At 61.6% G+C, this 57,671-nt stretch carries 49 protein-coding genes and 2 pseudogenes (1 of these 51 running past the window's edge); 27 read left to right on the top strand and 24 right to left on the bottom strand.

Translation table 11 applies throughout. The features are described from left to right. Window positions 1-564, bottom strand: the 5' portion of a protein-coding gene (locus HJB83_RS10630; RefSeq protein ID WP_221131828.1) for an SDR family oxidoreductase. The gene continues 195 nt to the left of window position 1, outside the view; 564 of the gene's 759 nt are visible here — the first part of the coding sequence; the start codon lies at window positions 562-564; its stop codon lies beyond the left edge, outside the window. Between the two features lie 98 nt (window positions 565-662). Between HJB83_RS10630 and HJB83_RS10625 the strand changes: the two genes are divergently transcribed. Both HJB83_RS10625 and HJB83_RS34705 read left to right on the top strand, forming a co-directional pair. Continuing rightward, window positions 663-1,562: an AraC family transcriptional regulator gene (locus tag HJB83_RS10625; RefSeq protein ID WP_221131827.1), complete on the top strand. Its 900-nt coding sequence runs from the start codon at window positions 663-665 to the stop codon at window positions 1,560-1,562. 171 nt (window positions 1,563-1,733) lie between these two features. After that, window positions 1,734-2,012, top strand: a pseudogene (locus HJB83_RS34705) (Tn3 family transposase); the annotation flags it as partial. On the opposite strand, the gene HJB83_RS10615 reads toward HJB83_RS34705, so the two are convergent. Continuing rightward, window positions 1,969-2,244, bottom strand: a complete 276-nt coding sequence (locus HJB83_RS10615) for a hypothetical protein (RefSeq protein ID WP_221131959.1) — start codon at window positions 2,242-2,244, stop codon at window positions 1,969-1,971. The pseudogene HJB83_RS34705 and the gene HJB83_RS10615 sit on opposite strands and share 44 nt — an antisense overlap. Here HJB83_RS10615 and HJB83_RS10610 point away from each other — a divergent pair. Then, a complete protein-coding gene (locus HJB83_RS10610; protein WP_221115624.1) occupies window positions 2,161-2,535 on the top strand; it encodes a GFA family protein in 375 nt (124 codons plus the stop codon). The genes HJB83_RS10615 and HJB83_RS10610 overlap by 84 nt on opposite strands. A 75-nt stretch (window positions 2,536-2,610) precedes the next feature. Here the strand turns inward: HJB83_RS10610 and HJB83_RS10605 are convergent, their stop codons facing one another. After that, complete coding sequence (locus tag HJB83_RS10605) at window positions 2,611-3,363, bottom strand: polysaccharide deacetylase family protein (protein WP_221115623.1); 753 nt, start codon at window positions 3,361-3,363, stop codon at window positions 2,611-2,613. Next, window positions 3,360-4,454 carry a glycosyltransferase family 4 protein gene (locus HJB83_RS10600; RefSeq protein WP_207585476.1) on the bottom strand — a complete coding sequence of 365 codons (1,095 nt, stop codon included), beginning with the start codon at window positions 4,452-4,454 and terminating at the stop codon, window positions 3,360-3,362. The genes HJB83_RS10605 and HJB83_RS10600 overlap by 4 nt, the downstream gene beginning before the upstream one ends. Window positions 4,455-4,634: 180 nt before the next feature. On the opposite strand from HJB83_RS10600, the gene HJB83_RS10595 reads away from it, so the two are divergent. Both HJB83_RS10595 and HJB83_RS10590 read left to right on the top strand, forming a co-directional pair. Beyond that, window positions 4,635-6,353: an adenylate/guanylate cyclase domain-containing protein gene (locus HJB83_RS10595; RefSeq protein ID WP_221131826.1), complete on the top strand. Its 1,719-nt coding sequence runs from the start codon at window positions 4,635-4,637 to the stop codon at window positions 6,351-6,353. Continuing rightward, on the top strand, window positions 6,353-7,237 hold the full coding sequence (locus HJB83_RS10590) for an FkbM family methyltransferase (protein WP_207585474.1): 885 nt from the start codon (window positions 6,353-6,355) through the stop codon (window positions 7,235-7,237). The genes HJB83_RS10595 and HJB83_RS10590 overlap by 1 nt, the downstream gene beginning before the upstream one ends. Window positions 7,238-7,353: 116 nt before the next feature. Here HJB83_RS10590 and HJB83_RS10585 read toward each other — a convergent pair whose 3' ends face one another. The 4 genes from HJB83_RS10585 to HJB83_RS10570 all read right to left on the bottom strand — a co-directional run bounded on the left by HJB83_RS10585 (window position 7,354) and on the right by HJB83_RS10570 (window position 12,042). Next, window positions 7,354-8,424, bottom strand: coding sequence for a lipocalin-like domain-containing protein (locus HJB83_RS10585; RefSeq protein ID WP_207585473.1), 1,071 nt, complete (start codon window positions 8,422-8,424; stop codon window positions 7,354-7,356). Continuing rightward, window positions 8,414-10,822, bottom strand: coding sequence for an ABC transporter permease (locus HJB83_RS10580; protein ID WP_221131825.1), 2,409 nt, complete (start codon window positions 10,820-10,822; stop codon window positions 8,414-8,416). The genes HJB83_RS10585 and HJB83_RS10580 overlap by 11 nt, the downstream gene beginning before the upstream one ends. Further along, a complete protein-coding gene (locus HJB83_RS10575; protein ID WP_207585621.1) occupies window positions 10,819-11,478 on the bottom strand; it encodes an ABC transporter ATP-binding protein in 660 nt (219 codons plus the stop codon). Before HJB83_RS10575 ends, HJB83_RS10580 begins: the two co-directional genes overlap by 4 nt. Window positions 11,479-11,703: 225 nt before the next feature. Then, window positions 11,704-12,042, bottom strand: a complete 339-nt coding sequence (locus tag HJB83_RS10570) for a hypothetical protein (RefSeq protein ID WP_221131824.1) — start codon at window positions 12,040-12,042, stop codon at window positions 11,704-11,706. A 313-nt stretch (window positions 12,043-12,355) separates the two neighbouring features. Between HJB83_RS10570 and HJB83_RS10565 the strand changes: the two genes are divergently transcribed. Next, window positions 12,356-12,790: an Rrf2 family transcriptional regulator gene (locus HJB83_RS10565; protein ID WP_259669607.1), complete on the top strand. Its 435-nt coding sequence runs from the start codon at window positions 12,356-12,358 to the stop codon at window positions 12,788-12,790. Between the two features lie 55 nt (window positions 12,791-12,845). Here HJB83_RS10565 and HJB83_RS10560 read toward each other — a convergent pair whose 3' ends face one another. The 9 genes and pseudogenes from HJB83_RS10560 to HJB83_RS10520 form a co-directional block, all read right to left on the bottom strand. After that, window positions 12,846-13,745, bottom strand: a complete 900-nt coding sequence (locus HJB83_RS10560; RefSeq protein WP_221131823.1) for an RDD family protein — start codon at window positions 13,743-13,745, stop codon at window positions 12,846-12,848. Further along, a complete protein-coding gene (locus HJB83_RS10555; protein WP_221131949.1) occupies window positions 13,742-14,818 on the bottom strand; it encodes a stage II sporulation protein M in 1,077 nt (358 codons plus the stop codon). The genes HJB83_RS10560 and HJB83_RS10555 overlap by 4 nt, the downstream gene beginning before the upstream one ends. Beyond that, window positions 14,818-16,137 carry a DUF58 domain-containing protein gene (locus HJB83_RS10550; RefSeq protein ID WP_221131822.1) on the bottom strand — a complete coding sequence of 440 codons (1,320 nt, stop codon included), beginning with the start codon at window positions 16,135-16,137 and terminating at the stop codon, window positions 14,818-14,820. The genes HJB83_RS10555 and HJB83_RS10550 overlap by 1 nt, the downstream gene beginning before the upstream one ends. Next, window positions 16,138-17,094, bottom strand: a complete 957-nt coding sequence (locus tag HJB83_RS10545) for a MoxR family ATPase (RefSeq protein WP_221131821.1) — start codon at window positions 17,092-17,094, stop codon at window positions 16,138-16,140. Beyond that, window positions 17,081-18,355, bottom strand: coding sequence for a hypothetical protein (locus tag HJB83_RS10540; protein ID WP_221115618.1), 1,275 nt, complete (start codon window positions 18,353-18,355; stop codon window positions 17,081-17,083). Before HJB83_RS10540 ends, HJB83_RS10545 begins: the two co-directional genes overlap by 14 nt. Next, on the bottom strand, window positions 18,348-19,103 hold the full coding sequence (locus HJB83_RS10535) for a hypothetical protein (RefSeq protein ID WP_207585464.1): 756 nt from the start codon (window positions 19,101-19,103) through the stop codon (window positions 18,348-18,350). Before HJB83_RS10535 ends, HJB83_RS10540 begins: the two co-directional genes overlap by 8 nt. A 3-nt stretch (window positions 19,104-19,106) precedes the next feature. Then, window positions 19,107-19,553 (bottom strand): DUF805 domain-containing protein, encoded by a 447-nt coding sequence (locus tag HJB83_RS10530; RefSeq protein ID WP_221131948.1) that lies wholly within the window; start codon window positions 19,551-19,553, stop codon window positions 19,107-19,109. A 202-nt stretch (window positions 19,554-19,755) separates the two neighbouring features. Continuing rightward, a pseudogene (locus tag HJB83_RS10525) lies at window positions 19,756-20,201 on the bottom strand (DUF805 domain-containing protein). A gap of 336 nt (window positions 20,202-20,537) precedes the next feature. Beyond that, complete coding sequence (locus HJB83_RS10520; protein WP_207585463.1) at window positions 20,538-21,017, bottom strand: class I SAM-dependent methyltransferase; 480 nt, start codon at window positions 21,015-21,017, stop codon at window positions 20,538-20,540. Window positions 21,018-21,141: 124 nt separating this feature from the next. Between HJB83_RS10520 and HJB83_RS10515 the strand changes: the two genes are divergently transcribed. Next, window positions 21,142-22,317, top strand: coding sequence for a DUF3095 domain-containing protein (locus tag HJB83_RS10515; RefSeq protein WP_221115616.1), 1,176 nt, complete (start codon window positions 21,142-21,144; stop codon window positions 22,315-22,317). 174 nt (window positions 22,318-22,491) lie between these two features. Here the strand turns inward: HJB83_RS10515 and HJB83_RS10510 are convergent, their stop codons facing one another. Further along, window positions 22,492-23,829 (bottom strand): nucleotide sugar dehydrogenase, encoded by a 1,338-nt coding sequence (locus HJB83_RS10510; protein ID WP_207585461.1) that lies wholly within the window; start codon window positions 23,827-23,829, stop codon window positions 22,492-22,494. Window positions 23,830-24,397: 568 nt separating this feature from the next. Here HJB83_RS10510 and HJB83_RS10505 point away from each other — a divergent pair. From HJB83_RS10505 to HJB83_RS10460, 10 genes are all read left to right on the top strand, one after another. Further along, a complete protein-coding gene (locus HJB83_RS10505; RefSeq protein ID WP_221131820.1) occupies window positions 24,398-25,741 on the top strand; it encodes an adenylate/guanylate cyclase domain-containing protein in 1,344 nt (447 codons plus the stop codon). A gap of 156 nt (window positions 25,742-25,897) precedes the next feature. Next, window positions 25,898-27,793 (top strand): ABC transporter ATP-binding protein, encoded by a 1,896-nt coding sequence (locus tag HJB83_RS10500; protein ID WP_221131819.1) that lies wholly within the window; start codon window positions 25,898-25,900, stop codon window positions 27,791-27,793. Beyond that, the gene (locus HJB83_RS10495; RefSeq protein ID WP_207585458.1) at window positions 27,787-29,694 is read left to right on the top strand and encodes an ABC transporter substrate-binding protein; all 1,908 of its coding nucleotides are present in this window, start codon (window positions 27,787-27,789) and stop codon (window positions 29,692-29,694) included. Before HJB83_RS10500 ends, HJB83_RS10495 begins: the two co-directional genes overlap by 7 nt. A 3-nt stretch (window positions 29,695-29,697) precedes the next feature. Next, a complete protein-coding gene (locus HJB83_RS10490) occupies window positions 29,698-30,696 on the top strand; it encodes an ABC transporter permease (RefSeq protein WP_007628233.1) in 999 nt (332 codons plus the stop codon). Beyond that, window positions 30,696-31,868: an ABC transporter permease gene (locus HJB83_RS10485; protein ID WP_207585457.1), complete on the top strand. Its 1,173-nt coding sequence runs from the start codon at window positions 30,696-30,698 to the stop codon at window positions 31,866-31,868. The genes HJB83_RS10490 and HJB83_RS10485 overlap by 1 nt, the downstream gene beginning before the upstream one ends. Window positions 31,869-31,964: 96 nt before the next feature. Further along, window positions 31,965-33,173, top strand: coding sequence for a glycosyltransferase family protein (locus tag HJB83_RS10480; RefSeq protein WP_207585456.1), 1,209 nt, complete (start codon window positions 31,965-31,967; stop codon window positions 33,171-33,173). A 9-nt stretch (window positions 33,174-33,182) separates the two neighbouring features. Next, on the top strand, window positions 33,183-34,430 hold the full coding sequence (locus HJB83_RS10475; protein WP_207585455.1) for a glycosyltransferase: 1,248 nt from the start codon (window positions 33,183-33,185) through the stop codon (window positions 34,428-34,430). Continuing rightward, window positions 34,412-35,572 carry a glycosyltransferase family protein gene (locus tag HJB83_RS10470; RefSeq protein WP_259671317.1) on the top strand — a complete coding sequence of 387 codons (1,161 nt, stop codon included), beginning with the start codon at window positions 34,412-34,414 and terminating at the stop codon, window positions 35,570-35,572. Before HJB83_RS10475 ends, HJB83_RS10470 begins: the two co-directional genes overlap by 19 nt. A 169-nt stretch (window positions 35,573-35,741) precedes the next feature. Next, window positions 35,742-38,456 carry an ABC transporter ATP-binding protein gene (locus tag HJB83_RS10465; RefSeq protein ID WP_207585453.1) on the top strand — a complete coding sequence of 905 codons (2,715 nt, stop codon included), beginning with the start codon at window positions 35,742-35,744 and terminating at the stop codon, window positions 38,454-38,456. A 98-nt stretch (window positions 38,457-38,554) separates the two neighbouring features. Then, entirely contained in the window at window positions 38,555-39,022 is a 468-nt protein-coding gene (locus HJB83_RS10460; protein ID WP_003563501.1) for a cyclic nucleotide-binding domain-containing protein, read from the top strand. Between the two features lie 9 nt (window positions 39,023-39,031). On the opposite strand, the gene HJB83_RS10455 is transcribed toward HJB83_RS10460, so the two are convergent. From HJB83_RS10455 to HJB83_RS10445, 3 genes are all read right to left on the bottom strand, one after another. After that, entirely contained in the window at window positions 39,032-39,322 is a 291-nt protein-coding gene (locus HJB83_RS10455) for a type II toxin-antitoxin system RelE/ParE family toxin (RefSeq protein ID WP_221115613.1), read from the bottom strand. Then, window positions 39,319-39,780, bottom strand: coding sequence for a hypothetical protein (locus HJB83_RS10450; RefSeq protein ID WP_207585451.1), 462 nt, complete (start codon window positions 39,778-39,780; stop codon window positions 39,319-39,321). Before HJB83_RS10450 ends, HJB83_RS10455 begins: the two co-directional genes overlap by 4 nt. A 298-nt stretch (window positions 39,781-40,078) precedes the next feature. Further along, window positions 40,079-41,410, bottom strand: coding sequence for an MFS transporter (locus HJB83_RS10445; RefSeq protein WP_207585450.1), 1,332 nt, complete (start codon window positions 41,408-41,410; stop codon window positions 40,079-40,081). A 380-nt stretch (window positions 41,411-41,790) separates the two neighbouring features. Here HJB83_RS10445 and cyoA point away from each other — a divergent pair, with 380 nt between their 5' ends. The 6 genes from cyoA to HJB83_RS10415 all read left to right on the top strand — a co-directional run bounded on the left by cyoA (window position 41,791) and on the right by HJB83_RS10415 (window position 48,143). Next, window positions 41,791-42,975 (top strand): ubiquinol oxidase subunit II, encoded by a 1,185-nt coding sequence (gene cyoA / locus HJB83_RS10440; protein ID WP_207585449.1) that lies wholly within the window; start codon window positions 41,791-41,793, stop codon window positions 42,973-42,975. A 42-nt stretch (window positions 42,976-43,017) separates the two neighbouring features. Continuing rightward, the gene (cyoB, locus tag HJB83_RS10435) at window positions 43,018-45,021 is read left to right on the top strand and encodes a cytochrome o ubiquinol oxidase subunit I (RefSeq protein WP_207585448.1); all 2,004 of its coding nucleotides are present in this window, start codon (window positions 43,018-43,020) and stop codon (window positions 45,019-45,021) included. Window positions 45,022-45,026: 5 nt separating this feature from the next. Beyond that, window positions 45,027-45,647, top strand: coding sequence for a cytochrome o ubiquinol oxidase subunit III (cyoC, locus tag HJB83_RS10430; RefSeq protein WP_221131818.1), 621 nt, complete (start codon window positions 45,027-45,029; stop codon window positions 45,645-45,647). Continuing rightward, window positions 45,644-46,045, top strand: a complete 402-nt coding sequence (cyoD, locus tag HJB83_RS10425) for a cytochrome o ubiquinol oxidase subunit IV (protein WP_207585446.1) — start codon at window positions 45,644-45,646, stop codon at window positions 46,043-46,045. Before cyoC ends, cyoD begins: the two co-directional genes overlap by 4 nt. Window positions 46,046-46,091: 46 nt before the next feature. Continuing rightward, the gene (locus HJB83_RS10420; protein WP_221115608.1) at window positions 46,092-46,850 is read left to right on the top strand and encodes an SURF1 family protein; all 759 of its coding nucleotides are present in this window, start codon (window positions 46,092-46,094) and stop codon (window positions 46,848-46,850) included. Between the two features lie 132 nt (window positions 46,851-46,982). Then, entirely contained in the window at window positions 46,983-48,143 is a 1,161-nt protein-coding gene (locus HJB83_RS10415; protein WP_221131817.1) for an acyltransferase, read from the top strand. A gap of 73 nt (window positions 48,144-48,216) precedes the next feature. Here HJB83_RS10415 and HJB83_RS10410 read toward each other — a convergent pair whose 3' ends face one another. From HJB83_RS10410 to HJB83_RS10400, 3 genes are all read right to left on the bottom strand, one after another. Further along, the gene (locus HJB83_RS10410) at window positions 48,217-50,145 is read right to left on the bottom strand and encodes a PAS domain-containing sensor histidine kinase (protein ID WP_221131816.1); all 1,929 of its coding nucleotides are present in this window, start codon (window positions 50,143-50,145) and stop codon (window positions 48,217-48,219) included. 69 nt (window positions 50,146-50,214) lie between these two features. Next, on the bottom strand, window positions 50,215-51,621 hold the full coding sequence (locus HJB83_RS10405; RefSeq protein WP_221131815.1) for an FAD/NAD(P)-binding protein: 1,407 nt from the start codon (window positions 51,619-51,621) through the stop codon (window positions 50,215-50,217). A 292-nt stretch (window positions 51,622-51,913) separates the two neighbouring features. Further along, window positions 51,914-52,531, bottom strand: a complete 618-nt coding sequence (locus HJB83_RS10400) for a flavodoxin family protein (RefSeq protein ID WP_207585441.1) — start codon at window positions 52,529-52,531, stop codon at window positions 51,914-51,916. A gap of 121 nt (window positions 52,532-52,652) precedes the next feature. On the opposite strand from HJB83_RS10400, the gene HJB83_RS10395 reads away from it, so the two are divergent. From HJB83_RS10395 to HJB83_RS10380, 4 genes are all read left to right on the top strand, one after another. Then, complete coding sequence (locus HJB83_RS10395) at window positions 52,653-54,614, top strand: ABC transporter ATP-binding protein (RefSeq protein ID WP_207585440.1); 1,962 nt, start codon at window positions 52,653-52,655, stop codon at window positions 54,612-54,614. Window positions 54,615-54,697: 83 nt separating this feature from the next. Continuing rightward, window positions 54,698-56,596, top strand: a complete 1,899-nt coding sequence (locus tag HJB83_RS10390) for an ABC transporter ATP-binding protein (protein WP_207585439.1) — start codon at window positions 54,698-54,700, stop codon at window positions 56,594-56,596. Between the two features lie 130 nt (window positions 56,597-56,726). Beyond that, window positions 56,727-57,047 carry a hypothetical protein gene (locus HJB83_RS10385; RefSeq protein WP_207585438.1) on the top strand — a complete coding sequence of 107 codons (321 nt, stop codon included), beginning with the start codon at window positions 56,727-56,729 and terminating at the stop codon, window positions 57,045-57,047. Between the two features lie 322 nt (window positions 57,048-57,369). After that, window positions 57,370-57,671 (top strand): transposase (locus HJB83_RS10380; RefSeq protein WP_221131814.1); only part of this gene is annotated, 302 nt, incomplete at its 3' end.

The following is a 57,671-nucleotide window of genomic DNA, read 5'->3' as shown; positions in this document are numbered from 1 at the left end:
CATTCCCACGCGTGCCACTGCATTCTTCCCGAAGGCGGTCGTCGGAGCCGAGCCGGGCAGCACCAGCCGCGTGCGCACGCCGAAGAGCGCGGCCTCAAGGGCAAGGCTTTCGGTGAAAGCGTTCAAAGCCGCCTTACTGGCGCTATAAATGGATAGTGCAGGCAGCGGCTTGATGGTGACGCTGGAACTGACATTCACGATGACGCCCGCACCTCGTACCCGCATCTGCGGAAGGACCGCTTTGGTCAGCGCGATCGCGCCGAAGACATTTGTTTCGAAGAGGTCGCGGACATTCGACATCTCAGCGCCTTCCAGCACGTTCAGCATGCCAACACCGGCATTGTTGACCAGAGCATCGATCGGCCCGGCGGTTTCGACAGCCCTTATGATGCTTTCCGCATTGGTAACATCCAACGCAATCACTCTAAGGCTTTCAGTATCCGGTAGCAGGTCGGTCCGCGGGGTGCGCATGGTCGCGGCCACGTCCCATCCAGCCTGAAGGAAGGTGTGCGCGATGGCGAGCCCGAATCCGGAAGAGCAACCGGTGACGAGGATCTTTGGCATGTGTCTGTCTCCTGACGATTACGCTGCCAAGAGATGGACTACTTGTACCGGACTATCTATATTCGTTTGTCCGAATTCGTTTAGCACAAGTCCAATTCATGACCGACCCAATTGCAGAAGTCGTTTCCCTGCTGAAGCCAATCCCGTCGATATCCAAATTGGTGACAGGCGGCGGCCGCTGGCTCGTCGAGCGCACTGAGCTCGGAAGCCCCTTCTATTGCGCCGTGGTCGAAGGGTGTTGTCGGATGACCATCACAGGTGGTGAGCCGATGCTGCTGACGGCCGCTGACTTCGTGCTGGTTCCGGAAGTCTTCTCGTTCACAATGAGCAGCTTGGAACCACCGCATCGCGGAGCGCTTGCGCAGCGTCTTGAGACTAGTCCGGGTGTATTCCGGTTGGGAGACCCTGATGCGCCGGCCGAGATCAAGGCAATGGTTGGACATTGTGCTTTCGGCTCGGATGACAAGGCTCTTCTCGTCTCGCTATTGCCGGAGGTCATTCATGTCCACGGTGAAGACCGCCTAACCATGCTGGTCCGGATGATAAACGACGAAACGCGACACGACCGGACTGCCCGAGAAATGGTGCTTCGCCGGTTGTTGGAGGTGATGTTGATTGAGGCGTTACGCTCAACGAGCGGTACGGCTGCGCCACCGGGCCTCTTGCGCGGCATGGCCGATCCGCAGCTGGCGCCCACATTGCGCCGGATTCACGAACATCCAGGTCGCAGTATAACCGTGGAAGCGCTGGCGCAGGATTCAGCCATGTCACGTTCAACTTTCTTTGAGCGGTTCCGGAGAGAGGTTGGTGTAGCCCCCATGGAATACGCAACTGGCTGGCGGATGGCACTGGCAAAGCAACTCCTTCGCAGTGATGTTGCAACCGCAGAGATTGCACAACGCGTTGGCTATGGCTCGGCAAGCGCGTTTAGCGTGGCATTTAGCCGGCACGTGGGAACATCGCCCGGGGCCTATGCGCGATCAAATCCTCTTGGGTAACGGGTAGCTCGATCGCGAAGGCGCGGGCAGACCGGTTTTGGGCTTCCCCTGCCGATATAAAGGTCGGAACTGTTCCTGGTGACACGCGGCTTTATCAACCAAAGACAGCGAGTGCTGATTTGACGATAATCCCACCATCCGGACGTCTTTGACGGCCGGTAGCGGCGCGAAAAACTCAAACGCGCCTTCCACAAGCGTGGCGAAATCCGTGACCGGTCCTTCGGCAGCCAGGCATTCTGCGCCTCGGCCCTCAAATCTGGTCGTCAGCGCCCATCGTCCCCTGGAACGCCGTCTATCTCAGCCGGGCGACAGCCCATCTGCGCCAGCAGGGCCGAACATCCCCGACGATCTGCTCAAACAGGTCTCGCCGCTCAGTTGGGCGCATATAACCTCACCGGCATCTACTTCAGGCCATTGCCGCCTCCAGGCAGAATCCTCCGGGCTGCGTGATGTTCACAATACGTTCGATCTTAGCGCCGGATTTTGAACTGCTCTTGTCCTGCCCCCAGCGCGCTGCAGGCCGCTTTCGCGCTAACGGAACAGATGCCGGTCCTGACCGTTTCCTCGGCATCGCAAGATCGATGAAGCGGATATCCCTATGACCAACCTTTCCGGAAAGTGCCTTTGCGGGCAGGTGCACATCTCTGTTGGCGGCGAACCCATTCGCGTTGGAATCTGTCATTGCATGGACTGCAGGAAGGAAAGCGGTTCGGCCTTTACCTTCTACGGGATCTGGCCCGCCGGCCAGTTTGAGCATTCTGGGGAAACCGGCGAATTCCAAGGCCGGCATTTCTGCAGCGGCTGTGGTTCGCGGCTATTTTCCGTCGATGACGAGGAGGCAGAAATCAAGCTCGGCATTCTGTCCGAAGCCCCGACGCCCCTGGTGCCCGGCTACGAACTCTGGATCAAGCGCCGCGAACCGTGGCTGCGGCCGGTGGAGGGCGCCGAGCAGTTCGAGGAAGACCGTAGATGAGCGGGGCCATCGGAGGCCTTCCGATGGCCAGCCTCGTCCGGCATCGCCGGATCATCGTCGCAGGCGTCGAGACTCTCACCGCTTGAGAAGCGCCGATGCCGCCGACCAGTGGACGGCAGGATGTCGGCCTGTCGCCGCGAATAAGGCTGACAGAAAGTTCCATGCGGCCGCGTCGTGCACCAGATGGTGGGTGAGCACGCCGATCGGCTCGTCGCTGCCGGCAAACCGGTCGTCAAGCTCGGCCACCAGCTCGGCCACCAATTCCGCCTCGCTGCGTCCGCCGCGCGTGCCGTGCCAATCGATGATGTCGACATGGGTGTTGAGAAGCGGCACCGGGCCGTCCTGCTGTGCCCGCCCATAAACCGAAAGTGCCGTAAACCCAAGCGCGGGCAATGCCGGGATGAGGGCGGCATCGATCCGGTTCCACGGCGGCACCAGCACCGGCAGGAAACGGGTGGGATGGAGCCGCTGCAGCAACCGCAGCCCTTCGCCCAATTCGCCGAGCACGACGTCTGCCGGCCGATCGCCGCCGAGTTCCTGCTTCTTGCCCTCCGGCCTCGCATGGTTCGTATGCGACCAGCCATGCACGGCGACAGTGACGCCTGCTTCCCCCGCCAGCCGCGCGGCCAATGCCCCGCCGGTCAGGCCGGGAATGACGGCAAGCGTCAGCGGCACCGCGCTCTCGCCCGTCAGCGCCAGCTGCATCTCCAACGCCAGCGTCGGCTCGACGGCATCGTCATCCCGCAGCCAGAAGCGGGCTACGCGGCCGGCGGCTTGCCAGCGGTCAAGCTCGCGGCGCAGCGGCTCCCAGATCGTCTTGTCGGTCATCGCCTTACTCCTGTTGCAGCATTGTCCTGCAAAATTCCGTCCAATATCTCAGCCGCCCTCGCCAGCGAGCGTTGCCCGAGCACGAAGCGCCGCGCCGCCTTCCCCACGGCGTCGCGCCTCTCCCCGTCGTCGAGCAGGGCAGCGATGGCCGCGGCATAGGCGGCGAGGTCGCCATCCGGCGTCAGCAGGCCGGTCACCCCGGCCTCGACCACATCAGGCACCCCCGCCGTTTCCTGCGCCACGACCGGCAGGCCGGCGGCCTGGGCTTCCAGATAGGCAAGACCATAGGCCTCGCCGCAGCCGGGCCAGACATAGATACCGCCGCGTCCAAGCAATTCGGCGATATCGGCCGCGTCCCGCTCGCCCAGCCATTCGATGCGGTCCGTGGAAAAACCGGCAAACAGCGCCTGAACCGCGTGGCGCATCGGCCCATCGCCGATGACTGCAAGCGTCCACGGCCGGTCTTCGATCAGCAGCAGCGCTTTTGCAAGCATCGTATAACTCTCCATCTTGTCACCCGCACGCATCATCGCCACCACCATCAGCCGCAGCGGATCGGGCGCCGGTGAGACCCTCTCGAACAGCCCCGTGTCGATGAAGGGTTGGAGACCGGCAAGACGCGCCTGCGGAAAGGCGGCCGAAAGCCCGGCCCGGTCACGCGCGGTGAAGCTGATATTGACTGCTGCCTGCAGGATCGCCTCGCCGACTGACTTCTGCACGCCTGCCCAGCCGGTCCTGTCGCGTTTGCCCGCATAGGAGGCTTCGACGGTGACATAGGGGATGACCAATTCGGCTGAAATCACCGGCCCGAACGGGTCGGGCGATTTGTAATAGGGGTGGTAGCAGAACCACAGCTCGGGTCGCGGCGCCGAAGTCCATTTTTCCCGCAGCCGCTGCAGTTCGGTACGGATCGCCGGTTCGAGCGCCGCTGCCGCCTCGGGTGTCGCGGCATAGGTGCGGAATTCTGAAATGATCTCGACTTCATGGCCGGCGTGCTCCAGCGCCCGGATCAACAGCCGCGCCATCAGCCGGTCGCCTGACGGCACCGGATGGTTCGGCGATTTCATCGGCGCGTAGAAAGCCACCCGCATGCACAACCCTCACGTAAGGACACACTGTTTCCAACCGGCATGCCCGGTGGCGAAACTCCGCTATTGTCCATTTCTCTAAAACTTGCGCATAAGCATATGGAATGTGATGGCGATGGAAGCAATTCCGCCTCTTTCTCAATTTCTATGGGCCTGCGGTTGCATCGGCAAGAACGGGAATGCATGACGACGGTCTCGGCCACAGGGATTTTTTCGGAGCGTACGATCAGAAGGGCGAGACTTGGTTCCGGCCTCGTCATGTTCATTTTCGTCCTGCTGCATTTGTCGAACCATGCGATCGGTTTGATTTCAGTCTCCGCCGCCGATAAAGCCGCCCGCCTGTTCATGGCGATCTGGCGCAATCCCGTCGGGACGACCATCTTCTATTCGTCGGTTCTGATCCACATCGCGCTGGTGCTGCGCGCCATCTATATGCGCCGCAGCCTGGTGATGCCAAAGGGCGAAATGGCGCAGATTGTGCTCGGCCTTCTGATCCCGCTGCTGCTCATCGATCACGTCATCGGCACGCGCATCGCCCATGAGCTCTATGGCTATATCGATGATTACGAGACGGTCGTCGGGTCGCTGTGGATCAGGGCTCCGGGGAATGGTCTGCGGCAGGCGCTCGGTGTCGTCGCAGTCTGGATCCATGGCTGCATCGGCCTGCATTTCTGGCTGCGCTACCGCCCCTGGTACCCGAGTTTCGCGCCGCTGCTGCTGGCGCTGGCGATCCTCGTGCCCGTGCTCTCGCTGCTCGGCTTCGTCGAAATGGGCCGGACGCTCGCCGACCCCTCCTATCAGCAGGCGATTGCCAACAGCCCCTACAAAGCGACCGTCAACACCCGTTACGCCTCGAACCCGGAGGTTATCCGTCAGGTCTCGACGATCCGCGCCGGCCTCTACGGCGCTTTCTCGGCCTCGCTGCTGATCGTCGTCGCCGCCCGCGCCCGGCGCAAGCTGAAGGAGCGGCTCGACCAGGTGGCGGTGCATTATCCGGGCGGCGAGGTGATCCGCGTGCCGCGCGGCTTCTCGGTGCTGGAAGCAAGCCGGCTCGGCGGCCTGCCGCATTATGCCGTCTGCGGCGGCAAGGGCCAGTGCTCCACCTGCCGCGTGCAGATCCTCGGCGATTACGGGAACCTGCCGGTCCCCGACAAGATGGAACAGACGACGCTGAGGCGTATCAATGCCGGCCCGGATGTGCGGCTCGCCTGCCAGCTTCGCCCGAACCGCGATGTCGCGGTGGCGCCGCTGCTCGTGCCGGCGCTCGAAGCGGCCCTTCCCGCCAACAGCCAGGAGACGAGCCCCGGCCGCGAGCGCGAGATCGCCGTGCTCTTCGTCGATATCCGCCATTTCACCACGCTGACGGAAACGCGCCTGCCCTTCGACGTCGTTTTCCTGCTGAACCGCTATTTTGCCATCATCGGCAAGGCGGTGGAGCAGGCGGGCGGCCGGCTCGACAAGTTCATCGGCGACGGCGCCATGGCGCTCTTCGGCCTCAATACCCAGCCGGAGGAAGCTTGCCGCCAGGCGCTCAGCGCTGCCGCGGCGATCGTCGCCGAGATCGAGAAACTCGCCGCAGAGCTCGCCGACGAACTGGCGCTGCCGCTGCGCATCGCGATCGGCATTCACACCGGCCCGGCCGTCGTCGGCACGATGGGCTATGGCCGGGTGCGCAGCCTGACGGCGATCGGCGATACCGTCAATGTGGCGAGTCGGCTGGAAAGTGCTGCCAAGGAGTTCGAAGCGGCGATCGTCATCTCCGAACCGGTGGCGGCCCTCTCCGGCGCCGATCTCGCCGGCATCGAAAGCCGTGAAATCAGCGTGCGCGGCCGGGCTCTGCCCTTGAAAGTCTACGTCATTCCGAGAGAGAAAGCGGCAGAACCGCTCGAAGGAAGAGACTGATGCCCGGCAAACCGTGGCTCACCGCCAAATATTGGAGCCGCCGACTGCGCAAGGCGCGCAATGCCGCCGCCTCGCGCCTCTTCGACACCCGCTTCGGCCGCCGCCTGCTGATCGAGACTATCGGCCCGCGCGTCGTCTCGATGACGGTCGATGCCGGCGACCATCTGATGACTTTTTCGCCGTCGGACTATATCGGCCGCAAGGTCTTCCGGAAGGGCCATTTCGAGCGCGACGCCGTCGACCGGCTGATCGTCATCCTGCGCGAGCGCGGCCTCTTGCGAAAGGATGCGACGCTGCTCGAGATCGGCGGCAATATCGGCACCCAGACCGTCTACTTTGCCTTGAGCGGCACTTACGCCCATATCGTCAGCATCGAGCCCGATCCGCGCAATTTCCCGCTGCTTGCCCTCAACATCCGCCAGAACCGGCTGGAGGAAAAGGTCCGCCTCGTCAACTGCGCCGCCGGCGAGAGTGAAGGCGAGATCGACTTTTTTCTCAACCGCAACAATCACGGCAAGAGCAGCGCCATCCGCCAAAGCTCGACGGACAAGAAGATCATCGTGCCGGTGAAACCGGTTCCCGAGATCCTCGCCGGCCTTTCGATCGACCCAGCCGAAATTGGCCTCGTTTGGATGGATATCGAGGGTTACGAACCGGTCGCCTGCCGCTCAATGCAGCCACTGCTTGCCCGCCGGGTGCCGCTCTATATGGAGTTCACCCCGCTCTTCTACGGAGCGGAGGGAACCAAAGCCTTCACAACGATGCTGTCCGGCTTCTATGAGGATTGCGTCGTCATCTTCGAGGACCGCGAGCAAGAGATGAAGGTTTGCGACCTGCCGGGCGATTACGATCAGTACAACGTGCTGTTTCTGCCGACCACGTGACTTCCTGCACGACGTGGAGCACTGAAAGAGTGCAAGTCGGAGGCGAGCGGACGGTCGCTCGCCTGGCGAAGACAGCTAACCGGAAAAATCTCGTCAACGATGAGAGAGGTGAGTGCTTAATACCCGGTCATTTCGAGATATCCGACACCTGACGTGGTGCCCGTGAAGTTTACCGGCCCTTCCCAATAAGGCGTCGAAGTCGCCATCCAGGACTGGTCGTTCAACGGTTTGGTCGTGATATCGAGTGACTTACCCGGCACGCGGATACGCCACTCTACCGGCATCTGGTGCCCATTGACCGTTGCCTCTCGTGTTGGCTCCAACTGAACGTCGTCTTGCGACAGAGGTGTGGTTTGCCCATCCGCGGATATCCAGTTTGCGGAGATGAACCCGTCCATGTTGTCACGCAGGCGAAAAGCCATCAGCTTATCGCCGGATTCCATATGCAGTGAGAACCAGTCCCAGCCTGTTTGATTGGACGCAAGCGGCTGCGACGACCACTCTCGATCCAGCCAAGCCTCACCCGTGACATCAACCGGCGCCCCGGAGATCGAAATAGCGCCTGAGACCTCATAGAAAGGCTGCGAGTAGTAATAACTCGCCTGCCCGTCAGCCGACTTCACGGAAAAGCCGTTGTCGCCCTGCAGCACCAGCGGGCCGTCAGCCTTGAGGTGCAAGCCATAGCTGAAATCCGGGCCGTTTGCGGAGAGCGAAAGGTTGCCAAGAGCAAGCGAGCCTGCTCCATCAGCAGCTGTCGTCTGCCAGTCGTCGATCCACGCCCGAAACGGCATTGACTCAACGCCCGCTTGTCCAACTCCTCCCCGGCCAAAGCGCTCCGCGACATACTGGTGGGTTTGAGTGGTGATAGCCGCATGTCCGATCCAGACCTGCGGATCCGCGAAGCCTTCTTTGTTTCCCGGGGCCAGTGCGGATCGGAAGAGCGTCCATTGCGCGCCGTACTGCTTTTTATCCTCGCCTGTGAGGTTGGCAGTCACATACCACCATTCAATCCGGTAATCAGGATGAGCGCCGTGATCGGCGGGAAACGAGAGAGTGCCGCCATGTTTCGGGATCGCAAATCCCTGCGCATCTGACCCCAGCCCGGCAAAGCCCTGTGCGAAGGCATGTGCGCTTGCGCAGCTCATAACAACAGCCATCAGGACAACTGCCTGCATTCTAACGTTCATTGGCAAAGATCCTCAACAGATCGACCGGATTGACCGAGGCCAGACGCCGAACGGGAACCAACACCGACAGCAATGATGCCAGGAGGGCGATTGCTCCCAGCCGAAGCCAGTCCATTGGAAACACCATCATTGGCAACCGCCATCCAAAGGCCTCGACGTTCACAATCGCCAGCAGCACCCAGGCCAGGGCGAGACCAACCGGGATCGCCGCCAGAAATGTTGCAAGCCAGAGCGCAAGTGTTCGCGCCACTTCATAGAGCGCCAAGTTTCGTCGCCGCACGCCCATTGCCCATAACGGCGCGAGCTGAGGAAGCCGAATACCTGACAGCGTCAAAAGACTTGAGAACATGGCAAATCCTGCCACAGCTAGCGTGAGGACGTTCAGCGCACCCGTCACCTTGAATGTCTGGTCGAAGATGGCTCTCGATTGTCGCTTGAGGGAGGCCTGGTCAACGATCGCGGTATCCGGCAGACCGAAATCTTCTACCAGCTGACGCTTAAGATCCGAGGCTCGCTCGGGAGGCACTCGGACGCCGTAACGAAGTTTGGGTACATCGGGATAGTGATCGACCAGGCCATTGATCCCCACGATCACTTGACCATTTGGATTGCCATAGTCCGAATACACGCCGACGACAGTCGCGCTCCAGCCACCAGGCATCACCAATGGCTGGCCGATCTTAGCTTCGCCGCGACGCCACATCTGCTCATTGATCAGAGCGCCCTGCCCCGCGGCGACCTTTTCCCAGACCTCCTTGTCTGAAGCAATCAAGGGCCAATGCTCACGATAGGTGGGATCATCCGCAACGCCGAAAATCTGGATCTGCTCACCGAAGACTTCACCGTCGACGCTCCAGATTGGAAGGACTGCTGTCGCGCGCTGCGGAAGCCACGCCCGTAGCCGGGCAGCTTGATCCTCATCCTTGGCAGTCACGTAAAGTTCTGCGGCCAGGCGTTGATCCAGCCACCCGATAAACGTCAACCGGAAACTGGCAACCATCGTGCCGACGCCGATGTTCGCCGACAATGCGAGCAGCAGAGCAATCAAAGCCAGCGACAAGCCAGGGAGTTGCATGCGGGTGTCTGCCCAGAACCATTCTACCAGGGCGCTTCCTGCCAATCGATGAGATGCGGTCAGGATGAGGGCAAGAAGTCCAGGTAACATAAGAGCTGTTCCGAGCAGCAGGCAGCCCAGCACCGCAAAGCCCGCCACGAGGCCGGATGCCGTGATCGCAACGACGACGGCCACGACAAGCAAAACTCCGCCAGCTCCGGCCTGATAAGCCAGTGATCTGGCCGACTCTCTTGCCCACGCCCGCGGTTGAGCGGCAGCCAAGATCGGCAGCTTCCAAACCCGCCAAAGGCTCTGCGCTGACGAGACAGCGGTTCCGCCAAGGGCAATCGCCAGTCCCGCCAACCACCACTCCGGCCGAATGGAAAGCGAACCCGATATATTGGCACCATACAAGCCCCGGAGCGTGGCAGCCACACCCGGCATTAGCAGCGAAGCGATCATGTATCCAAGGATGACGCCGATCAAACCCGATACCAGCGCGAGCACCGAGAGTTCGGCCACAAGCATGAGGGACAGCGCCCGAAGAGAGACACCAAGGGACCGCAGCGTTCGGAAGGTGCCACGACGCTGCTCGAAGGTCAGGCCTGTGGCCGAATAAACGATGAAAAGCCCAACGACGAATGAGAGAAAGCCGAAAGCAGTCAGGTTGAGATGGAAACTATCGGTAATGCGGGCAACGTCTGGCTGGTCAGCCGGTTCGCGAATCGTCAGTCCGGGTGCAATCCGGTCGAGAGCTTGGGCTTTGAGCTCTTGATTGGCAGCAACCACCAGGCGGTCAATCCTCCCGTACTTTTCGAGCAACCTGTCGGCGACGGATATATCGACGAAGGCGGCGCCATCGGGGACATTGTCGTCGACTTTGACAGGCATGTCCGGGCCCCCGCGCAGCCGTTCGGCGGTCGCGCTCGATACCAGAAGCTGTCCGCCGGCTGAAAAGAAGCCCGAGAGATCCGAGCCGCTGACGATCGCCGCACCCGGAGTGTCCCTTGGCATCGTCAGAGGTTCGATGCCAACCAGCCTTATTCGCGTGGTTCCAAGACGGTAAATTCCCTCAATGACCGGCGAAACATGCAAACCCGCTCGACGCAGGTTTCCATAGATTTCGGTCGTGATACCGCCACCGTTGTTGGCGACGATCTGTCGAAGACTGCCCTGCTCCAAAACGGATGACGCCCGTGCGTAACTTGCCCTGGCCTCGGCGTTGATTGCCTGGACACCAGACCAAAGAGCCGTAGCGAGCGCAATTCCCATTACCAGGGTGAGCAACTGAAGCGGTTTTCGGCGCCAATGAGAAAGAAGCGCTGCGAACGCGACAACCTTCATCCGACAATCTTCCCGCCGCGAAGGACCACTGTTCGGTCCAGACGCTCTGCAAGCCTCGCAGAGTGAGTGACAAGCAGGAGAGCCGATCCCGCTGTCCGCGCCAGACTGACCATCAGGTCAAGGACGACATCCCCGGACTGCTCATCTAGATTGCCCGTTGGTTCGTCGGCGAGAATGAGTGGCGGTCGAGCGGCCAAGGTTCGTCCGATTGCGACGCGCTGCTGTTGCCCTCCAGAAAGCTGCTCGGGGTATCTTGCGGTGTAATCGCCCAGCCCCAATCTATCGACCAACTCTTTTTCCCAAGCGCGGTCGTACCGGTTCGCGAGTTTGGCGTGGAATGAGATATTGGCCGCGACAGCCAGTGACGGAATGAGATTGAACTGTTGGAAGATGAGTCCGACCTTGGTCCTGCGGTAATGTGCGCGTTCGTTTTCACTGAATTGCTTAAGATCTCGGCCGTTCATGACGACGGAGCCACCATCTGCATGGTCCAGCCCTCCCGCCAGATGCAGCAGCGTACTTTTGCCACTGCCGGACTCTCCCGTCAGGGCGACGCTTTCGGCAGCCGCTACGTCCAGATCGACGCCCCTCAGTATCTCAATCGGGCCTTCGGCGGTCGAATAGGATTTTTTGACGCCGGACAGCGTTAGGATCATCATGAACTCTGGAAGCGGCATTGATCGGCGCGTTATCCTCAACTAGGTGAGGTTCTCCTTCACGACAAGGTCCGAAAACCGGCTGATCGATGATAGTTCCTCGCCGCCAGAGCCCTCCAAAGTTCTCGAAGAATGGATCGCAGCGGTCTTCGCTGGCACCGTCGTCCTTCAAGCTCTCGTATCGCCCATAAATTCGGGCACGAGCATGGTAGCTCTACGGCGATTTCATTGGCCAACTTCAATGGAAACGAAGCCCTCTTCGGTATCGCCATCAGTCGTCGGTGTGCTCCACCTGAGCGTACAATTGCCTGGCCGCAGCCTGTCGCGAGTAGAAACAATGACCTCTCCTTGAGCAGGGCCTTCCTTGGCGCCTGCGCAGGCGACCAGATGGTTCCGTTCATCGCGCAGCTCGAAGACAGAGCGGGACAAATCGATCTGATAGGAAAAGGACAGTGAGACGTCAGAGCCTGTTACAGGCAAGATCTGGGCAACACCTGCAAAGGCGGCATGCGGCACCAGCGAGACACCGGCAATGATTGCCCAGATCGTAATTCTCCGCAGCATGGGCGATATCCTCAGAGCTAAGAGATTGAATGCGCAACCAAGCCACCGGGTTCCAGGCGGCAAAGGTCGCGCACGGCCGACACGCTATCGAGGGCGTGATTCGACAATGGCATCAGGTCACCAACGCGCGTCACATTTGTCGACCGGAGGAGGACTGTCTGCCGCGAAATCCACAACTTACGAACTCGTTGAGCGCGCCCCAAAGACAGCCTGCGCGTCTTCGAACAGCGCCCTGATCAACTCGCCCGATGGCAGATGCTGCGTCAGGCGAGTGCCTGTCCCGACGACAGGTTGGTGAAGTCGTCCTGCCCTTTTGCTTCCACTGCACCTGCTGATCCATATGGACCGGCATGAGCAGTCGGCGACCTCCGACATGATTGCGAAGATGCTCAACACGAATCCCGTCGTCGTCCGCCGCACCATGGCCGGCCTTCGCGAACAGGGCTATGTCCGCTCCGAAAAGGGCCACGGCGGCGGCTGGACGCTGCTGCGTCCGTTGTCGGAAATCACGCTGCTTAATGTCTACAACGCGCTCGGCGAGCCACATCTCTTCGCTATCGGCCCCGCCGATGATCGGCCGAAATGCCTTATGGAACAGGCGGTGAATACCGTCCTCCGAGATGCGATGAAGGAGGCGGAGGCCCTGCTCCTGCGGCGGTTGGGCAGCGTAACCCTGGAAGAAATCGCCGCCGACTTCGAAGCAAAACTGACCTCGCGCTCAGCGACGTCCTATTCCTGCGCCTCATGAGGGTTATGTTCCGCAGCAGAGGACATAACGGCTTTCCTTGCATGGCGAAGCCGCTTCAAACCAGCCTCTTCGCCTCTGTCCTCGTATGCTCATGGTACTTGTTTTCGCGCAGCGTTCCGAAAAGCTTCAGGCTCTCCAGATGCTCGCGCTGGGCGCGGTAGAATTCGTTGAGAAAGAACAGTTCCTGGCCGGGCTTCACGGTCTCGGGATACTGGATCCTTCGGGTAATGGTGCGGACGATCTGAGCGATCTCCACGCTGTTGCGGCTCTTCGTCATGTCGCGGAGCACATCTTCCAGCGTCTGCAGCTCATATTTGCCGTAGATATCGAGATGCTCGGGTGAAAATTCGAATGCCGGCTGCGAGTCGGCGGCGGCAATCGCAGACAGTGCGAGGTCGGACAGCAGCACCGAGCGCGGATTGTCGACCACCAGCGTGCCGGCGATGATGTCGCCGAGCCGTTGCCGGCGCCGGTTGGCGAGCGGAACGATCACGACCACCAGAAGCCAGGCGCACGTTAAAGCGTTTTCCAATCCCGACTTGGTGGCAATCGATGCCAAAAGGGTCATGGGAGCGAAGATCTCCACCTCTTTCATCAGGTTGCGCGCGGTAACCTGATGGGGCGTCAGCCGTCGTCCGTTGGCGTTGATGACGCGGATGCCGGTTATCTTTTTCCCGAGTGTGCGTCCGTTCCAGATCAGCTCCGATAAAATGTAATAGGGGGTCCGCACCAAGAAACCCAGCAAGATGATCAGCATCATCTCGACGTTCGAAGGCAGTATCCCTGTGAAGGCGATAACGAAGGAGCAGATGACGATGAGGATACCGGTGAAGATGATGTCGAGGATTTGCGCGCCGAGGCGGCTGCCGATAGAGCCGATCGCGAAACTGATCGGAACACCCTCCGGCGGGATGAACTGTTCGACGCGGTTGCCGTCCTGAACTGACTGGTTCATCGCACAGACTCACGCGAAACTTTGCTGTCGCGGCCGCCAAACAGCAGCCAGCCCACCCAGAAGAGGCCCATCCCCCAGCCGATGGTGAGGCGCCAGATCGGATCCTGTATCAGCTGGCGAAGGAAACCTTCGATGAAGGCGGCCACGATCAGCATCAGCGCCGCAAGAATCGCGAGCTTGACGGCGTCACGTCCCTGGTGGCGCAACGCCTCCCGGCGGGTTCGTGCCCCCGGCAGAAGAACGGCAAGTCCGAGCCTTGCTCCCCCCGTGCAAGCAATGGCGATCGCCGCAAGCTCGGTTACGCCGTGGATCGAGAGCCAGCCGAAGACGTCGTATCCCAAGCCCTTGCGCGCAAACATCGCGAAGAACGCGCCCAGGATCAGGCCATTGTAAAAGGTCAGGATGAAGCTCGGCACCGACACGAAAATGCCGAGTGTGAAAATCAGCACGACGATGGTGGTGTTGTGGGAAAAGAGAAATGCGGAAAAGGCGGAGAGCCGGTCGCTGTCATGCCCTTCACCGCCATAGATCGTCGAGCGGAGATAATCGGCCGATGCATCCGGGGTGCGCTGGTCGGCCAGTCCCGGCGGCACCAAAGTATAGAACCAGCTGGGGTCGCTGGTGCAGAGCTTATAGCCCGCAAGCGCCCCCAGAACGAGCGCCAGGAAACCGATGAACAGAGGCAAAGCCGATCGGCGCACCGCCTGCGGAATGCCCTGCACCAGCAGGCGGGTGAACAGGCCGCCGAGGCTTTCCTGCGGCGCATAGACCACCAGATAGGCCCGGGCGCAGAGGCTCTCCAGATAGGCGATCAGCGCACGATCGAGGGAAATGTCGCGGGCCACGCTCAGCGAGTTCATCGCCTGCCTGTAGCCGGCGGTAAGATTGCGGACCTCATCATAACCGAGGGCGGCTGCGCCACCTTTCTCGGCCCGCGTCACGAGGTCGTCCAGCTGACGCCAGTGCATTTCGCGCTCCACCCGGAAGCGCGCCGAGCGAAGCATATCGGTCTGGATGGCGCCGACGTTGACCTTGCCGCCCGTATCTCTCCTGTCGCCGATACCGATATCCATCATATCATCTCACGGGATTTGATTTCGACGTAACGCGCAATAAGATCCGAGGTCAGTGCCTCCGGTGTGCTGTCGAGGCAGAGTACGCCGAGACGCGCCAGCTTTTCCATCACCGTGCGCCTCTCCTGAAGGATCTGGCGCGCTGCGACGGAGCGGGCGATAGCGTCCAGCGTCACCTCCTCGGGTTCCACCAGCTTTGCCAGCATCGGATCGCGCAAGGCGACGTAGACAATGAAATGATGCCGGGCGAGCACCTGAATGTTCTCGATCATCAGCTCCGCCGTGATACTGTCGACGAAATCGGAGAATATCACGATCAGCGAACGTCGTTTCAGGCGCCCCGACAGATGCGTCAATCCCAGCGTATGGTTGCTCTCCTGGGTTTCATAACGCAGCTCGGCGCACATCGTCTGCAGTCGCGGAAAGGCTGCTCTTCCAGGCAAGGCCGGCACGAACAGGCGCGGGCGGCTGTCGAAACTGTAGAAACCCACGAGATCGCCGGCAAGGCCACCGGCCCAGCACATTGCCAATGCCGCGTTGATGGCGCGATCGAGCTTGGTGAAGCCGCCGAGCTGTTCGGCCATGAGCCGTCCGGAATCGATGCACAAGATGATCTGGTGGTTTCGTTCGGCCCGCATCTCGCGCACCACCAGATTGCGCATCCGGGCGGACCGCTTCCAATCGATGCTGCGCGGATCCATGCCGCTTACAAATTCACGCAGCTGATGGAACTCCGATCCTTCGCCACGCAGCCGCAGATCTTTCTGACCGGCTTCCAGCGGCAGGATCTGCGTCCTTATCGCACCTGACAGAACCGGCGATATGTCGGGCAGAACGGCGATCTCTTTTCCCACCGGCATGCGCGCGATCATCTCGAACAGCTTCAGCCGCGACGGCCACTTCAGCCACAGGTCATGGACTGCGTATCGTCCCCGTCGTGTCAGGTGAAGATCCAAAGAGGCCCCGGCAGATTTCTCTCCAGAGACTGACAAGGCGCTCGCCAATCTGCTTTCGCCGACGACAAGCTGGGGAGCGCAATCGAGCCGGATCTCGGTATCGTCAGGCACTGCGCCCTTCCGCGGCCGGATAGTGGCCATAAACGTGGCGGTGTGGCCGACAAAACCTTGCGGTGGGAGATCGAATTCCACCGTCATCCGGCCCGACAAGGCCGACATGACCAGATCGCCTGCCGTCAACGCCGCAAGCGCGACCCAAAGGCCGAGTAACAGGTAGCCCATATCGCGCCACCACACGCTGACGAAAACCGTCACCGCCGCCAAAATCAGAACAAGTGCGATCAGATACCGGGATGGCCGCATTTAACGGGGCGCATCCACGCGGTTCATGATGTTGCGGAGCACCTCGTCCGGTGTGCGGCCGTCGATTTCCGCCGAAGGCGAGAGAATGATGCGGTGGCGAAGCGCCGGCACCAGCAATGCTTGAACATCATCCGGCAAGCCGTAATCCCGGCCCTCGAATGCCGCACGCACACGCACGGCCGAGGCCAGAGCGTCGGCGGCGCGCGTCGATGCGCCGTAGAGAATATCGGCATCGGAGCGCGTGGCGCGCACCAGGTCGACGACATAGGTCAGGATCGTGCTGTCCAGATGGATCGCATCGATCAGCGCCCGTCCCTCGGCGAGCGTCGCACTGGTGACGAGCGGGCGGATGCCGGCATTGCGCATATCCGATTGCAGCGCCTGCTTGGCGTGTTTGGAAAGGATGGCAATTTCCGTATCTCGGTCGGGAAATTCGACGACGAGCTTGAACAGGAAGCGGTCGAGCTGGGCTTCGGGCAGGGGATAGGTGCCCTGCTGCTCGATCGGGTTCTGGGTGGCAAGCACGAAGAAATCCGGTCCCAGGGAATAATCGGTTCCGTCGAGCGTGACCATCCGCTCGTTCATCGCCTGGAGGAGCGCGGATTGCGTCTTCGGCGGAGCGCGATTGATCTCGTCGGCGAGAAGGATATCGGTAAAGACCGGACCCTTGGTCAGGTGGAACTGATTGGTCTCGAAGTTGAAGAGATTAACACCCAGGACATCACCGGGCATCAGGTCGGGCGTGAACTGGATGCGACGATAGACCAGTGCCATAGCGGCGGAAACCGAGCGCGCAAGCAGGGTTTTGGCCGTACCGGGAGGGCCCTCGACGAGACAGTGGCCGCCGGCAAAGATCGAGATCAGGACGAGATCGATGATCGCATCCTGCCCCTGCACCACTTTGCCGATTTCGCCACGAACCGTGGCGATAAGATTGCGAAATTCACCTAGATCCAAGCTCAATGCTCCCTAGCAATTTTCTGAATATCTCGAGATGGCGGTGGAGGTCCGCCCGCGTCATCACATGTCCGCGTTCGATCAGCGCCTCGGCTGTAGCGTGCAAGGCGTGCGCCCCTGCCTTGTCGCTGCGCGCCAGACGTTGAAACAGCCGCGTAATACCTGCCTGATTGCCGGCTCCAGAGCCGAAGAGCAGCTGCGCTTTATCGGCCAGCAGATGCAGCACGAACTGGCCGGCCATCCGCCCGTCATTGCCCGACAAACGAAGCAGCCGCGCCGTAGCTTCGATCGCAGCGGTCTTCGACAGCTCGATGTTTGCAGATGCCTCACGCAAAGGCGGCCCGAAGCGATACGCGCCGCGCCAGAAGCAGATCGCTGCGACGACGAGCAGTGTTCCCCAGATGACCGACAGCGGATAGGCGAAAAACCGCTTGAGATCGGAGGCAGAGCGCTCATAGGACTTGCCCTCGTCCACCGGTTTCTCGCTGTCCAGAGGCAGGCCGACCGTATCCAGATAGACCGGCCGCGTCTCGCCGGCGCCGCGCAGCAGCGCGACGAGCGACGCGGCGAAGGAGGCGTTATCGGCCAGGGCCATCCCATGATTGTTCAACAGGTCGGGATCCGACAGAAGATAAGCGTGATGATAGTTCTCGCAATGGATGAGCAGCGCACCGGTCAGCGTGCCCGCAAGCTCCCTGCACGAGGACGGCAGGCTCGCCAGATCGAAGGTTTGCGCTCGATACAAGGCAATGCTGATTGGCTGGTCCGGCTTGAGGCGCGGATGTGCCTCTTCAAGTCCCTTCCCGCTGCGATCGAGACCCAAATCTGAATAACCGATCCTGTCGAGTTCGCCGCGGATGTCGGCGAGATCAACCAGTCCCGCTGCGCTGGCGACACCATCGGTCGACACGCTGCCACGCCATTTCGGCAAAATGATCAGCGTCGGCAGCGCGTAGCGACTTGATTCCTGGACTGAGCTTTCCGGACCCGCCTCATCCGTTTCTTCGCCCGCCTGAGGGGCAACAGTCTCGCCTCGGCGTATCGACAGGGGAACGATGCGCAGCGAGATTTCCGAACTCGCTCGGGCGACATGCGGGTCGGATCGGATGACAGGGATTCCCTTGGCCTGCAGCCACAATTCCAATCCCTTGTTGCCGAGCGGCGAGCGGTCGAAATCGCTGCCCCGCGGCAGCCAGAAGAGTGCCAGCGCTACCAGCACAAGCACCATAACCAGGATTAAAACGGGGGCCGACTTACGCATGGGTCAATCTACCGATCGACAGAAGGTCGCGCGCCGCGGCGAGAAGGGTGCTGAAATGGTTTTCCGCAACGCTGCGACCGCCGTAATGAACGAGTTCCACCGCAGTCAGGAAATTTGCAAGCCGCTCGCGGTCGGGCATATTTTTCGGCAGGCGGGCGAAAACGGCGCGTTCCGTATCGGCACGGAAAAGACGGGTTCCGGTAATATCCGCCGCGTGCAGCAGGCAATGCCTGAGCAGCAGGACAAGCGCCTGCCGTCGATCCGCCATGGCCGCAATGCGCTGCAGGAAATCGCTCGGCTTCTCCTCAGCCTCCGCGGCCGATGTGCGCCAGCTTTCCGGCGCCTCCCCCTGCCGCTTCATTTCGCGAGGAGCAGAGGAGAGCAAGACACCGCCATTTCCGAAGCGGATCCACAAGCCGATGACCGCGATGAGACCGACAAGCACGACGGCAACCGCCAGAGGACCGCTGACGACCGACTCCCGCGGGACAAACAACGGCTTGCGTTGCGGTGGCGATGTCGTCGTATTCGATGCCGGTGCGCCTTTTGCGGAGGCGTCGCCATAGACCAGCGTACAGCGCAATCCGTTCTGCAAGCACTGCGAGGCATATTCGGCTCCGGCGGCGCTCCTTTGATGAGCATCGCCCTCGGCCTGCGGACTGCTGCTGTCCTGCGCTTGCGCAGGCGGAAAGGGAGCCGAGGTGGCCAGGATCAAAGCCACCAGCAGGCCGGCGTTGCGGATGGTCATGCTCTAGGCAAAGACCTCTGCTCGCGCATCAGGACGCAACGGATCCGGACCGAACTTGTTCGGACCTTCGGTGCCCTTCATCACGGAAATAATGGTAATCGCGAGCCCCGTAACAGTACCGACATAGGGAACCATGCCCAAGACGATCACCGCGAGATACCACCAACCGGAAATGTTGCGATCATGGAAGCGGCGAACCTGAAGGGATAGGATGGGCAAAACGAGGGCAAGCGCCAACAATCCGCCAATAATCATAAGGACGACCACCAGTGAAGATGTTCCGCCCTGCTGACCGGAAAAAGCGCCTGCCGCGAAGGCCAAAATTACTATTGCGAGAGCCAACAACGCATAGAACAGCTGAAACCACCAATATTCCGACCGGGGGGCCCTGCCGGAAAAGGTTGCGTATTTCTGCGTCAGAACAGTCCGAACAGCTTCAGTAAACCCCATTTGAAACGCTCTCATTGTGCCTGCTGCAAGCAAGGCGCCTACAGTCTTATCAACGTCCTGCTTAATAGTCGTTTTTCGGATAAAACAGCTACAATTCAAACGCAGAAATTGCAATAAGCCGGTTGCTTCAAAACAGGCGCTAACTCATGTGGAAACTAACCGCAGAAACGGAGCTACCAGCAGGCTGCGGATGCCCATGCTGTTAGGCAAAGACTTCTGCGCGCGCTTCAGGACGCAGCGGATCGCGTCCGAACTTGTTCGGACCTTCGGTGCCCGGAAGCACGTTGATCACCAGGATCGCAATAACTGAAATGAGACCATGTAGGGAACGAAATTAGCAACGCACAGCGCGAGATACCACCAGCCGGAAATGTTGCGATCATGGAAGCGGCGAACTTGAACTGCTATCGCTGGCAAAAACATCGCCAGCCAAATCAATCCGCCGAGGAAGAAGAGAAGGCCGAGCGGTGGCGGAACTCCGTCCCGGAAGTCGGAAAAGCCGGCGACCAAACTGCACAGGATGCCCATCGCAAGCAGCACTAGAACATAGAATAAGACATACCACCAATATTCGGCGCGGGACGCCCTGCCGGAGAAAGTTGCATATTTCTGCACCAGAACCGTGCCGGCAGCTTCAGTAAACCCCACTTCGATGCCCCATCTGTGCTAGCGGCGAGTCTGGTGATCGCTCACCTTTCGGCTCGGACCTACAGCCCGACGAAAAACAGCTACAATTCAAACGCATAAATTGCAATGAGGCAGCTGCATCGCGTCAGCATCCAAACGCGATGCTTGGGCGGAAAGATTTTTTAACTTCGTTGCCCGGGGAATTCGATCGTATAATGTGGTGGTTTACACGCCTCCCCGTGCCGCGTAGCCCCCTCATCCGCCTGCCGGCACCTTTTCCCTGCGGCTGAGAAGAGAATCGTGGCAACGCCTCGCTTCTGTTGAAACCTCGGTCGCCACAGTCGCCGCTACCACGGCTTATGTCCTCCGATAAAGAAAATACCGCCCTTCCTTGATTCCCTCCGGCAGCGGCAGCGCCGCCAGTTCGGCATGCTCCAGCGGCAGGCCGCTGACGGCGATGCCGTTTGGGGCGATGACGCCGGCCATCAGCTGCGGCAGCCAGGTCAGCGTCACCGCGTCGATCTCGTCATGGCCGGTGCCGATGTCGGCATGGGCAAGGGCCGCGCCGATGCCGAGGAAGGCCTGGCCGGATTCGCGGATATTGCCGGTCACCATATCTTCCGCCGCGGGTGTCGAGGCTGAATAGGAGCGGACCTCCCAGTCGAAGGCGACGATGCGGCGGCCGGGGAAATTCTCGCGCAGGTGATCATAGGTGCGGCCATTGCCGAGGCCGAATTCCAGCACCGGACCCTCTGTTTCGCCGACCAGATCGATGATCGCGTTCAAAATGTCGCGTTGGGCCGTCAACCGGCGAATGAAGCTGTCGAGGCGGCTCATCTAATCCGTATCCGTCATGAAAAATCGTGCTCGGGTGCTAACACATGAAACCTTGCCAAGTCGATTGCCGTAAATGGGAAATGGCGTTGCAGTGGCAACATGGGTCTGTGCTAAGCTGGATGACATGAAAACCGTGACCGACGAAGAATTCTTTGCCTCCGTGCCGCTGTTCAGCGTCTTCGAGGGCGTGACCGATGCCGCCAATTATCGGCCGCTGCCGGACGGATGGGTGCTGGCGCTCGCCGACATCGTCGGCTCGACGCAGGCAATCGCCGGCGGCCGTTACAAGGACGTCAACATGGCGGGCGCCAGCGTCATTTCGGCGGTGTTGAATGCCGTCGGCAAGGGCGATTATCCCTTCGTCTTCGGCGGCGACGGTGCGCTGATCGCGCTTCCGGGTTCGCTGGAGCAGGCGGCGCGCGATGCCCTTGCCGCGGTGCAGGTCTGGGTCGAGGAAGATCTCAGCCTGATGCTGCGCATCGCCATCGTTCCCGTCGCCGACACCCGCGCCGAGGGTCTCGACGTCCGCGTCGCACGTTACTCGGCAAGCCCGCACGTCACCTATGCGATGTTCTGGGGCGGTGGCACCAGCTGGGCGGAAAGACAGATGAAGCTCGGCCGTTACGCCGTCGACCGCGCCGCCCCGGAAACCCGCCCAGATCTCACCGGCCTCTCCTGCCGCTGGAGCCCGATCGATGCGCAAAACGGCGAGATCGTCTCGATCATCGCGGTTCCCGGCGAAGGCCGCCCGGGCGAAGAATTCCGCGAGCTCGTCAACGGTATCGTCGCCATCACCACCGAACAGAACCGCGATAGCCATCCGGTGCCGGCCGGCGGCCCAAACTTCGCCTTTTCGCTGCACGGCATCAATCGCGAGGCCAAGGCCACCGCGCCGGCCGGTCGGCGGTTGCGGCAGAAGCTCTTCATCTTCCTGCAGCTCGCCGTTACCGTATTGTTCTACAGGCTCGGCATTCCGCTCGGCCGCTTCGACGCGCGCCGCTACAAAAGCGACGTCGCCGGCAATTCCGATTTCCGCAAGTTCGACGACGGGCTGAAGATGACGGTCGACGTCGATGCCGAACATCTGAAACGGATCGAGACGTTGCTGGAAGCGGCGCGGGCCAGGGGCATTGCCCGCTACGGCCTGCATCGGCAGGCCTCGGCGCTGATGACCTGCTTCGTGCCGACGCCGATTTCGCGCGACCACATGCATTTCATCGACGGTGCATCAGGCGGTTATGCGGTGGCCGCCAGCCGGATGACCGGCAAGTCGCTTTCTGCAACGCCGCCCGTCATCTGAGACGCGCACCGAAGAAAGGCAACCCGCCGCTTTGACGGCGACGGGCTGATCTCATCCTGGTTTACGCAACGACTTAGCGGGAACGGCAACGACCGGTTCGGGTAGTTTCCTTGTCGCCGTCATCGTAGGCAATGCCGACGGGTGCCATCGAGCCTCCCTTCTTAGCTGTGGCCGTCACGCCTTGATGATGTGACCGGCAGAAAGCCCGAGCCGGTTGAAGACGTTGCGCGTGTCGATGATCAGCGCAGCACTTTTTGCGAGCGTCGCATAATCCACGCTGTCATGGTCGGTCGCGACCAGCACCGCATCGTAACCGGCGACCGCTTCCGGCGTCAGCGCCACCGATTGGCGGCCCTTCAGCGCCTGGTATTCGCGGGTCGGCGGGATCTCGGTGACGAAGGGATCGTGATAATCGGCCCGTCCGCCGCGTTCCTCAATGATCTCGATCAGCCGCAGCGATGGGCTCTCGCGGATATCGGCAACGTTCTTCTTGTAGGCGAGCCCGATCACCAGCACCTTGCTGCGGCTCAGCGCCTTGCCGGCGCGGATGTCGAGGGCTTCGGCAAGCTTGCCGACGACATAACGCGGCATTGCCGAATTGATCTCGCCGGCGAGCTCGATGAAGCGGGTGGGCAGCTCGTATTCGCGCGATTTCCAGGTGAGGTAGAAGGGATCGATCGGGATGCAATGGCCGCCGAGGCCGGGGCCGGGATAGAAGGGCATATAGCCGAAGGGCTTGGTCTTGGCCGCGTCGATCACTTCCCAGACATCGATGCCCATCGCCGCATAGACGGTCTTCAGCTCGTTGACGAGGGCGATGTTGACCGAGCGGAAGATATTTTCGGTAAGCTTCACCGCCTCGGCCGTCGCGTTCGAGGAGACCGGAACGACGGTCGAGACCGCCGCACCGTAGAAGGCCTTCATCAAGGACAGCGCCTCAGTGCCGTCGCCGGCGACGACCTTCGGGATGGTGGCGGTATGATAATTCTGGTTGCCGGGATCCTCCCGCTCCGGCGAGAAGCCGACGAAGAAGTCCGAACCGGACTTCAGCCCGGTGCCTTCGAGAATGACCTTGACGATATCATCGGTCGTGCCGGGATAGGTGGTCGATTCCAGCACGACGAGCTGGCCGGGGCGCAGATGCGCGGCGATCGAGCGCGACGTCGCCTCGACGAAGGAAAGGTCGGGATCGCGGTGTTTGGTCAGCGGCGTCGGCACGCAGATGATGATGACGTCGCAGGCGGCAAGCCCGGCGAAATCGGTCGTCGCCTCGAAGCGTCCTGCTTTGATCTCGGTGGCAAGCGCTGCGTCGCTGACCGCGTCGATATAGGAGCGGCGGGCATCGAGCGCCACCATCTTGGAGGGATCGATGTCGAAGCCGGTGACCGCAAAGCCGCTGCGCGCCACCGCCATCGCCAGCGGCAGACCGACATAACCGAGCCCGATGATGCCGGCACGCGCCGCGCGGGTGTCGATCTTCTGCAAAAGCGTATCGAAGGTGGAGAGAGCCAAGGCGGGATCTTTCAAACGGGGAAATTCAGGAAGCTGATCTAATGCATGATTGCGGTGAATTAAACCCGGGGGCGGATGTTCCTCTTTTCCCGGCGGCATGCCGTCCTGTCGATGCCAGTGGCTCCCCTCACCCTAGCCCTCTCCCCGTAAAAACGGGGAGAGGGGACGTGCCCTGCGCGAGGTGGGTGGGAACGGAGAGGTCGCGGCTCGGCAGGCGGATGAGGGGCAGGTCTCGCCGACATATTTGAAAACCCCTTAGCCGGGGTGTGGCCAAAATGCCCCGCCGCCATCCTTTGCTGCAACTTCAGGGCACAAAAAATGCCGATCCCATTGTTTCGCATTTGCAGCATCCCTATTTTGACTTTTGATAATGAACCGCCGTGAAAGGACCGCCCCTCCGATCCCCCGATAGGGAGCAAAGGGGTGCCGCTGCCGGGCTCTCGGCAGATCGTTGACAAATAATACCGCTCGTACATCCTGATTTCCTTGTGACCTGCGCATGAAAATGTGCCGGCCGGGGGATTTTTGGCTCTTGAGGATGGCGTGGCTTATGAGGATCATACCGAGAATGAGCACGATCGAATCCAGCGTCTCCTCCATCCTGTTGGACCGGGTCGCCGAATGGCTGACGAACTCTTCGCTGGCCGGAGACGAGCTGGAAAACATTGTGCGCGGTTTCTGCGAACGGCTCGCCTCCGCCGGCCTGCCGATTGCGCGCGTGCATCTGACCTTTTCGATGCTGCATCCGCTCTACGACGCGCTGAGCTTCACCTGGCGGCGCGCCAGTGGCGTCACCATCGAGGGCTTCCGCATGCCGGCCGGGCAGAAGCCGGACCGCTTCCTGCAGAGCCCTTATTATTACCTGCTCGACAACAATCTGCAGCACATCCGCCGCCGGCTGATGCAGGAAGGGCCGGCCGAATTCCCGATCTTCGAGGACCTGCGCAAGGACGCTATCACCGATTACCTGGCCTTCGTGCAGCCCTTCGGCGACGGTTCGGTGCAGGGCATGATGGGCTCCTGGTCGACCGACCACCATAACGGCTTTTCCGACGACATGATCGATGCGCTGCTGAGAATGCAGAACCATCTGGCCGTCGCCGCCAAGATGGCCGTGCTCGGCAAGCTCGCCAACAACATGCTGACCACCTATCTCGGCGGCGATGCCGGTAAGCGGGTGCTGAACGGCCAGATCCGCCGCGGCGACGGCGAGACGATCCGCGCCGCCCTGGTCATGGGCGACATGCGCGAATCCACGGTGTATGCCGAAAAGGAAGGCCGCCAGGCCTATATCGACACGCTGAACCAGTTCTTCGACGCGATCGCCGCGCCGTTCAACCGCAATGGCGGCGAGATACTGAGTTTCCTCGGCGACGGCTTCCTCGCCGTCTACCCCTGCGGGCGCCACAAGGACCCGTCGAAAATCGCCTGCGAGGCAGCACTTTCCGCCGTCCATCAAGCGCAGGCGCGGGTTGCCGAACTCAACAGGGATCGCGAGCAGAAAGGCCTCAGCAAGGTCGGCTACGGCATCGGCCTGCACGTCGGCAACGTCATGTTCGGCAATGTCGGCCTCAAGGATCGGCTGACCTTCTCGGCCTTCGGCTCGGCGGTCAACGAGGTGCAGCGCCTGCAGATCCTGACGAAGAAATACGGCCGCGAGGTCGTCGCCAGCCAGGCCTTCGCCGGTTATTGCGGCGGCGAATGGACGACGCTCGGCGAAGAAAAGCTGCGCGGCATCCGCCAGAAGGTGACGGTGCTGCAGCCGCGTGCGCCCACCCCCAAGATCAACGTCGACGAGAGCTTCCGCGAGGCCGTCCAGAACGGACTTTCAGAAGCCGAGCAGGTCATTCTCCTGCACCGTGACGCGAAGAAACAAGTCGAGCGCACAACCATGGAGAAGTTCATCCAGTAAAGCCACGAAACTCCTGCCATAAATCTGCGCATCCCGCCTGGGGAACTTCGGCGGGACGTGGCAGTTTTCCCTTGATTGTCATCTGCTAGACACCCCGTTTGCGGTACGATAGTGTTGCCTCAACGGGAACATAGAAGACTGGGGAATTTCATTGGTATGGCGTCTGCAGCCGATTTGTTGCGTATTGAAAATCTCGACGTTTCCTTCTCGGTTTTCGGCGACCGGCTGCGCGTCGTAAAGGAAGCCAATCTTCGCATCCTTCCGGGCAAGGTCACCGCTCTCGTCGGCGAATCCGGCTCCGGCAAATCGGTGATCAGCCAGTCGGTCATGGGCATTCTGCCCAACCCGGCCAGCGCCTCCGGCCGCATCCTCTTCACCGATCCGCTCGACGGCACCGCGACCGATATTCTGTCGCTCTCGCGCGACAGCGAGGAAATGCGCGACCTGCGCGGCCGGCGCATGGCGACGATTTTCCAGGAGCCGATGACCTCGCTCTCGCCGCTGCACACCGTCGGCAACCAGATCGGCGAAGCGCTGCTGATCCATACCGAAGCCGACAAGCAGGAAGCACGGGAGAAGACCGAGGAAATGCTCGGCCTCGTCGGCTTTTCCAATCCCCACCGCACCTACGACATGTATCCGTTCGAACTGTCCGGCGGCATGCGCCAGCGCGCGATGATCGCCATGGCGCTGATCTGCAAGCCGGCGCTGCTGATCGCCGACGAGCCGACAACGGCGCTCGACGTGACGATCCAGGCGCAGATCCTCGAGCTGCTGCGCGATCTGCAGGCCAAGCTCGGCATGGCGATGCTGCTCATCACCCACGATCTCGGCATCGTCGCCAATATGGCCGACGAGGTGGTCGTCATCTATCACGGCGAGATCATGGAGGCCGGGCCGGTAGAGGCAATCTTCCGCAATCCGCAGCATCCCTATCTCAAGGCGCTGATGGCCGCCGTTCCGCATTTCGACATGAAACCCGGCGAGCGGCTGAAGGCGCTGCGCGACGTGCCGGTCAATCTCGAGACCCTCGTCGGCAAGAAGAAGCCGTTGCAGGCGGAGGCGCCGGGCACACTGCTTTCGGTCGCCAACCTCTCGAAAACCTATAAGACGCGCAAGCGCAGTTTCCTCGGCAAGCACGAAGCCGCCGTCGTGCACGCCGTCGACGACGTCAGCTTCGACATCCGCCGCGGTGAATGCCTCGGCCTGGTCGGCGAATCCGGTTGCGGCAAGACGACGCTCAGCAAGATCCTGATGCGCGCCATCACACCCGACAGCGGCGCGGTGGTGTTCAACGACGGCAAGGACGTAATCGACGTGCTTTCGGTGCGCGGCGAAGCGTTGCAGGATATGCGCACCAAGATCCAGATGGTGTTCCAGGATCCGGTCTCCTCGCTCTCGCCGCGCATGACGGTGCGCAACATCCTCAGCGAACCGCTGGAGATCCACGACCGCGGCGACAGTGACGAGCGCAAGCGCAAGGTCGATGGCTTGATGGCGGCGATCGGCCTCGACAAGCGTTATCTCAGCCGCTACCCGCATAGTTTTTCGGGCGGCCAGCGCCAGCGCATCGGCATCGCCCGCGCCCTGGCGCTCGGCCCGAAGCTCGTCATCCTCGACGAGCCGGTCTCGGCTCTCGACGTTTCCGTCCAGGCGCAGATCCTCAATCTGCTGAAGGATCTGCAAAAAGAGCTGGGGCTGACCTATCTCTTCATCTCGCATAATCTCGCCGTCGTCGATTACATGGCCGACCGCATCGCGGTGATGTGCAAGGGCCGCATCGTCGAGATCGCGCCGCGCGAGATCATCCTGCGCGACCCGGTGCACCCCTATACGAAATCGCTGCTCGCCGCCGTCCCCTTCCCCGATCTCGACCGGCCGCTCGATTTCAAGGCGCTCCGGGAAAACGGCGCTGCCGACAAGCAGAACTGGGGCGCGACCTTCACCGCCGCGCATGACGACGCCTCCGAGCTTGCCTATGCCGATCTCGGCGACGGCCATCTGGTGCGCGCCCGCAAAGGCGCCGATGCCAAGGAGTTGCGCGGATGGTGACGCGTCGCATTTTTCTGGGCGGCCTTGTCGGCGCAGCGATCGCGCCGGCGGTGCTTCGGGCGCAACAGGCCGGCGAGCCGGAATTCCTCAAGGACCAGCTCACATCCGGCAGCCTGCCGCCGATGGCCGAGCGCATTCCCGCTCGCCCTCGCATCGTCAACCTGAAGGAAATGGGGCTTGCACCCGGCAGCTACGGCGGCACGGTGCGCACCATCATCGGCAGCCAGCGCGACATCCGCTTCATGACGATCTACGGCTATGCCCGCATGGTCGGCTACAACAAGCACCTGCAGTTCCAGCCGGATATCCTCGCCGATTTCCGCTCGGAGGACGACACCGTCTTCACCTTCACGCTGCGCGAGGGCCATAAATGGTCAGACGGCCAGCCGTTCACGGCCGACGATTTCCGCTACTGGTGGGAAGACGTCATCCTGAACGACAAGCTGACGCCCGGCGGCGGTGCGCTGGAGCTTCGCCCTCATGGCAGCCTGCCGCGCTTCGAGATGCTCGATCCGCTGACGGTGCGCTACACCTGGGATAAACCCAACCCGATGTTCCTGCCGACGCTGGCCGGCCCCATCCCGCTGGTCATCGTCGGGCCTGCGCATTATCTCAAGCAGTTCCATAAGAAGTTCCAGCCTGACCAGGCGAAGATGGACCAGATGATGCAGGCCAACCGCGTCAAGAAGTGGCAGGACCTGCACATCAAGATGGCCCGCTCCTACCGGCCTGAGAATCCCAACCTGCCGACGCTCGATCCCTGGCGCAATACGACGCCGCTGCCGGCCGAACAATTCGTCTTCGATCGCAATCCGTTCTTCCACCGCGTCGACGAGACCGGCAGGCAGCTTCCCTATCTCGACCGGTTCATTCTCAACGTCTCCTCCTCGTCGATCATCGCCGCCAAGGCGGGTGCCGGCGAGGCCGACCTGCAGGCGACCGGCATCGATTTCAACGACTACACCTTCCTGAAGGAGGCCGAGAAGCGCTTCCCGGTGAAGGTCAATCTCTGGAAGGTGGCGCGCGGCTCGCGCATCACGCTGTTGCCGAACCTCAACTGCGCCGACGAGGTGTGGCGCGGCCTTTTCCGCGACGTGCGCCTGCGCCGCGCCTTGTCGCTGGCGATCGACCGGCACGAGATCAACATGGTCGCCTTCTACGGCCTCGGCACGCCGAGTGCCGATACCGTCCTACCCGACAGTCCGCTGTTCAAACAGGAATATGCCGATGCCTTCGTGAAGTTCGATGTCGACGAGGCCAACCGCCTGCTCGATGAGCTCGGCCTGACCCAGCGCGGCGATGACGGCATCCGGCTGTTGCCGGACGGGCGGCGCGCCGAGATCACCGTCGAAACCGCCGGCGAGAGCAATCTCGATACCGACGTGCTGGAGCTGGTCCACGATCACTGGGCCAATATCGGCCTTGCGCTCTATACCCGCACCTCGCAGCGCGACGTCTTCCGCAACCGCGCCATGAGCGGCTCGATCATGATGTCGATCTGGTACGGGCTCGACAATGGCGTGCCGACGGCCGACATGTCGCCCTCAGGGCTGGCGCCGACGCTCGACGATCAGCTGCAATGGCCGCTCTGGGGCATGCATTACCTCTCCGCCGGCCAGGAGGGCGCCGCACCGGACTTGCCGGAAGCAGCCGAACTGGTCGACCTGCTCGGCCAATGGGGCTCGACGGCAAAATTCGAGGAGCGCCAGGTGATCTGGCACAAGATGCTGTCGCTCTATACGCAGCAGGTGTTCTCGATCGGGCTGATCAACAGCACGCTGCAGCCGGTCCTTTGCGCCGCCAAGCTGCAGAACCTGCCGGAGAAAGCCCTCTACGGCTTCGATCCCACCTCCTATCTCGGCATCTACATGCCGGATACATTCTGGTACAAGGAGGCCTGAGGCGTGCTCAGATACATTCTCTGGCGCATCGCCGCCATGGTGCCGACGCTCTTCGTCATTTCAGCGCTGGTTTTCACCATCATCGAGCTGCCGCCGGGCGACTTCTTCGAAAGCCAGATCGCCGAACTGCGCGCCTCCGGCGAGACCGCCAACCTCCAGGAAATCGAGGAGATGCGCCAGCAATACGGCTTCGACAAGCCGGAGATCGTGCGCTATTTCTACTGGGTCGGCGGCATGCTGCACGGCGATTTCGGCTATTCCTTCGAATACCAGCTGCCGGTCTCCGACGTCGTCGGCGAGCGCCTGTGGCTGACGATCCTCGTCTCCTTCACCACTATCCTGCTTACCTGGCTGATCGCCTTTCCAATCGGCATCTATTCGGCCACGCACCAGTATAGCTGGAGCGATTACGGGCTGACCTTCTTCGGCCTGCTCGGCATCGCCATACCGAACTTCATGCTGGCGCTGATCCTGATGTATTTCGCCAATATCTGGTTCGGCATCTCGATCGGCCATCTGATGGACCAGCAATATATCTCGGCGCCGATGAGCTGGGAGAAGGCGCGGTCGATCCTCTCCCATCTCTGGATCCCCGTCATCATCGTCGGCACGGCCGGCACCGCCGGCATGATCCGCCGCTTGCGCGCCAACCTGCTCGACGAGATGCAGAAGCAATATGTGACGACAGCGCGCGCCAAGGGTCTGCATCCGATGCGGGCGCTGCTCAAATATCCGCTGCGCATGGCGCTCAACTTCTTCGTCGCCGACATCGGCTCGATCCTGCCGTCGATCATCTCGGGCGCCGAGATCGTTGCAATCGTCCTGTCGCTGGAGACGACGGGACCGATGCTCATCAAGGCGCTGCAGAGCCAGGACATGTATCTCGCCGGCTCGTTCCTGATGTTTTTGGCCTTCCTCAACGTCATCGGCGTTTTGATCTCCGACATCGCCCTCGGCTTTCTCGATCCCCGCATCCGTCTGCAAGGCAGGAGCACCAAATAATGTCGCCCCTTCCCGCACCCGGCGCGCCGCTTCCGCATTATGTCTCGACCGCGCCTTTCGACCCCTTGGCGACCGAGACCATGACGGCGGCGCAATCGCGCATCCATCTCGCCTCGCAAAAGCAGCTGATGTGGTGGAAGTTCAAGCAGCACAAGCTGGCCTTGATCTCCGGCATCTTTCTCGCCCTCGTCTACCTGATGATCCTGATCGTCGAATTCCTGGCGCCCTACGGTCTGCACACGCGCAACGTCGATTTCATCCATGCGCCGCCGCAAAGCATCCATTTCTTCGACAAGGGCAGCTTCGTCGGTCCGTTCGTCTACGGCCGCAGCATGACGCTCGATCTCGACACTCTGCACCGCGTCTATGCCGACAAGACGAACGACGTGCAGCCGATCCGTTTCTTCTGCCGCGGCGATGCCTATAAATTCTGGGGAATTGCCGCCTCGAACTATCATCTGGTCTGCCCGGCAATCGGCGGGCAGATGTTCCTGCTCGGCACTGACCGGCTCGGCCGTGACGTGCTGTCGCGCATTCTCTACGGCGCACGGATATCGCTGACGATCGGTCTGATCGGCATTTCGATCAGCTTCGTGCTCGGCATCGTCATCGGCGGCCTTGCCGGTTATCGCGGCGGCATTTTCGATCTCATCGTCCAGCGCCTGATCGAAGTGCTGCAATCGCTGCCGAGCCTGCCGCTGTGGATGGCGCTGGCGGCGATCATGCCGGTGACCTGGAGCCCGATCGTCATCTATTTCGGCATCACCGTCATCCTCGGCATCATCGACTGGACGGGGCTTGCCCGCGCGGTGCGCTCCAAGCTGCTGGCGTTGCGCGAGGAGGACTACGTCCAGGCGGCACAGCTGATGGGCGCCAGCACGCCGCGCATCATCGGCCGGCATCTGGTGCCGGGTTTCATGTCGCATCTCATTGCCTCGGCGACGATTTCAATCCCCGGCATGATCCTCGGCGAGACCGCACTCTCCTTCTTGGGCCTCGGTCTTCGCCCGCCGATCACCAGCTGGGGTATTCTGCTGACCGAGGCAAAAAGCGTCAGCGTCATCGCCTTTTATCCTTGGTTGCTCTATCCGATCATTCCTGTTGTTCTTGTCATTTTGGCGTTCAACTTTCTGGGAGACGGCTTGCGTGATGCGGCAGATCCCTACAAATAGCAGGAAGTTCCGCGGCGCCTCACGGCACCGCCCCCATCTCCTGGCCTCCGGACGGTGGGGGTACTAACCATGTTGCTCAGCCCAGAAGGGATGCCCATGTCCAGACGACTCGAAGATGCGCGCATCCTCATGTATAGCCACGACACCTTCGGTCTCGGCCACCTGCGCCGCTGTCGCGCCATCGCCCATGCGCTGGTCGAGGATTATCGCGGCCTCAACATCCTGATCATTTCAGGGGCGACGATCGCCGGCGCCTTCGATTACCGCGCCCGCGTCGACTTCGTGAAGATCCCGAGCGTCATCAAGCTCCGCAACGGCGAATATACGTCGCTCGCCAGCCATATCGACCTGCACGAGACGCTGAAAATGCGCGAATCGAGCATCCGCCATACGGCCGAGACCTTCCAGCCCGATATTTTCATCGTCGACAAGGAGCCGATGGGACTGAAAGGGGAGGTCGAGGATACTCTGGCCTATCTCAAGGCCCGCGGCACCGTGCTGGTGCTCGGCCTGCGCGAAGTCATGGACGCGCCGCATCTGCTCGACGCCGAGTGGAAGAGGAACGGCATCATGCAGAAGATCGACCAATATTACGACAGCGTCTGGGTCTATGGCCCGCCTGATTTCTACGATCCGCTTGTTGGTCTCGACGTGCCGGCCAGCCTGCGCCGGAAGATGGATTTCGTCGGTTTTCTGCAGCGCAGCGTCTCCAAGGGCAAGACCTCGGTCAACGCCCGCAAGGACAATTACCTCCTGGTCACCACAGGCGGCGGCGGCGACGGCTCCGATCTCGTCCACGACGTCATGAACGCCTACGAGGCCGATCCGACGCTGACGCAGAAGGCGCTCGTCGTGCTCGGACCCTATATGCCGGCCGCCGAGCGCGCCAAGCTGGTGCAGAAGGGCGAAGCCATCCCGTATATCGAGGTGATCGAGTTCGACAACCACATGGAAGAGCTGATCGACGGCGCCACCGGCGTCGTCGCGATGGGCGGCTACAACACCTATTGCGAGATCCTCTCCTTCGACAAGCCGGCCCTCATTGTGCCGCGCGTCAAGCCGCGCGAGGAACAGTTGCTGCGCGCCCAGCGGGCAAGCGAGCTCGGACTCGTCGACATGCTGCTGCCGGAACAATCGGTCGATCCGACCATCATGGCCGAGGCTCTGAAGCGTCTTCCCTCCCGGCTGCCGCCATCAAAGAGCGGCAGCAATATGCATCTCGAGGGGCTGGACCACATCTCGCAGACCGTCGGCCGATGGATCGACGGCCGCGGCAGCCACCTTTCCCTCGTCGGCGCGGAATAGGGAACAGCCTTGCCGCCACGCCGCAAGATCCTCGTCGTGCTGAAAGGCTATCCCCGCCTTTCGGAAACCTTCATCGCCCAGGAGCTGCTCGGCCTCGAAAAGGCCGGCTTCGACCTCACGCTGATTTCGATGCGCCGGCCGACCGACAAGAAGCGCCATCCCGTGCATGACGAGATCAGGGCGCGGGTCGTCTACCTGCCGGAATATCTGCATGAAGAGCCGATCCGCGTGCTGAAGGGCCTGGTCGCCGGTTTTTCCAAACCGGGCTTCAAGGCGCTGATCAAACGCTTCCTCGCCGACCTCACGCGCGACCTCTCCCGCAACCGCTTCCGCCGTCTTGGCCAGGCACTGGTGCTGGGACGAGAATGGCCGGACGGCGGGCAATGGCTGCATGCCCATTTCATCCACACACCGGCTTCGGTGACGGAATATGCGAGCATCCTCACCGGCACGCCCTGGACCTGTTCGGCGCATGCCAAGGACATATGGACGTCACCCGACTGGGAGTTGCACGAGAAACTCGGCAGTGCCCGCTGGGCCGTCACCTGCACCAGGACGGGCTATGAGCACATGCGCGCACTGACGTCCCGCAAGGATGCGGTGCACCTAAGTTACCACGGGCTCGATCTTGCCCGTTTCGGCCATTTTGCCGGCGAGCGTTCGGACAGGACCGGCAGCGACCCCGCCGATCCCGCCTTCATCCTTAGCGTCGGCCGCGCCGTCGAAAAGAAGGGCTACGACGTGCTGCTGCGCGCGCTGGCCCTGTTGCCCGCCGACCTCCACTGGCGCATGGAGCATATCGGCGGCGGCGAGGAGCTTGCGAGGCTGAAGGCGCTGGCAGCCGAACTCGGCCTTGCCGACCGCATCGTCTGGAAGGGCGCCATGGCGCAGGAAGACGTGCTCGATCATTATCGCCGCGCCGACCTCTTCGCGCTTGCCTGCCGGATCGCCGCCAACGGCGACCGCGACGGCCTGCCGAACGTGCTTGTGGAAGCCGCGAGCCAGCGGCTCGCCTGCCTCTCGACCGACGTATCCGGCGTGCCGGAGCTGCTGACGGACGGTGAAAACGGCCTGGTGGTGCCGCCAGAGGATCCGGCGCTGCTTGCCAAAGCGCTGGAGGCGGCAATCCGCGACCCGGCCCTGCGCAAGCGCCTCGGCGACGCCGCCGAAAAGCGGGTGCGCGAAGATTTCGACTATCACTCCAGCATCAGACAGCTCACCGGCCTGTTCGAGGCCGAATGGCAGAAGGCGTCATGACGGCACCGCGCATCTTCTTCTACGTCCAGCACCTGCTCGGCATCGGCCACATAGCCCGCGCCAGCCGCATCGCCAGTGCGCTTGCCAAGGATGGTTTCGACGTCACCGTCATCACCGGCGGCCTGCCGGTTCCGGGTTTTCCGGGCGAGGGTGTGAAGACCGTGGCCTTGCCGGCGGTCGTTGCCAGCAATGCCGGTTTCTCCGGTCTCGCCGATGCCGATGGCCGGCCAGCGGGCGAGGATTTCCTCCATGCCCGCCGCGATCTGCTACTTGACGCCTTTCATGCAGCAAGGCCCGATGTCGTCATCATCGAAGCCTTTCCCTTCGGCCGCCGGCAGATGCGCTTCGAACTGCTGCCTTTGCTTGCCGCAATCGACAAGGCCGAGCCCCGACCGAAACTCTTGAGCTCGGTGCGCGACATCCTGCAGGAAAACCGCAAGGCCGGCCGCGACGCGGAAACCGCCGCCCTGGTCAAAGCGCATTTCGATGCCGTGCTGGTCCACGGCGATCCGAGCTTCGTCAGGCTCGAAGACACGTTCCCGCTGACAGGGGAGATCGCCGACAGGCTGCGTTATACCGGCCTCGTCGCAGCGCCGCCGGCGCCGGAACCGACCGAGATATTCGATATCATCGCATCGGCGGGCGGCGGCGCGGTCGGCGCCGCGCTGATCGGTGCGGCGAAAGAGGCGGCGGCGATGCTGCCCGCCGATCTCCGCTGGCTGCTGATATCGGGTCCCAACCTGCCGGAAGCCGATTTCGCCGCGCTGTCGCAGGACGCGCCTGCGAATGTGACGCTGGTGCGCTTCCGCAAGGATTTTCCCTCGCTACTGCGCGGCGCCAAGGTTTCGATCTCGCAGGCCGGCTATAACACGGTCGGCGACCTCCTGCGCACCGAATGCCGGGCGATCCTCATCCCCTTCGTTGTCGGCGGCGAGACCGAGCAGACGGTGCGCGCCGAGCGGCTGCAGGCGCTTGATCTGGCCGATATCCTGCCGGAAACCGGACTGACGGCTGGCCATGTGAAAGAGGCCGTCGAAAAGGCGCTCGCCACGGCGCGCCGCGAGCCGGTATTGCTCGATCTCGACGGCGCCGAGAAAACCGCTGGCATCATTCGCTCCATGCTGGCCGAATCGCTCGCCTAATCCAAAATTCCTGTGATATAAGCAATGTTCCGGCGAGAATCGGCGTTTCTGCAGCCGGTCGCTTCGCCTTGTTTTCATTGCGATATCGGCGGTCCGGCTGCATGGTCCTGTTCTCAACATTCCTCCCCATCCCGGCCCCCGGAATTTCCCAGCAAGCTGACGGTTAGCCATGGAAAAAAGCCTCGCCCGCTACATCTGGAAAAACACGCGGCTGCAGCAGCTGTGGATTCTGGCTGTCGTCGCCGCCTCGATGGTGCCCTACTTCCTGTCCTTCGACCTGCCGAAGCAGATCGTCAACGGACCGATCCAGGGTGACGGCTTCGAAGGTCCGGGCGCACGGCAGACCTTCATGCACATTGCCTACGACATCCCGCTGATCGGCCATGTCGAGTTCTTTCAAGGCTTGCAGCTCAACCGCTTCCAGATGCTGATGGCCCTTAGCCTGGTGTTCCTGGCGCTGGTGGTGCTGAACGGCCTCTTCAAGTTCTATATCAACACCTATAAGGGCCGGCTTGGCGAGCGCATGCTGCGCCGTATCCGCTTCGAGCTGGTCGACCGGGTGCTGCGTTTTCCGCCCATTCATTTCAAGCGGGTAAAATCCGCCGAGATCGCCACCATGATCAAGGACGAGGTGGAGCCGATGGGCGGTTTCACCGGCGATGCCTTCGTCTCGCCTGCCCTTCTCGGCGGCCAGGCGATCACCGCACTCGCCTTCATCATCGTCCAGAATTTCTGGCTCGGCATGATCGCCGCCGGCATCGTCGGCGTCCAGGCCATCATCATCCCTCGCATGCGCAAGCGGCTGCTGGAGCTCGGCCGCCAGCGGCAGCTGACGGCACGCGAGCTTTCCGGCCGCGTCGGCGAAATCGTCGACGGCATTGGCACGATCCACGGCAACGACACCTCCAACCTCGAACGCGCCGACATCGCCTCGCGGCTTGGCCGGATCTTTTCGATCCGCTACGACCTTTACCAGTGGAAGTTCCTGGTGAAGTTCATCAACAACTTCCTCGCCCAGGTCACGCCTTTCCTGTTCTACGCGATCGGCGGCTACCTGGCGCTGCAGGGCAGGCTCGATATCGGCCAGCTCGTCGCCGTCATATCAGCCTATAAGGACCTGCCCGGGCCGCTGAAGGAACTGATCGACTGGGACCAGATGCGCCAGGACGTGCAGGTGAAGTACCAGCAGGTCTATGAGCAGTTCAATGTCGAGCCGCTGATCGACAGCCGCATCCAGGAGCTCGCCACTGCCCCGGTGGGTCCGCTGACGCATGCGTTCGTTGTCACCAACCTCTCACTCTCCGATGACAGCGGCGCCCGCCTGGTCGACCACGTCTCCGTCGAGATCAAGCCGAACGAGACAGTTGCGATCGTCGGCCCGAACGGCAGCGGCGCGGAAGCCTTCGCCGAAGCGCTCGGACGCATGGTCTGGCCGGATTCCGGCCGCATCACCATCGACGGGCAGGACCTGTTGGCTATGCCGGAATCGATCACCGGCCGGCGCATCTCCTACGCCTCGGCCGACACCTTCTTCTTCCATGGCACGCTTGCCAGCAATCTGCTCTACGGCCTCAAGCACGCGCCGATGACCGATCCGGTCTACGACGAGCAGGAAGCGCTGGAATACAAATGGCATTCCATCGAGGCGGTGAAGGCCGGCAATCCGACGCTCGACCTCAACAGCGACTGGGTGGACTATAAGGCAGCCGGCGCCAGCGGGCCGGAAGACCTTTTGAAAGCGATCCGCCCGGTGCTCGACGCCGTGATGATCTCGCAGGACATTCTGGATCTGGCGCTGCGATCGACCGTCAACACCGACGTGCATGTGGCCGTCAGCGATCACGTCGTCGCACTGCGTGCCTCGCTCCGGGACCGGCTGCGCGACGAAGGGCTCGACACGATCGTCGTGCCTTTCGATTTCGACGCCTATAACGGCCAGGCGACGGTTGGCGAGAACCTGCTCTTCGGCACGATGAAGCGGCCGCTGATGACCAATCGCAGGCTGGCCGCGCATCCCTATTTCCAGCAGCTGTTCCGCGAAACCGGCCTCAGCACCGATCTCTATGCCATGGGCCTGGAGATCGCCGAGAATGCGGTGGAACTCTTCCATGATCTGCCGCCGGACCATCCGTTCTTCCAGCAGCTGACCTTCATGACGGCGGATGACATTCCGACCTATCAGGCGCTGCTGCAGAAACTGCAAAGCCGCCGCTTCGAAGACGCGACGCCCGAGGAACGTTCGGCCATCATCCGGCTGAGTTTTGCCTATATCGAGCCGCGCCACCGCTTCGGCTTGCTGACGGACGAGCTGATGGGCAAGATCGTCAACGCCCGCAAGCAGTTTCACGAGCATATTCCGGCCGATCTCGCCGAGCTGATCGAGCGCTACGACGCCGAGCGTTTCACCCCGTCTGCAAGCCTGATGGACAATGTGCTCTTCGGCCGCATCGCCTATCAGCAGGCCGACGCCTCCGATCGCATCCGCGGCATCATGGGCGAGCTCTTCGACGCGCTCGACCTTTATGACGATGTTCTGTCGATCGGCCTCGAATTCGACGTCGGCTCCGGCGGCAAGCGGCTGACTATGGTGCAGCGGCAGAAGCTGAACCTTGCCCGCGCGCTGTTGAAACGCTCGGACTATTTCATCTTCAATCGGCCGCTATCGGCGCTAGACCAGCGCGTTCAGGATCAGATCACCCGCAACATCGTCGAAGACCTTCACGAAGAAGGCCAGCGGCCGGCAATCATCTGGGTGCTTTCCAATGCCCGGATGGCAGAGGTGTTCGACCGGATCCTGCTCTTCGACCGCGGCGGACTGGCGGAAGCCGGAAACTATCCGGAACTTTCCGAGAAAAACGGGATGTTCAAGGAACTGTTATCGTAATATTCTATAGGGGCGGCGATGGTAGGTGTTCCCGATGGGACGCCCGGAATTGAAGACATCTGGTTCGAAGAACCCGGCGTCAGGGGATTGAAACGCTCATGCTGTTGAGAGACGAAGTCGAAATGCTGCGACGGGTGCCGATCTTTTCGAGGATTGCGCCAGCAAAGCTCAAGCTTTTGGCCTTCACCTCCGACCGCATGACCTACAAGGCCGGTCAGAACCTCTTCCATCAGGGCGATGTCGGCGACGCCGCCTATGTGATTCTTTCCGGCACCGCCGACATCATCGTCTCCTCACCGGCCGGCGAGATCAAGGTTGCCGATGTCGAGCTCAATTCCATCGTCGGCGAAATCGCCATCCTCTGCGATGTCTCGCGCACGGCAACGGTGCGCGCCACCTCCCCGCTCGAAGTGCTGCGCATCAGCAAGGAGCACTTCCTGAAGCTGCTCAGCGACTTCCCCGAAATGGCCGTGGAAATCATGCGCGTTCTCGCCGACCGCCTGAACCACACGACGGCGGAACTGACCGCGGCCCGCGCGGCAAAGCAGCCGCAGATGGCGCAGTAAAATGCGCATTCAGCCTTTCGGCGGCCATTGCTGGGCGCCATGAAGAAGGCGCAGTATTTCCACCCTCTGGACTTTTCTGTCGATGCGATAGATCAGCAGAAATGCAGTGCGCGGGATGACCAATTCCCGCGTTCCATCGAGACGGCCGCCACGTCCTGCTTCGGGGTGATCGGCGAGCATTTTGGCCTGATGTCGGATAACATCATCCAACGCAATTGCAGCCTGCGGATTTTGAGCGAAGATGTGCCGAATCTGGCCTTCCCGATCCAGGAGAGCCTGCTGCAGCCATTTGACGATCAAGCCTTATCTCCGGATTCCAGCTGCGCCAGCAGTTCGGCCCGAAGCTTGTCCATTCGCTCTTCGGCGTCCTGCGCACTAATCCAGACGGCGTTCGGATCATCGGCTTCCCGGATCGCTTCCTCGACCTGTTCGCGGAACCACTTGTCGTATTCGGCCGCCTCATGGGTCCGACGTAGAGCCGCGGCCCGATCCGGCCGCGACGCCGTCTGAGGGGCGTAATCGGCCGCATCGACATCGAACTGCGAGATGCCGACATCCTTGAGATAGGAGACCAAGGTGTCCATGCGCTTGAACACACGCACCTGCCGGCTGCGTTGAGCCGCGAGCGGGCGCTCTGCCTTGCCGTAGCGGATAACGACGGACCAACCGCCGGTTTTGCCGACCACATGCGCGCCATCGACCGCTCCTGCGTCGACAAGGCGGGAAAGGGTCGAATGATCGATGGTTTCCGCAGCCATGGCATATCCTCTTTCAGGCCGATAAGGATATGCATTTAATTATAGATTGCAATGCATTCAATAATTGAAATTGCGCAATTCGAAAACGCGGCCTGCATGATTCCCGTGGATGCTCGGACGACTGACAAAGCCGGCCACCTCTCTTTCTCGGGCTTGTCCCGAGCATCTGCAGCCGGTTCATATGTAGCACATCCTCGGCACAAGGCCGAGGATGACGACGAGTGAACAGCGAAGTTTGAAATTTATCAGCAAACCGAGCCTGCACGGTTTCCCATGCAGGCCGTGTCTTCAGGCCCGCCTATTCGCGCTGTTCCAGCGCCCTGCTGAAGGCAAGTGCGGCAAGCGTGCAGATGGCGCCGGACAGCAGATAGTAGCCGACGAAGGTCAAGCCGAAGCGGCTGGAGAGGCTGAGCGCCACCAGCGGCGCGAAACCGGCGCCGATCAGCCAGGCAAGGTCCGAGGTGAAGGCGGCGCCGGTGTAGCGATAGCCGCGGCCGAAGCGCGACGAGATCGAGCCGGTCGCCTGGCCGAAGGACAGGCCAAGCACGCCGAAGCCGATGATGACGAAGGCATCGTGGCCGCTGTTGCCGGAGGCGATCAGGATCGGCCCGACGAAGCTGAAGACGGCGATCAAGACAGCGCAGATGGCAAGCTGGGCGCGCCGGCCGATGCGATCGGCAATCAGGCCCGAGGCGATGATCGTGACGATGCCGACCATGGCGCCGACCACCTGCACCACCATGAAGGCGCCGATCGGCTGGTTGCCGTAAAGGCTCATCCAGCCGAGCGGGAAGATGGTGACGAGGTGGAACATGGCGAAACTGGCGAGCGGCACGAAGGCGCCGATCAAGATATCGCGGCCGTGAACGCGCAGCACGTCGAAGATTGGTGCTGCCTCCAGCTCGTGCTGCTCCAGCAGCGTGCCGAATTCCTTGGTCATCACCAGCCGCAGGCGCGCAAAGAGCGCCACGACATTGATCGCGAAGGCGACGAAGAACGGATAACGCCAGCCCCAGGAGAGGAAATCCTCACTGGAAAGATTGGCGACGAAATAACCGAACAGCGTGCTTGCCAGCGCAAAGCCGATCGGCGCGCCGAGCTGCGGGATCATCGCATACCAGCCGCGGTGATTGGCCGGCGCATTGAGCGCGAGCAGCGAGGCAAGCCCGTCCCAGGCGCCGCCAAGCGCAAAACCCTGGCCGAGACGGAAAAGCGCCAGCAGCGCGATCGACCAGACGCCGATCTCGTCGTACCCCGGCAGGAAGGCGATCGAAGCCGTAGAGCCGCCGAGCAGGAAGAGCGCGATCGTCAGCTTGGTGCCGCGCCCGTACATCCGGTCGATGGTCATGAAGACGACGGATCCGACGGGGCGGGCGAGGAAGGCGAGCGAAAAAATGGCGAAGGAATAGAGGGTGCCCGTCAGCCTGTCCGGCGCGAAGGGGAAGACGAGCTGTGGAAACACCAGCACGGAGGCGAGACCGTAGACGAAGAAATCGAAGAATTCCGACATGCGGCCAATGACCACGCCGACGGCGATGCTGCCTGGCGAAACCGGTTTGTCGTCGTGAATGCGCCGCGCGTCGCGTTCCAGCGACGACGATGACGGTCCGTAATGCGATGTTGTTGCCATAAACGCCTCCTCGTTAAGGCGCTTCCGGCAAGGCGCCCCACGCGTGATCTTGATCAAACCCGCAGGCTTATCAAGTCCGTAAGACTGAAATAGTTCATCATCACGGCTCAAATGAAGCCTGGATGAAAAAAACTGCGTGATCGGGACGGTGATATTTCTCCTGCAAACGCTGGCCCGGCCGGTTCTTGCGGATATATTGGAGCTGAAACATGGGCTGGCGAAAAAATCCTTCTGGATTTCATCAGGATTTCGAAGCTATAGAGCAGCATGATTTACGCCGCAGCGCGGCATGCTTGCTGCACTGCGACCAAACACCTCATGTCGCGATCGGGTTCAGTGCTTTAGTCGCGGAACAAACGAAACAACAAGAGCTTAGAGACGTGCAAAAACTCACGAAGTTTTCCCGCCTTCTATCCGTCTTGCCGCTGTTTTTTCTGGCAGGATGCAACATGGTAGTCATGGCGCCCTCCGGCGACATCGCCGTGCAACAGCGCGATCTCATCATCATCTCGACGGTGCTGATGCTTTTGATCATCATACCGGTGATCTTCCTGACGCTGCTCTTCGCCTGGCGCTACCGCCACTCCAATACGGCTGCGACTTATGCGCCGGAATGGCACCATTCGACCCGCCTCGAAATCATCATCTGGGCAGCGCCGCTGGCGATCATCATTGCGCTCGGCGCCGTCACCTGGATTTCCACCCATAAGCTCGACCCCTACCGGCCACTCGACCGCCTCGATGCGGAGCGCGCCATTCCGGCCGATACCAAGCCGCTAACCGTCGAGGTCGTGGCGCTCGACTGGAAGTGGCTGTTCTTCTATCCCGAGCTCGGCATTGCGACGGTCAACGAGCTCGCTGCCCCGGTGGATATGCCGATCAGTTTCAAAATCACCGCCTCCTCGGTTATGAACTCCTTCTACATTCCCGCCCTTGCCGGCCAGATCTACGCCATGCCGGGCATGGAGACGAAGCTGCACGCCGTTATCAACAAGGAAGGCGAGTATGAGGGCTTCTCTGCCAATTACAGCGGCTCAGGCTTCTCGCATATGCGCTTCAAGTTCCACGGTCTCAACCGCGAAGGCTTCGATGCCTGGGTGGCTAACGTCAAGCAGCAGGGCACGATGCTCAACCGCGACGCCTATCTGAAGCTCGAGAAGCCGAGCGAGAAGGAACCGGTGCGTTATTATGCCGGCGCCGATGCCGATCTCTACAACGCCGTCCTCAACATGTGCGCCAAGCCGGGCAAGATGTGCATGAACGAGATGATGCACATCGACATGAAGGGCGGCGGCGGCAAGGAAAGTGCGGAAAACCGCGACAAGCTGCAATACGACAATCGCCATGCCGACGAAGGCATCGTCGCGCCTGCGGCCACCGTGCCGGCAACGGGCGCTCCGGCGCGCAGCGAACCGGCCAACACCAGCGACGGCAACAGCATGCAGCACGACATGCCCGGCATGGACAGCACGCCCGGCATGGACATGCAGCATGACGGCCATTCCATGCCGGGCATGAGCAATGGCGCCGATCCTGCGCCGGCGCAGCTCAACAACAACAATTAACCTGGCGCTTTGCGTCGCAAGACATAATGAACGGGTTGTTCCATGTTTTCCAATCCTGACCTCCTGAAGTTCGTCTTCGGCCGGTTGACCCTCGATGCCATCCCCTATCACGAGCCGATCCTGGTCGTGACCTTCATCGGCGTCGTCATCGGCGCCATCGCAGTGCTTGGCCTCATCACCTATTTCAAGTTCTGGGGTCCGCTCTGGAACGACTGGATCTGCAGTGTCGATCACAAGAAGATCGGCATCATGTATGTGATCTTGGCGGTCATTATGCTGCTGCGCGGTTTTTCCGACGCGATCCTGATGCGCGTGCAGCAGGCGATCGCCTTCAATGGTTCGGAGGGTTATCTGCCGCCGCACCATTACGACCAGGTGTTCACCGCCCACGGCGTCATCATGATCTTCTTCGTGGCGATGCCCTTCGTCACCGGCCTGATGAACTTCGTGGTGCCGTTGCAGATCGGCGCGCGCGACGTCTCCTTCCCCTTCTTGAACAATTTCTCCTTCTGGATGACCACCGCCGGCGCGATCATCATCATGCTGTCGCTGTTCATCGGCGAATTCGCCCAGACCGGCTGGCTCGCCTACCCGCCACTGTCGGGGGCCGCCTACAGTCCGGGCGTCGGCGTCGACTATTATATCTGGGGCCTGCAGGTGGCCGGCGTCGGGACGACGCTGTCGGGCATCAACCTGATCGCCACCATCGTCAAGATGCGCGCGCCGGGCATGACCTTCATGAAGATGCCGGTCTTCACCTGGACGGCGCTCTGCACCAACGTGCTGATCGTCGCCTCCTTCCCGATCCTGACGGCAACGCTCGCTTTGCTGTCGCTCGACCGCTATGCGGGGACGAACTTCTTCACCAATGACCTCGGCGGCAATCCGATGATGTATATCAACCTCATCTGGATCTGGGGCCATCCGGAGGTCTACATTCTGGTGCTGCCGGCCTTCGGCATCTTCTCGGAGGTCGTCGCCACCTTCTCCGGCAAGCGCCTCTTCGGTTACGCCTCGATGGTCTACGCGACTTGCGTGATCATGATCCTGTCCTACATCGTCTGGCTGCACCACTTCTTCACGATGGGCTCGGGCGCCAGCGTCAATTCCTTCTTCGGCATCACCACGATGATCATCTCGATCCCGACCGGGGCGAAGATCTTCAACTGGCTGTTCACCATGTATCGCGGCCGCATCCGCTTTGAGGTGCCGATGCTATGGACGGTCGGCTTCATGGTGACCTTCGTCATCGGCGGCATGACCGGCGTCATGCTCGCCGTGCCGCCGGCCGACTTCGTGCTGCACAATTCGCTGTTCCTCATCGCCCACTTCCACAACGTCATCATCGGCGGCGTTCTCTTCGGCATGTTCGCTGGCGTGAACTACTGGTTCCCGAAAGCCTTCGGCTTCAAGCTCGATCCCTTCTGGGGCAAGATGAGCTTCTGGTTCTGGCAGATCGGCTTCTGGTTCGCCTTCATGCCGCTCTACGTGCTCGGCCTGATGGGCGTTACCCGCCGCATGAACCAGTTCGACGACCCGTCGCTGCAGATCTGGTTCATCATCGCGGCCTTCGGCGTCGGCCTGATCGCGCTTGGGATTGCCGCCTTCCTGATCCAGATCGTCGTCAGCTTCATGAAACGCGAGGAATTGCGCGACGACAGCGGCGATCCGTGGGATGGCCGTACATTGGAATGGTCGACCTCTTCGCCGCCGCCGGATTACAACTTCGCCTTCACGCCCGTCGTCCACGACCATGACAGCTGGTACGACATGAAGAACCGTGGTTATGGGCGTCCGCTGGAAGGCTTCCGGCCGATCCACATGCCGAAGAACACCGGCACCGGCGCCATCCTCTCAGGCATCAGCGTCGCCCTCGCCTTCGGCCTGATCTGGTACATGTGGTGGCTGGTCGTCGTCTCCTTCGTCGGTCTGCTGGTCGTGGCGATCGGTCATACCTTCAACTACCGGCGCGACTTCCACATCTCCGCCGACGAGGTGACCGAAACAGAAGGCAAGCGCACCGCGCTGCTTGCCGAGCAGGTGTAATGACCATGAGCGATCAGATCATCGACACGGCCGAAAAGCCTGAATTCTACGTGACGGAAGACCATCATCCGGAAAACAGCACCAATCTCGGCTTCTGGCTCTACCTGATGAGCGACTGCCTGATCTTCGCGGTGCTGTTTGCCACGCACGGCGTGCTCGGCCGCAACTATGCCGCCGGTCCGTCGCCGGCCGATCTCTTCGATCTGCCGATCGTTGCCCTCAACACCTCGATGCTGCTGCTCTCGTCGATCACCTACGGCTTCGCCATGCTGCAGATGGAGCGCAACGCCAAGGCGGAAACGCTCTTCTGGCTCGCCGTCACCGGCCTGTTCGGCGCCGCCTTCATCGGGCTCGAGCTCTATGAATTCATCCACCTGATCCATGAAGGCGCCGGGCCGACGCGCAGCGCCTTCCTCTCCTCCTTCTTCACCCTGGTCGGCACGCACGGCCTGCACGTCACCTTCGGCATCATCTGGCTGATCACGCTGATGGTGCAAGTGTCGATGCACGGGCTGGTCGAGGCCAACCGCCGCCGCCTGATGTGCCTTTCGATGTTCTGGCACTTCCTCGACGTCGTCTGGATCGGCGTCTTTTCCTTCGTCTATCTGCTGGGAGTCCTCGGATGAGTTCGCAAGTACCCGCACACGAGGACGCGCACGAGGCGCATCACGGCCACAGCCACGGCCATCAGGCCGGCCACGGCACCTTCCGGAGCTACATGACGGGCTTCGTGCTGTCCGTCATCCTCACCGCCATTCCCTTCTGGCTGGTCATGTCAGGCGTGTTCGATAGCCCGGCGGTGACGGCGGTGCTGGTGATGGGCCTCGCCGCCATCCAGATCGTCGTGCATATGGTCTTCTTCCTGCACATGAACCCTCGTAGCGAGGGCGGCTGGACGATGATGGCGCTGATCTTCACCATCATCATCGTCGCCATCGCGCTCTCCGGTTCGCTCTGGGTCATGCATCATCTCAACGCCAACATGATGCCGATGAGCCCCGAGATGATGAAGAACATGCCGTGATCGGCAGGAAAGGCCGGCGGCAGCGCCGCCGGCATCGACCCAGCCGATGAACAAGGCTCCCTCGGAAAAATCGGAACGACCGCCTTCGCCGGCAAAACGCGCGATCTTCGCCGTCTGCCTGGTGCTGCTTGCCGCAGGTCTCGCAGCCCTCGGCACCTGGCAGGTGCAGCGGCTCGCCTGGAAGCGTGATCTCATCGCCCAGGTCGATCAGCGTGTGCATGCCGCCCCCCTGCCCGCCCCGACCCAAGCCGACTGGGCCAAGGTCAATGCCGCCGATGACGAATATCGGCGGGTGAGCGCAGCTGGGACGCTGGCGAACGACAAGGAGACGCTGGTCTATGCGTCGACGGCGCTCGGCCCCGGCTATTGGGTGATGACGCCGCTAACGCTTGCCGACGGCACCGCCGTTCTCGTCAATCGCGGCTTCGTTCCGACAGACCGGCGCGATCCGGCCACGCGCCGCGACGGCGAATTGTCGGGCATCGTTGAGATCACCGGGCTGATGCGGATGAGCGAGCCGAAGGGATCGCTGCTGCAATCCAATGACCTCGCCGCCGACCGATGGTATTCCCGCGATGTCGCGGCGATCGCGCAAAAGCGCGGTCTCAGTGCGGTCGCGCCCTATTTCATCGATGCGGATGCCGCCGCCAATCCGGGCGGCCTGCCTGTCGGCGGCCTGACGATCATCCATTTCCCCAATAACCATCTCGTCTATGCGATCACCTGGTACGGGCTGGCGGCGATGGTGCTGGCCTTGCTGGTGTTCATCCTTCGCGGCGAGACCGGCAGAGGCCGCCGGGAGTAGCCCGGGCTCACTGTCGCTTGCGGTACGAGCTCCGGCAGCGGTTGCGCCCGGTGGCCTGAGCGCAACCGGATTAATACCGTGTAAAGTGATGTCCGATAGTTCTTACGAGAACAGAACATATAATAGCTGCCCATGAACCGGCCGGATTACATTCCCAGTCTCGATGGCCTGCGCGGTGTCGCCGCGCTGCTGGTCGTTCAAGCCCATGTCGGACTTATCTTTCCGGGTGCATCCGTGCATGTAACGACCATGGGCAGCGAAGCCGTCGGCTTGTTCTTTGCCCTCAGCGGCTTTCTGATGGCCCATCTCTACGGTTCCCGGCCGGTGACCAAAGAAAACGTCCTGGATTTTCTGGTGAGCCGCTTTGCCCGCATCTATCCGGTTTATCTGGCTGCCGTTCTGCTCGTGGCGATGTTATCTGGCATACCAAATCTGGACTTCGTTCAGCCGATCATGGGCGGGATGGACTTTGTGCGCCATGTGTTTCTGCTGGGCTCGAGTGGCGTTTTCTGGTCGATTCCACCCGAAATTCAATTCTATCTGCTCTTCCCAATCCTATGGCTTTGCTTAGCCCGGCCGCACCGCTATAGCGGCGTGATCGTCGGCTTCGCAGTGGTCATCGTCGTGGATGGCCTGCTTGAATTGCCAGGGCCTGGAATCATGCTCGTTTCCAAGCTCCCGTACTTTCTTTTCGGCGCACTTGCCGGGGCGATGCATTCTTACTGGGATCGATGGACGCCTTCCGCCCTCACGGGAATTTTCACGCTGTTCCTTCTGGCGGTGTTCTTCGCTTACAGGCATCTCGCGCCTGGTTTTTCGCCCGAATTCTGGAGCCTGCAAAGTGCGGTCGCCGCGGCCGTCATCGTGGCACTCGTCGCACGACAACCTCCCATCGCATCAAATGTCCTGGCAGCTGCACCGATAAGGTTTCTGGGGACGATCAGCTTCTCCCTCTATCTTTTCCACGTCCCCATAATGTTCCTGGTGCATCGGACTTTTGAGACTGTGATGCCGGAACCGGCGCTCATCGCGGTAGCGCTATTCGTTGCGGTGGGGGGAGCGTGGTTCCTTCATGAGACGATCGAAGTCCCGAGCCGACGCCTGCTCGTCGGCTTGTGGCAGCAGCACCGGTGGCGCGTAACCGCACGCGATTCTTCGGCTGAGCGGATCGAACGCGCGATCCTTGACCTGCAAGAGACCGAAAAGCGCCTCCTCAGCGGCGCAACTTCAGCCACGGCCGGGGCCGACCGCGCCGTCATCCAAGATAATGGCGACGAGACGCGTAGCGCGTAGCGCCGCCGGTCACGCTTTTTGTTTTTGCGCAATTCCGGGCGGAAAACCGCTTCACACTTTTCCTGGAATTGCTCTAAGAAGCGACCCGGCTGATCGCATCGGCGAGCTGGGTCTGCGAGAAGGGCTTGCCGAGGCGGGGCAGATTGGCGATGCCGGTTCCTTCGGGGAGTTCGGCGTAACCGGTTGCGAGAATGATCGGCATCTCAGGCCATTCCTCGCGGATCGCCTCGGCGAGTTCAGCCCCCGTCATGCGCGGCATGGCATGGTCGCAAATCACCAGATCGACCGGCTGCCTGCGCAGGATCTCAAGCGCATCGGGGCCGGCCATGGCCTCGAACACGGTGTGACCGAGATCCTCCAGCATCAGCGTCGTATTCATCAGCACCAGACCATCGTCATCAACGGCGACGATGCGCAGCCGGCGCGACGCATTTTCAGCGCGTTGCGTCAGGCCTATAGCGACCTCGGCTGTCCGCTCGACAGTGACGACCGGGAACCACAATTCAGCCGTGGTGCCTTCGCCAAGACTGCTCTTCAGCATGAGGCGGCCGCCGGACTGGGACGCAAGGCCCTGCACCATGGAAAGCCCGAGACCGGTACCCTTGCCGACGCCCTTGGTGGTGAAGAACGGCGTCGTTGCCTGCTCCACCGTCTTTGCATCCATGCCCTCGCCTTCATCGATCACCGCTATTCTTATATAGCGGCCAGGCGGCAGCGGAGCCTTGCCTGATGGCGCGGATTCCTCGGACGCGCGAAGCACGATCCGGCCGCCGGACGGCATGGCGTCGCGGGCGTTGACGACGAGGTTGAGGATCGCCATCTCCAGCTGGTTCGGATCGGTCAGGATCGTCGGCAGCCTGACGGGGAAAGAGGTCTCGATCCTGGTAAGCGGGCCGAGCGAACGGCTCAGCATGTCCATCATGCCGCGCATCAGGCCGGAGACGTCGATCGGCTCCATGTGCAGTTCCTGCCGGCGGGAAAAAGCCAGCATGCGCTGCGTCAATGCCGCGCCGCGCTGGGCACCCTGCATCGCATTATCAACAAGCGATGTCAGCGACAGATCCTGCGGCATGCGCTTCTTCAAGATTTCGAGACTGCCGAGCACAGCCATCAGCAGATTGTTGAAATCATGGGCGATACCGCCGGTCAATTGGCCGATCGCCTCCATTTTCTGCGATTGGAAGAGTTCTTCGCGGGCCTGCTCCAGCGCGCGCTGTGTTTCCATCTTTTCGGTGATATCGCGGGTGATCTTGGCAAAACCGATCACATCGCCTTCATCATCCCGGATGGCGTCGATGACAACGCTGGCCCAGAAGCGGGTGCCGTCCTTGCGGACGCGCCAGCCTTCCCTCTCGAACCGGCCTTCGCCGCGCGCAACGCCGAGCGCGGTCTCCGGCACGCCGGCGGCTCGGTCCTCGGGGGTATAGAAGGTCGAGAAATGCCGGCCGATGATTTCTTTCGGGCGATAGCCCTTGATCCGCTCGGCGCCGAAATTCCAGCTGCTGACATTGCCGTCGGGATCGAGCATATAGATCGCATAATCCGAGACGCCCTGGACGAGCCGGCGGAACTGTTCCTCGCTCTGGCGGATCGCCTTTTCGGCGGCTCTGCGTTCGGTCAGGTCCCGGGTGATCTTGGCATAGCCGATCAGCTCGCCGGAGGGACGGCGGATCGGATCGATGATCACATGCGCCCAGAAGCGGCTGCCATCCTTGCGCTGGCGCCAGCCTTCCCCCTCGAACCGGCCGTGTTCCTTGGCGGTCGCAAGCGCCCGCTCCGGAACTCCCGCGGCGCGGTCCTCTTCCAGATAGAAACGGGAAAAATGCTCGCCGAGGATTTCGGACGGCTTGTAACCTTTGAAGCGCTGAGCGCCAGTATTCCAGCTGGTGACGATGCCTTCGGGGCTGAGCATATAGATGGCGTAGTCGGTGATGGCATCGACCAGAAGACGAAAGCGCCCCTCGTCGTCAAGAGACGTATCATGTCGATTCAGCACTTCCATCGGCCCCTCTGAGTCACCAGCGCTTTATAACGCAAACGCAGACGGATGGTTCCGAAGCAGCCTCAATTTTCAGACGGCCTTAACCTGTGGGTAGAACCGCTCGCCGACCCGTTCGGCAGCGGCATAAGCCTGCGAGACGATCTCCGGCACCAGATCGATGTCGGGCAGGCTGCCGAGGCCGAGCGGGCCGACGGCAAAGAGCCCGGCGACGGTCGAACCGTCCTCCAGGAATGGCTCGCCGCGCGCATTGACCGCCAGCCCGAGCGACAGTTCGTCGGGCATGGCGAGGCCGGCGGAAAACAGGCTCTCAATCAGCGGCGCCGAAAGATCCGGCGCCTGACAGCGGCAATCGATGATGCGCTCGGCATGGATGACCTCTTCCGCAGAGGAACCGGCCGGCGTGAAGAACAGGCCGCTCAGGCCCCGGCGACCGGCCCGCCCGCGGCGCAGCACCGTGCGGCCTTCGGCCAGCTCGCGTTTCAGGCGCAGGTGCATGGCTTCCGGCAGGCGGTTGCGGTGGCTGTCGTAGATTGCCCGGAGGTGCCGGTTGAACTGATGTTTGTCGCGTGCCGGCAGCGAGCGCCAGAGCGAGCGGGCATGTTTCCTGAGGCCGTTCATCACCGATTGCCAGCTTCGGCCCTCTTCTTCAGCCTCGCGACAGGCCTGGCGGATGAAGCGCACGATCTCCGGCAGGCTCTCAGGCAGCGCTTCGGCCGGGAACAGCGGATCGGCGGAATTCGGCGTATGGCTCTGGGGCAGGAAACCGCGGCGGGAAATGATCGTCACCTGGCCGGCATAACCGGCATCGCGCAGCTGCAGCAGCTGGTCGACGACGCGAATGCCGCTGCCGAGCAACACCGTATGTGGCCGTGCCACGAGGCGCTGGGCCCTGACCGGCGAAACCTCCTCACCGCCGGTATCCTGATCGTTCAGGCCGTAGCCGGTGGCCAGCATCACGGTATCGAACAGCGGATTGGCGGGATTGGCGCTTTCGAGCAGGAAACGGTTGCCGTGGCTCCTGCGGATCGCCACCACCGGATCGTTGCAGACCTGGACGGTAATGTCTCGGCGCGCGGCGAGCGCTTCCGAAAACCGCTGGTAGACATAATCGCTGAAGATTTCCTTCGGCACGAAGATCTGCCGGAAACCGGGAATGGCGGCCGGCACGGCGGCGCGAAAGGCGGCATTGCTGCAGAGCCAATCGTTGAAATCGTCACTGTCGCCGACAGACACCGAGAGATCGCGCACGCGGGTGTTGAGGATCGTCGAGGCGCGCACTGACGCCAGCGCCTGCCCGCCGCTGACCGACGAATTCGGATCGAACAGTTGCAGGTGGAAGGGCGCGCGCAGCGTCTTCATCAGCGCGATCGCCGTCATCATCCCGGAAAAGCCGCGCCCGACGATGGCAATACGCGGCACCGCCGATATCAGCGCCGCCGCATTGGCGCGCGCCGAAAAAAGTCCCTGAACCGTCATCGCAACTCCTTTGCGGTTTCATCCGCACCGTGGGTCGATCGAGGTTTCAACGCATAAAACAGCGGATCATGCGTTAATGAGGTTCATGCGGCCATTCACGACAGCTGCCGCAGGATCGAGGTCCGAGCCGGAAGCCCCGGAAATGCACAAGCGGACCAATCACGCTCGCCTATAGTCTATTAAACTAGTAGTGTATGAAAGCGCGAAATGGCGCATATGGCAAGAGGTTTATTGCCACGGCAATTCAAGCCATTGAAAGATAACTTGGTTTAGAACGTCGATGCGGCGCGCTTCAGTCACCCTCGCCCGGATATTGCTTCGCCTTCAGCAGGCCGGCCAGATGCGCGGTATTGCGCGCCAGCGTGTCGACGGCTGTCGTCACCACCTTCGGAACCTTGTCGAGGTCGACGAAATTGGTGGAACCCAACGCCTCGCCCACCCAATAGGCGACGGCGCTGGCCGGAATGGTGAAGCCGACATCGTTCAGCGCCTGGAAAAGCTCGGCCGACACATGATGGGCGCCGTCCTCATTGCCGACGACGGCGACGGCCGCGACCCTGCCATAGGAAACCATGCGGCCCTGATCGTCGGTCTCATCGAGGAAGGCGTCCATACGCTCCAGCGCCCGCTTGCAGACGCTGGAGGGCTGACCGAGCCAGATCGGCGTCGCCATCAGCAGGATATCGGCGGCGAGCACCTTGGTGCGAATATCAGGCCAGTCATCGCCTGCGCCTTCATCCGATGTGACGCCCGGCTTGACGTTGAAATCGGCAAGCCGGAGCACTTCGGTCTTGACGTCATAGGTCGACAACGCCTTGTCGATGAGAGCGATCATCCGGTCGGTCGAGGACGCCTCCTTGGCATCGCTGGTCTTCAGTGTGGCGTTAAGAGCGAGGGCTTTCAGCGGCATGGTCTCTCTCCGGTAATGATTGCCTGACAGGGTTTGCCTGGCAACCAACCCACAATGCGATTGTTCCCGCCAGCTCGCGAGGAGACCTCACGTAAAAATAACCAGTTGGTGAATTCTTTACTTGAACCCCCAAATGGAATCGGCAAAAGTGAAGGCGCAATCAATCCCTTCATGGATTTGCCGTCTTTTCGGGCCAGCGTCCGACCACACATCTATTGGAAAAAATACCGTGAGCAGCGATGCGTTAACACGCGCGACGAAGCCTTCGGCTTCGATGGCGCTTGCAACTGCGGCAGGCTGGGGCCGAGGCCTCTTCACATTGGTGCGTATCACCATGATGGCCTTCCGCCACCCCTGGCAATCGGGCTTTGCGATCGGCGCCACGCTGGTCGCTTCCACCTTCCAGCTGATGATCCCCCGCCTTCTCGGCCAGGCGGTCGACCACACACAGATGGCGATGAGCGGCGGCGCGGCGGGCCAGGCGGCGCAGGACGCGCTTTTGACCACGGCGCTGCTCCTGCTCGGCGCCAGCGTGTTGCGCGGCCTCTTCACCATGGTCCAGAACTATTACAGCGAAGCCGTCGGCCATCACATCGGCTACGAGTTGCGGCTGGCCTGCTATGAGAAGATCCAGCGGCTGTCTTTCAGCTTTCACGACACGGTGCATTCCGGCGATCTGATCACCATCGGCCTGCTCGATCTCGAAGGCGTGCGGATGTATTTTTCCACGGCGCTCGTCCGAATGATCCTGCTGTCGATCCTGATCGGCATCGGCGCCTATATGCTGCTGTCGACCGATATCGTGCTCGGCCTCCTGGCGCTCTCTTTCGTGCCCTTCGTCGGCTGGCGCTCCTCGGCGACGCAGCTCAGGCTGCGGGCCACCTGGCTCGATCTGCAGGAGCGGCTTTCGGTGCTGACCCGCATCATGGAGGAGAATCTCGGCGGCATCCGCGTCGTGCGCGCCTTTGCCGCACAGGATCATGAGCTGTCGAAATTCGAGGCGGCCTCGAAGAATGCTCTGGCGCTCGCGCATCAACGCGTCGGCATCCGCGTCCTCAATACCAGCGCCATGACCTTCTCCTTCTTCCTGGCGATGGGCCTGGTGCTCTTCGTCGGCGGCGGCAAGGTGACGTCGGGCGAGATCACCGTCGGCACGCTCGCCTCCTTCCTGACCTTCATGACCATTTTGCAGATGCCGGTGCGCCAGCTCGGCCTGATGGTCAATGCCTTTGCCCGCGCCTCCACCTGCGGCTCGCGCCTCTTCAGCCTGCTCGACCTCGACATCGCGATCAAGGACGCACCGGATGCCAAGGAATTGGCGGTGACCGACGGCGTGCTGCGCTTCGAGAATGTCAGCTTCGCCTATCCCGGTTCGGAAAAGCGCACCGTGCTCCACGATGTCTCCTTCGAAGCCAGACGCGGCCAGACGATCGGCATCGTCGGCCCTCCCGGCAGCGGCAAGTCGACGATCGCCCATCTCATTCCCCGCTTCTACGACGTTAGCGGCGGCAAGATCACCATTGATGGCCAGGACATCCGCAAGGCAACGCTGCAATCGCTGCGCCGGGCGGTTGCCGTCGTGCAGCAGGATTCCTTCCTGTTCACGACGACGATCGAAAACAACATCGCCTATGGCGACCCCTGGGCAAAGGAAGGTCGCATCGAACGCGCCAGTGAAAGCGCCCAGCTGCATAATTACGTGCTCGGCCTGCCCACCGGTTACGACACCGTCGTCGGCGAGCGCGGCGTTTCACTGTCCGGCGGCCAGCGGCAGCGTCTTTCGATCGCCCGGGCGCTGATGCTGAAGCCGGCGGTGATGGTGTTCGACGATTCGACGGCGGCAATCGACGCGGCCACCGAGCAGCGCATCCGCAGCGCCATGCGCCGCTATGCCGCCGACCGGGTGACGATCATCGTCGCCCATCGCCTCAGCTCGCTGATGCATGCCGACCAGATACTGTTCGTCGAAGACGGCCGGATCGTCGAGCGCGGAACACATCAGGCGCTGCTGTCGCTCGGCGGCCGCTACAAGGCGCTCTACGACCTGCAGGTTCGGCCAGGCGACGAGGTGCTGAGCGCCTAACTCGCCTCTCCCCCGCTGGGGGAAGAGCAAACAAGCAGTGAATATTGCGGGCCATCCCATGTAATGGCCGCAGGAGGAACGAGATGGCCGAGGAACTGGAAACCGAGCGTCCCGACGTTCGCGAGGATGGGCGCCGCCCGCCGCGGGCGGTGGTCGGTTCGCATCGCGTCGAGGAGGAGATGTTCGGCAAGGCCTTCGACGGCAATATTGTCAAGCGCATCTGGGTTTTCGTTCGTCCCTATCGCCGCCAGGTCCTCTGGTCGGTCGTTGCCGTCCTGACCTTCACGATGATGCAGCTGCTGATCCCGCTGATCATCCGTTATGCCATCGACCACGGCATGTCGCCGGGCGGCAACTCTTCGGCACTGGTCTGGTCGATCGCCGCTTTCGCCATCGCCATATCAATCAACTATGCGGCAAGCTACGCGCAGGAGACTCTGGTCGGTGGCGTGGCGGAAGACGTGCTCTTCGATATCCGCCGGGCGATGTTTTCGCATCTCCAGCGCGTCTCGCTCTCCTTCATGGACAAGACCGAGGTGGGCCGGCTGATGTCGCGCCTGCAGGGCGACGTCAACTCGATGCAGGAATTCCTCGAAACCTCGGTTCTCTCGGTCGGCGACATCGTGCTGCTCTTCGGCATCGTCGTCGTCATGCTTTATCTCGATTTCAAGCTGGGGCTGCTGACGCTCTCGGTGCTGCCAGTGCTGTTCATCGTCCGCTTGTTCTGGCTGCCGCTCGCCCGCAAATCCTTCATGGCCGCGCACGAGACCAATTCGGTTGCCAACGGTGCCCTTGCCGAAGCCATCCACGGCGTGCGCGCCGTCCAGAGCATGGACCGGCAGGGCGTCAACTTCACGCTTTATGACGACAAGGCGCATGCGAACTTGCGGACGCATCTGACGGCGGCACGTTATGCGCAGGTGATGGTGCCGATCGTCGATAGCCTGACCGGCGTGGCGATGGCGCTGGTCATCGTCGTCGGCGGCGCCCGCGTTCTCAACCAGGCGCTCGATGTCGGCGTTCTCGTCGCCTTCCTGTTTTACATCCAGCGCTTCTTCGACCCGATCCGTTCGCTGACGCTGCAATATTCGGTGATGCAGCGCGCCATGGCCTCCGGCCAGCGGCTGACCGAAGTGCTCGATGTGCCGGTCGACATCAAGGACGCGCCGAATGCCAAAGCGCTATCGCGCGACATGGACGGCTCGGTCGAATTCAACGACGTCGTCTTCGGCTACAATCCGAAACATCCAGTGCTGAAACATGTAAGTTTCAAGGTCAATCCCGGCGAGACGGTGGCGCTGGTCGGGCCGACCGGGTCCGGCAAATCCAGCTGCATGTCGCTGATCCACCGCTTTTACGATGTGCAGCAAGGCCAGGTGCTAGTCGGCGGCCACGATGTGCGTGACCTGACGCAGGATTCGCTCGGGGCACAGATCGCCATGGTGCTGCAGGAGCCTTTTCTCTTCACCGGTACCGTCTTCGAAAACATCCGCTACCACAAGGCGGAAGCGACACGCGAACAGGTGATCGAGGCGGCAAAGGCCGTCGGCGCGCATGAATTCGTCATGCGCCTGGCCGATGGCTACGACAGCATTCTCGGCGAGCGCGGCGGCAATCTTTCGCTCGGCCAGCGCCAGCTTTTGAGCTTTGCCCGCGCATTGGTGGCAGATGCGAAGATCCTCGTGCTCGACGAGGCAACCGCCAACATCGACAGCTATACCGAGATGCTGATTCAGAAGGCGCTGGTGAAGCTGCTCGAAAATCGCACCGGCCTCGTCATCGCCCATCGCTTGGCGACGATCCGCGAGGCCGACCGCATCATCGTGCTGCAGAACGGCGAAATTATCGAGAGCGGCAACCACCGCCAGCTGATGAAAAACGGCAAGCTCTATTCCAAGCTCTATAACCTCAACTACTCGTCTTTCGACGATATTCCCGAAGACGTGCTGGAGGAGACGACGGCGACGCAGTCGGCGACCTGACCGCGACCCCCATGGCGACCCCGCTGAGAAAATGACATGAATTAACGCCTGTCGCAAAGTTTGATCGAACAAACGATTTGCTGCCGCATTTCCCTTTTATCGGGGGACGAGTGCCACTGAGGAGAATGACATGAAGAGAATCATTAGCAGCCTGTTGATCGCGACGGCCCTTGTTGGATCGGCTATTCAGCCTGCTGCCGCGCGTGACCACCATCATCACGACAATACCGGCCGCATCATCGCCGGCGGCGTTGCCGCAGGTGTCGTCGGCGGCCTTATCGGCGGCGCACTCGTCAATGGCGGTGGCCCTCGCTACGTTGATGAAGGCCCTCGTTATGTCGAGAGCCCCCGTTATGTCGAACCCCAGCCGAGATGCTGGTATGAGGACCGGGACGTGCGCAACCGCTATGACGGCGGCTACCACGCCGAAACCGTCCGGGTCTGCGAATAGGCCTGAGCATTTGCAGCGGCTTTGACCTCGTCATCGCCGCTCGACCCCTCAGCCGAGGTTGTGTTTCGCAGCCTCGGTTTTGGTTTATATCAGCGACATCCCAAGAATCGGCCCCTCATCCGGCTGCCGCCACCTTTGTAACTTCCCTTTACCCGCTATTGGCGTAGTACTGCCTGTTGCGGTGGCGGATGGAAGACCGTTGCACCTTTGGGACACCAAGCCCGTGGGAGAGCCTGGGTCTCCGTCCGCCGTTCCATTGAACCCGAACAGTCGCCGGGGCCGCTTGCGAAAGCAAAGCCCGCTTAGGCAAGGATGGGATCAGATGGAGATGAATGAGAGGGTGGTTGTCGGTATCGATGTTTCCAAGGACCGATTGGACGTGTCGCTGCACCCTTCAGGCGAGCACTTCGCGGTCAGCAACGACCACGCCGGCCTTGAGGAATTAATCACCGGGCTGGTCGCCTCCAGGCCGACGATCGTCGGCCTGGAGGCGACCGGCGGCTACGAGATGTTAGCGGCGGGTAGCCTGTCGGCAGCTGGTTTTGGGGTGGTTGTTGTCAATCCGGCGCAGGTGCGCGCCTTTGCCAACGCGCTCGGCCGCAGGGCCAAGACCGATCCGATCGA

Origin of the sequence: Rhizobium sp. NZLR11 (assembly GCF_019685115.1) — a bacterium.
GTDB lineage: Bacteria > Pseudomonadota > Alphaproteobacteria > Rhizobiales > Rhizobiaceae > Rhizobium.
Note: the sequence above shows the minus strand (reverse complement) of the source record. Positions and strands in the feature narration are given on the sequence as shown.

Excerpts from the sequence above, each read along its gene's own strand:
- HJB83_RS10625 (WP_221131827.1), top strand. The coding sequence starts at position 663 with ATGACCGACCCAATTGCAGAAGTCGTTTCCCTGCTGAAGCCAATCCCG.
- HJB83_RS10610 (WP_221115624.1), top strand. The coding sequence starts at position 2,161 with ATGACCAACCTTTCCGGAAAGTGCCTTTGCGGGCAGGTGCACATCTCT.
- HJB83_RS10615 (WP_221131959.1), bottom strand. The coding sequence starts at position 2,244 with ATGACAGATTCCAACGCGAATGGGTTCGCCGCCAACAGAGATGTGCAC.
- HJB83_RS10605 (WP_221115623.1), bottom strand. The coding sequence starts at position 3,363 with ATGACCGACAAGACGATCTGGGAGCCGCTGCGCCGCGAGCTTGACCGC.
- HJB83_RS10600 (WP_207585476.1), bottom strand. The coding sequence starts at position 4,454 with ATGCGGGTGGCTTTCTACGCGCCGATGAAATCGCCGAACCATCCGGTG.
- HJB83_RS10595 (WP_221131826.1), top strand. The coding sequence starts at position 4,635 with ATGACGACGGTCTCGGCCACAGGGATTTTTTCGGAGCGTACGATCAGA.
- HJB83_RS10590 (WP_207585474.1), top strand. The coding sequence starts at position 6,353 with ATGCCCGGCAAACCGTGGCTCACCGCCAAATATTGGAGCCGCCGACTG.
- HJB83_RS10585 (WP_207585473.1), bottom strand. The coding sequence starts at position 8,424 with ATGAACGTTAGAATGCAGGCAGTTGTCCTGATGGCTGTTGTTATGAGC.
- HJB83_RS10580 (WP_221131825.1), bottom strand. The coding sequence starts at position 10,822 with ATGAAGGTTGTCGCGTTCGCAGCGCTTCTTTCTCATTGGCGCCGAAAA.
- HJB83_RS10575 (WP_207585621.1), bottom strand. The coding sequence starts at position 11,478 with ATGATCCTAACGCTGTCCGGCGTCAAAAAATCCTATTCGACCGCCGAA.
- HJB83_RS10570 (WP_221131824.1), bottom strand. The coding sequence starts at position 12,042 with ATGCTGCGGAGAATTACGATCTGGGCAATCATTGCCGGTGTCTCGCTG.
- HJB83_RS10560 (WP_221131823.1), bottom strand. The coding sequence starts at position 13,745 with ATGAACCAGTCAGTTCAGGACGGCAACCGCGTCGAACAGTTCATCCCG.
- HJB83_RS10555 (WP_221131949.1), bottom strand. The coding sequence starts at position 14,818 with ATGGATATCGGTATCGGCGACAGGAGAGATACGGGCGGCAAGGTCAAC.
- HJB83_RS10550 (WP_221131822.1), bottom strand. The coding sequence starts at position 16,137 with ATGCGGCCATCCCGGTATCTGATCGCACTTGTTCTGATTTTGGCGGCG.
- HJB83_RS10540 (WP_221115618.1), bottom strand. The coding sequence starts at position 18,355 with ATGCGTAAGTCGGCCCCCGTTTTAATCCTGGTTATGGTGCTTGTGCTG.
- HJB83_RS10535 (WP_207585464.1), bottom strand. The coding sequence starts at position 19,103 with ATGACCATCCGCAACGCCGGCCTGCTGGTGGCTTTGATCCTGGCCACC.
- HJB83_RS10530 (WP_221131948.1), bottom strand. The coding sequence starts at position 19,553 with ATGGGGTTTACTGAAGCTGTTCGGACTGTTCTGACGCAGAAATACGCA.
- HJB83_RS10520 (WP_207585463.1), bottom strand. The coding sequence starts at position 21,017 with ATGAGCCGCCTCGACAGCTTCATTCGCCGGTTGACGGCCCAACGCGAC.
- HJB83_RS10515 (WP_221115616.1), top strand. The coding sequence starts at position 21,142 with ATGAAAACCGTGACCGACGAAGAATTCTTTGCCTCCGTGCCGCTGTTC.
- HJB83_RS10505 (WP_221131820.1), top strand. The coding sequence starts at position 24,398 with ATGAGCACGATCGAATCCAGCGTCTCCTCCATCCTGTTGGACCGGGTC.
- HJB83_RS10500 (WP_221131819.1), top strand. The coding sequence starts at position 25,898 with ATGGCGTCTGCAGCCGATTTGTTGCGTATTGAAAATCTCGACGTTTCC.
- HJB83_RS10495 (WP_207585458.1), top strand. The coding sequence starts at position 27,787 with ATGGTGACGCGTCGCATTTTTCTGGGCGGCCTTGTCGGCGCAGCGATC.
- HJB83_RS10485 (WP_207585457.1), top strand. The coding sequence starts at position 30,696 with ATGTCGCCCCTTCCCGCACCCGGCGCGCCGCTTCCGCATTATGTCTCG.
- HJB83_RS10480 (WP_207585456.1), top strand. The coding sequence starts at position 31,965 with ATGTCCAGACGACTCGAAGATGCGCGCATCCTCATGTATAGCCACGAC.
- HJB83_RS10470 (WP_259671317.1), top strand. The coding sequence starts at position 34,412 with ATGGCAGAAGGCGTCATGACGGCACCGCGCATCTTCTTCTACGTCCAG.
- HJB83_RS10465 (WP_207585453.1), top strand. The coding sequence starts at position 35,742 with ATGGAAAAAAGCCTCGCCCGCTACATCTGGAAAAACACGCGGCTGCAG.
- HJB83_RS10460 (WP_003563501.1), top strand. The coding sequence starts at position 38,555 with ATGCTGTTGAGAGACGAAGTCGAAATGCTGCGACGGGTGCCGATCTTT.
- HJB83_RS10450 (WP_207585451.1), bottom strand. The coding sequence starts at position 39,780 with ATGGCTGCGGAAACCATCGATCATTCGACCCTTTCCCGCCTTGTCGAC.
- HJB83_RS10445 (WP_207585450.1), bottom strand. The coding sequence starts at position 41,410 with ATGGCAACAACATCGCATTACGGACCGTCATCGTCGTCGCTGGAACGC.
- cyoB (WP_207585448.1), top strand. The coding sequence starts at position 43,018 with ATGTTTTCCAATCCTGACCTCCTGAAGTTCGTCTTCGGCCGGTTGACC.
- cyoC (WP_221131818.1), top strand. The coding sequence starts at position 45,027 with ATGAGCGATCAGATCATCGACACGGCCGAAAAGCCTGAATTCTACGTG.
- cyoD (WP_207585446.1), top strand. The coding sequence starts at position 45,644 with ATGAGTTCGCAAGTACCCGCACACGAGGACGCGCACGAGGCGCATCAC.
- HJB83_RS10420 (WP_221115608.1), top strand. The coding sequence starts at position 46,092 with ATGAACAAGGCTCCCTCGGAAAAATCGGAACGACCGCCTTCGCCGGCA.
- HJB83_RS10415 (WP_221131817.1), top strand. The coding sequence starts at position 46,983 with ATGAACCGGCCGGATTACATTCCCAGTCTCGATGGCCTGCGCGGTGTC.
- HJB83_RS10410 (WP_221131816.1), bottom strand. The coding sequence starts at position 50,145 with ATGGAAGTGCTGAATCGACATGATACGTCTCTTGACGACGAGGGGCGC.
- HJB83_RS10405 (WP_221131815.1), bottom strand. The coding sequence starts at position 51,621 with ATGACGGTTCAGGGACTTTTTTCGGCGCGCGCCAATGCGGCGGCGCTG.
- HJB83_RS10400 (WP_207585441.1), bottom strand. The coding sequence starts at position 52,531 with ATGCCGCTGAAAGCCCTCGCTCTTAACGCCACACTGAAGACCAGCGAT.
- HJB83_RS10390 (WP_207585439.1), top strand. The coding sequence starts at position 54,698 with ATGGCCGAGGAACTGGAAACCGAGCGTCCCGACGTTCGCGAGGATGGG.
- HJB83_RS10385 (WP_207585438.1), top strand. The coding sequence starts at position 56,727 with ATGAAGAGAATCATTAGCAGCCTGTTGATCGCGACGGCCCTTGTTGGA.